The organism is Gordonia sp. SCSIO 19800 (assembly GCF_018132775.1).
Lineage (GTDB): Bacteria > Actinomycetota > Actinomycetes > Mycobacteriales > Mycobacteriaceae > Gordonia > Gordonia hongkongensis.
The window spans coordinates 1-55,716 of sequence record NZ_JAGRQM010000026.1; the positions used below are offsets into that span (position 1 = coordinate 1).

The 55,716-nt window shown below is 66.5% G+C and carries 53 protein-coding genes and 2 pseudogenes; 18 read left to right on the plus strand and 37 right to left on the minus strand.

Features of this window, described 5'->3' with window-relative positions:
* Positions 1-50 precede the first annotated feature (50 nt).
* Positions 51-485, minus strand: a complete 435-nt coding sequence (locus tag KB201_RS21730) for a DNA glycosylase AlkZ-like family protein (protein ID WP_211540440.1) — start codon at positions 483-485, stop codon at positions 51-53.
* Between the two features lie 9 nt (positions 486-494).
* Positions 495-968 (minus strand): hypothetical protein, encoded by a 474-nt coding sequence (locus tag KB201_RS21735; RefSeq protein ID WP_058251837.1) that lies wholly within the window; start codon positions 966-968, stop codon positions 495-497.
* A 329-nt stretch (positions 969-1,297) separates the two neighbouring features.
* On the opposite strand from KB201_RS21735, the gene KB201_RS21740 reads away from it, so the two are divergent.
* The 7 genes from KB201_RS21740 (at position 1,298) to KB201_RS21765 (ending at position 6,029) form a co-directional block, all read left to right on the plus strand.
* Complete coding sequence (locus KB201_RS21740) at positions 1,298-1,732, plus strand: hypothetical protein (protein ID WP_139114208.1); 435 nt, start codon at positions 1,298-1,300, stop codon at positions 1,730-1,732.
* Between the two features lie 25 nt (positions 1,733-1,757).
* Positions 1,758-1,886 (plus strand): hypothetical protein, encoded by a 129-nt coding sequence (locus KB201_RS25120; RefSeq protein ID WP_269434032.1) that lies wholly within the window; start codon positions 1,758-1,760, stop codon positions 1,884-1,886.
* A 9-nt stretch (positions 1,887-1,895) separates the two neighbouring features.
* A complete protein-coding gene (locus KB201_RS21745; RefSeq protein ID WP_058251835.1) occupies positions 1,896-2,111 on the plus strand; it encodes a hypothetical protein in 216 nt (71 codons plus the stop codon).
* 58 nt (positions 2,112-2,169) lie between these two features.
* Positions 2,170-3,165 carry a dihydrolipoamide acetyltransferase family protein gene (locus tag KB201_RS21750; protein ID WP_091344348.1) on the plus strand — a complete coding sequence of 332 codons (996 nt, stop codon included), beginning with the start codon at positions 2,170-2,172 and terminating at the stop codon, positions 3,163-3,165.
* Between the two features lie 9 nt (positions 3,166-3,174).
* Positions 3,175-3,420 (plus strand): acyl carrier protein, encoded by a 246-nt coding sequence (locus KB201_RS21755; RefSeq protein ID WP_058251833.1) that lies wholly within the window; start codon positions 3,175-3,177, stop codon positions 3,418-3,420.
* 67 nt (positions 3,421-3,487) lie between these two features.
* Complete coding sequence (locus tag KB201_RS21760) at positions 3,488-5,434, plus strand: erythromycin esterase family protein (protein WP_211540442.1); 1,947 nt, start codon at positions 3,488-3,490, stop codon at positions 5,432-5,434.
* A gap of 43 nt (positions 5,435-5,477) precedes the next feature.
* Positions 5,478-6,029 (plus strand): hypothetical protein, encoded by a 552-nt coding sequence (locus tag KB201_RS21765; RefSeq protein WP_058251832.1) that lies wholly within the window; start codon positions 5,478-5,480, stop codon positions 6,027-6,029.
* Between the two features lie 40 nt (positions 6,030-6,069).
* Here KB201_RS21765 and KB201_RS21770 read toward each other — a convergent pair whose 3' ends face one another.
* Positions 6,070-6,603 (minus strand): flavodoxin domain-containing protein, encoded by a 534-nt coding sequence (locus tag KB201_RS21770; RefSeq protein WP_231742374.1) that lies wholly within the window; start codon positions 6,601-6,603, stop codon positions 6,070-6,072.
* Positions 6,600-7,487, minus strand: a complete 888-nt coding sequence (locus KB201_RS21775; RefSeq protein ID WP_058251830.1) for a slipin family protein — start codon at positions 7,485-7,487, stop codon at positions 6,600-6,602. The genes KB201_RS21770 and KB201_RS21775 overlap by 4 nt, the downstream gene beginning before the upstream one ends.
* A gap of 164 nt (positions 7,488-7,651) precedes the next feature.
* Here KB201_RS21775 and KB201_RS21780 point away from each other — a divergent pair, with 164 nt between their 5' ends.
* Both KB201_RS21780 and KB201_RS25295 read left to right on the plus strand, forming a co-directional pair.
* Complete coding sequence (locus tag KB201_RS21780; protein WP_058251829.1) at positions 7,652-8,074, plus strand: Hsp20/alpha crystallin family protein; 423 nt, start codon at positions 7,652-7,654, stop codon at positions 8,072-8,074.
* 26 nt (positions 8,075-8,100) lie between these two features.
* Positions 8,101-10,418: pseudogene (locus tag KB201_RS25295) on the plus strand (heavy metal translocating P-type ATPase).
* Positions 10,419-10,447: 29 nt separating this feature from the next.
* Here KB201_RS25295 and KB201_RS21790 read toward each other — a convergent pair.
* A complete protein-coding gene (locus tag KB201_RS21790) occupies positions 10,448-11,326 on the minus strand; it encodes a universal stress protein (protein WP_175404318.1) in 879 nt (292 codons plus the stop codon).
* A 257-nt stretch (positions 11,327-11,583) separates the two neighbouring features.
* On the opposite strand from KB201_RS21790, the gene KB201_RS21795 reads away from it, so the two are divergent.
* Complete coding sequence (locus tag KB201_RS21795; protein WP_058251874.1) at positions 11,584-12,600, plus strand: zinc-binding alcohol dehydrogenase family protein; 1,017 nt, start codon at positions 11,584-11,586, stop codon at positions 12,598-12,600.
* A 15-nt stretch (positions 12,601-12,615) separates the two neighbouring features.
* On the opposite strand, the gene KB201_RS21800 is transcribed toward KB201_RS21795, so the two are convergent.
* From KB201_RS21800 to KB201_RS21870, 15 genes are all read right to left on the minus strand, one after another.
* Complete coding sequence (locus KB201_RS21800; protein WP_058251827.1) at positions 12,616-13,506, minus strand: universal stress protein; 891 nt, start codon at positions 13,504-13,506, stop codon at positions 12,616-12,618.
* Between the two features lie 503 nt (positions 13,507-14,009).
* Positions 14,010-15,401, minus strand: coding sequence for a glycosyltransferase family 2 protein (locus KB201_RS21805; RefSeq protein WP_058251873.1), 1,392 nt, complete (start codon positions 15,399-15,401; stop codon positions 14,010-14,012).
* Positions 15,398-16,408 (minus strand): hypothetical protein, encoded by a 1,011-nt coding sequence (locus tag KB201_RS21810; protein WP_078113190.1) that lies wholly within the window; start codon positions 16,406-16,408, stop codon positions 15,398-15,400. The genes KB201_RS21805 and KB201_RS21810 overlap by 4 nt, the downstream gene beginning before the upstream one ends.
* Positions 16,405-17,349 (minus strand): WcbI family polysaccharide biosynthesis putative acetyltransferase, encoded by a 945-nt coding sequence (locus KB201_RS21815; protein WP_058251825.1) that lies wholly within the window; start codon positions 17,347-17,349, stop codon positions 16,405-16,407. The genes KB201_RS21810 and KB201_RS21815 overlap by 4 nt, the downstream gene beginning before the upstream one ends.
* A 216-nt stretch (positions 17,350-17,565) precedes the next feature.
* Entirely contained in the window at positions 17,566-18,708 is a 1,143-nt protein-coding gene (locus KB201_RS21820) for an acyl-CoA dehydrogenase family protein (protein ID WP_058251824.1), read from the minus strand.
* A gap of 93 nt (positions 18,709-18,801) precedes the next feature.
* Entirely contained in the window at positions 18,802-20,412 is a 1,611-nt protein-coding gene (locus KB201_RS21825) for an AMP-binding protein (RefSeq protein WP_091344346.1), read from the minus strand.
* Positions 20,402-21,529 carry a glycerol dehydrogenase gene (locus KB201_RS21830; protein WP_058251823.1) on the minus strand — a complete coding sequence of 376 codons (1,128 nt, stop codon included), beginning with the start codon at positions 21,527-21,529 and terminating at the stop codon, positions 20,402-20,404. Before KB201_RS21830 ends, KB201_RS21825 begins: the two co-directional genes overlap by 11 nt.
* A complete protein-coding gene (locus KB201_RS21835) occupies positions 21,526-22,515 on the minus strand; it encodes a transketolase family protein (RefSeq protein ID WP_058251822.1) in 990 nt (329 codons plus the stop codon). The genes KB201_RS21830 and KB201_RS21835 overlap by 4 nt, the downstream gene beginning before the upstream one ends.
* Positions 22,508-23,350 (minus strand): transketolase, encoded by an 843-nt coding sequence (locus KB201_RS21840; RefSeq protein ID WP_058251821.1) that lies wholly within the window; start codon positions 23,348-23,350, stop codon positions 22,508-22,510. The genes KB201_RS21835 and KB201_RS21840 overlap by 8 nt, the downstream gene beginning before the upstream one ends.
* Positions 23,351-23,353: 3 nt before the next feature.
* Entirely contained in the window at positions 23,354-24,151 is a 798-nt protein-coding gene (locus KB201_RS21845) for an SDR family NAD(P)-dependent oxidoreductase (protein ID WP_211540444.1), read from the minus strand.
* The gene (locus KB201_RS21850) at positions 24,148-25,584 is read right to left on the minus strand and encodes an MFS transporter (RefSeq protein ID WP_058251871.1); all 1,437 of its coding nucleotides are present in this window, start codon (positions 25,582-25,584) and stop codon (positions 24,148-24,150) included. Before KB201_RS21850 ends, KB201_RS21845 begins: the two co-directional genes overlap by 4 nt.
* Before the next feature lie 132 nt (positions 25,585-25,716).
* Positions 25,717-26,418, minus strand: coding sequence for an HAD family hydrolase (locus KB201_RS21855; protein WP_058251819.1), 702 nt, complete (start codon positions 26,416-26,418; stop codon positions 25,717-25,719).
* A 2-nt stretch (positions 26,419-26,420) separates the two neighbouring features.
* Positions 26,421-27,338, minus strand: coding sequence for a phosphotriesterase (locus KB201_RS21860; RefSeq protein ID WP_058251818.1), 918 nt, complete (start codon positions 27,336-27,338; stop codon positions 26,421-26,423).
* Positions 27,339-27,376: 38 nt separating this feature from the next.
* Entirely contained in the window at positions 27,377-28,924 is a 1,548-nt protein-coding gene (locus KB201_RS21865) for an FGGY-family carbohydrate kinase (RefSeq protein ID WP_211540446.1), read from the minus strand.
* Positions 28,921-29,517, minus strand: coding sequence for a hypothetical protein (locus KB201_RS21870; RefSeq protein WP_211540449.1), 597 nt, complete (start codon positions 29,515-29,517; stop codon positions 28,921-28,923). The genes KB201_RS21865 and KB201_RS21870 overlap by 4 nt, the downstream gene beginning before the upstream one ends.
* A gap of 165 nt (positions 29,518-29,682) precedes the next feature.
* Between KB201_RS21870 and KB201_RS21875 the strand changes: the two genes are divergently transcribed.
* A complete protein-coding gene (locus KB201_RS21875; RefSeq protein WP_058251815.1) occupies positions 29,683-30,477 on the plus strand; it encodes an IclR family transcriptional regulator in 795 nt (264 codons plus the stop codon).
* Positions 30,478-30,492: 15 nt separating this feature from the next.
* Here the strand turns inward: KB201_RS21875 and KB201_RS21880 are convergent, their stop codons facing one another.
* Genes KB201_RS21880 through KB201_RS21895 form a run of 4 tightly spaced genes read right to left on the minus strand, consistent with a single transcriptional unit; the run spans position 30,493 to position 34,360 of the window.
* Positions 30,493-31,239, minus strand: a complete 747-nt coding sequence (locus tag KB201_RS21880) for a succinate dehydrogenase/fumarate reductase iron-sulfur subunit (RefSeq protein ID WP_058251814.1) — start codon at positions 31,237-31,239, stop codon at positions 30,493-30,495.
* A 1-nt stretch (position 31,240) separates the two neighbouring features.
* A complete protein-coding gene (locus KB201_RS21885; RefSeq protein ID WP_211540451.1) occupies positions 31,241-33,187 on the minus strand; it encodes a fumarate reductase/succinate dehydrogenase flavoprotein subunit in 1,947 nt (648 codons plus the stop codon).
* A gap of 58 nt (positions 33,188-33,245) precedes the next feature.
* The gene (locus KB201_RS21890; protein ID WP_058251812.1) at positions 33,246-34,070 is read right to left on the minus strand and encodes a hypothetical protein; all 825 of its coding nucleotides are present in this window, start codon (positions 34,068-34,070) and stop codon (positions 33,246-33,248) included.
* A complete protein-coding gene (locus KB201_RS21895) occupies positions 34,067-34,360 on the minus strand; it encodes a hypothetical protein (RefSeq protein ID WP_058251811.1) in 294 nt (97 codons plus the stop codon). Before KB201_RS21895 ends, KB201_RS21890 begins: the two co-directional genes overlap by 4 nt.
* Before the next feature lie 106 nt (positions 34,361-34,466).
* Here KB201_RS21895 and KB201_RS21900 point away from each other — a divergent pair, with 106 nt between their 5' ends.
* Both KB201_RS21900 and KB201_RS21905 read left to right on the plus strand, forming a co-directional pair.
* On the plus strand, positions 34,467-35,141 hold the full coding sequence (locus KB201_RS21900; RefSeq protein ID WP_058251810.1) for a DUF1345 domain-containing protein: 675 nt from the start codon (positions 34,467-34,469) through the stop codon (positions 35,139-35,141).
* An 86-nt stretch (positions 35,142-35,227) separates the two neighbouring features.
* Positions 35,228-35,994, plus strand: a pseudogene (locus KB201_RS21905) (pirin family protein).
* A gap of 80 nt (positions 35,995-36,074) precedes the next feature.
* Here KB201_RS21905 and KB201_RS21910 read toward each other — a convergent pair.
* Positions 36,075-36,674 (minus strand): TetR/AcrR family transcriptional regulator, encoded by a 600-nt coding sequence (locus KB201_RS21910; RefSeq protein WP_058251809.1) that lies wholly within the window; start codon positions 36,672-36,674, stop codon positions 36,075-36,077.
* Positions 36,675-36,758: 84 nt separating this feature from the next.
* Here KB201_RS21910 and KB201_RS21915 point away from each other — a divergent pair, with 84 nt between their 5' ends.
* Both KB201_RS21915 and aqpZ read left to right on the plus strand, forming a co-directional pair.
* The gene (locus KB201_RS21915) at positions 36,759-37,625 is read left to right on the plus strand and encodes an alpha/beta fold hydrolase (protein WP_058251808.1); all 867 of its coding nucleotides are present in this window, start codon (positions 36,759-36,761) and stop codon (positions 37,623-37,625) included.
* A 147-nt stretch (positions 37,626-37,772) separates the two neighbouring features.
* Positions 37,773-38,552: an aquaporin Z gene (gene aqpZ, locus KB201_RS21920; protein WP_058251807.1), complete on the plus strand. Its 780-nt coding sequence runs from the start codon at positions 37,773-37,775 to the stop codon at positions 38,550-38,552.
* A 329-nt stretch (positions 38,553-38,881) separates the two neighbouring features.
* On the opposite strand, the gene KB201_RS21925 is transcribed toward aqpZ, so the two are convergent.
* The 8 genes from KB201_RS21925 to KB201_RS21960 are packed head-to-tail and all read right to left on the minus strand — an operon-like array spanning position 38,882 to position 47,644.
* A complete protein-coding gene (locus KB201_RS21925; RefSeq protein WP_249146300.1) occupies positions 38,882-39,859 on the minus strand; it encodes a 2-hydroxyacid dehydrogenase in 978 nt (325 codons plus the stop codon).
* A 28-nt stretch (positions 39,860-39,887) separates the two neighbouring features.
* A complete protein-coding gene (locus tag KB201_RS21930) occupies positions 39,888-41,240 on the minus strand; it encodes an enolase C-terminal domain-like protein (RefSeq protein WP_058251805.1) in 1,353 nt (450 codons plus the stop codon).
* 21 nt (positions 41,241-41,261) lie between these two features.
* Positions 41,262-41,981, minus strand: a complete 720-nt coding sequence (locus tag KB201_RS21935; RefSeq protein WP_078113209.1) for a sulfite exporter TauE/SafE family protein — start codon at positions 41,979-41,981, stop codon at positions 41,262-41,264.
* 31 nt (positions 41,982-42,012) lie between these two features.
* A complete protein-coding gene (locus KB201_RS21940) occupies positions 42,013-43,089 on the minus strand; it encodes an ABC transporter ATP-binding protein (protein ID WP_211540452.1) in 1,077 nt (358 codons plus the stop codon).
* Positions 43,082-44,101, minus strand: a complete 1,020-nt coding sequence (locus KB201_RS21945; protein ID WP_211540453.1) for an ABC transporter ATP-binding protein — start codon at positions 44,099-44,101, stop codon at positions 43,082-43,084. The genes KB201_RS21940 and KB201_RS21945 overlap by 8 nt, the downstream gene beginning before the upstream one ends.
* The gene (locus KB201_RS21950; RefSeq protein WP_137808531.1) at positions 44,098-45,096 is read right to left on the minus strand and encodes an ABC transporter permease; all 999 of its coding nucleotides are present in this window, start codon (positions 45,094-45,096) and stop codon (positions 44,098-44,100) included. Before KB201_RS21950 ends, KB201_RS21945 begins: the two co-directional genes overlap by 4 nt.
* 29 nt (positions 45,097-45,125) lie before the next feature.
* Positions 45,126-46,052, minus strand: coding sequence for an ABC transporter permease (locus KB201_RS21955; protein WP_137808530.1), 927 nt, complete (start codon positions 46,050-46,052; stop codon positions 45,126-45,128).
* Between the two features lie 17 nt (positions 46,053-46,069).
* Positions 46,070-47,644 carry an ABC transporter substrate-binding protein gene (locus KB201_RS21960; RefSeq protein WP_211540454.1) on the minus strand — a complete coding sequence of 525 codons (1,575 nt, stop codon included), beginning with the start codon at positions 47,642-47,644 and terminating at the stop codon, positions 46,070-46,072.
* A gap of 370 nt (positions 47,645-48,014) precedes the next feature.
* Here KB201_RS21960 and KB201_RS21965 point away from each other — a divergent pair, with 370 nt between their 5' ends.
* Positions 48,015-49,055, plus strand: a complete 1,041-nt coding sequence (locus KB201_RS21965; RefSeq protein WP_211540455.1) for a 2-hydroxyacid dehydrogenase — start codon at positions 48,015-48,017, stop codon at positions 49,053-49,055.
* Complete coding sequence (locus tag KB201_RS21970; RefSeq protein WP_058251799.1) at positions 49,055-49,450, plus strand: universal stress protein; 396 nt, start codon at positions 49,055-49,057, stop codon at positions 49,448-49,450. The genes KB201_RS21965 and KB201_RS21970 overlap by 1 nt, the downstream gene beginning before the upstream one ends.
* Before the next feature lie 139 nt (positions 49,451-49,589).
* Here the strand turns inward: KB201_RS21970 and KB201_RS21975 are convergent, their stop codons facing one another.
* The 4 genes from KB201_RS21975 to KB201_RS21990 all read right to left on the minus strand — a co-directional run bounded on the left by KB201_RS21975 (position 49,590) and on the right by KB201_RS21990 (position 54,490).
* Entirely contained in the window at positions 49,590-50,483 is an 894-nt protein-coding gene (locus KB201_RS21975; RefSeq protein WP_211540457.1) for a LysR substrate-binding domain-containing protein, read from the minus strand.
* Positions 50,484-50,577: 94 nt separating this feature from the next.
* A complete protein-coding gene (locus KB201_RS21980; protein WP_249146285.1) occupies positions 50,578-51,915 on the minus strand; it encodes a glucarate dehydratase family protein in 1,338 nt (445 codons plus the stop codon).
* Between the two features lie 6 nt (positions 51,916-51,921).
* Positions 51,922-52,854 (minus strand): 5-dehydro-4-deoxyglucarate dehydratase, encoded by a 933-nt coding sequence (locus KB201_RS21985; RefSeq protein ID WP_211540459.1) that lies wholly within the window; start codon positions 52,852-52,854, stop codon positions 51,922-51,924.
* A gap of 25 nt (positions 52,855-52,879) precedes the next feature.
* Entirely contained in the window at positions 52,880-54,490 is a 1,611-nt protein-coding gene (locus KB201_RS21990; protein WP_211540460.1) for an aldehyde dehydrogenase (NADP(+)), read from the minus strand.
* Positions 54,491-54,904: 414 nt separating this feature from the next.
* Here KB201_RS21990 and KB201_RS21995 point away from each other — a divergent pair, with 414 nt between their 5' ends.
* Positions 54,905-55,504 carry a hypothetical protein gene (locus KB201_RS21995; protein ID WP_068971945.1) on the plus strand — a complete coding sequence of 200 codons (600 nt, stop codon included), beginning with the start codon at positions 54,905-54,907 and terminating at the stop codon, positions 55,502-55,504.
* Positions 55,505-55,716: the final 212 nt, after the last annotated feature.

Below are 55,716 nucleotides of genomic sequence, written 5' to 3' on the forward strand. Positions count from 1 at the left end.
GTCGATCCTGGCCAAGGTCGCCCGCGCCCGCGCCGCACTCGAACAAGGAGTTAGCTAAAACCGAGACACACCACTAGGACGTCGCAGATTTCGACACCACACAGCTCGACGGCGTCGGTAATTGTCATGCCGAGCTCATCGAGCAACTGTTGGGCGCCGCTGACGAAGTGGCGCAGTGCGTCGTCGCTGGCGGGTAGCACACCAGTGGTGAACACCGTCACGTCCCGGGTGGGGATGAAGTACGGTGCGCCTCGCATCGCCCAGGTTTGCAGCAGTATTCGGTCCTCCACAGCCGCTGCGACCATGTTTGCCGTCACGCCGTGCACCCTCGCGTGCAGCGACAGAAGCGCAGATCCTGGTGGGCTGTTCTGGATGCCGCATCGTGCACTGCCCGCGACAATACCATTGTCTCCCAGACGATTTGCCAACCCGTGCGCGGACAACCGATACGCGATCACCTGCTCCGCCGAGACACTGTCAGCCACGCCGCACACTCACCGATCGGACGCACTCGTAGGTTCTGTTGTCGAGCGATCGACGAGTGCGTGACGAACGAAGCGGACGACTGTCACCACCAGGGCGAGCACGGTGCCCGCGATGGCCACGATGAGCACCGTGCGCGTGAGCGTCGTCCACGGCACGGTGGACTCATCGGCGAAGTCGAACGGGAAGACCTGCCAGAGACGGATCAGGGCCACGAGGGTGATCGCATCGGAGACCACTTCGCCGATGGCTTTCAGCGGCGGCGGGTCGGCGATGAGGTACACCGCGTTGACGACGATTCCCGCTACCAGTGCCGCAATAAGCCAGCCGAGCACATCGCCTGTTTCCTCGGTGAGGAACGGGACCGTATCCCAGCCCGGCCATCGCACCAGCAACCCGAGGAGGGCGCCGTCGACGACCAGAGTGGCCAGATAGCCGAACCGGCGGCGGCCGGATGCCGGTGAGACTGTCGAACTGAGAGCCATGTGGGCCTCCTTCTGTGCTGGAGCGTCGCACGGAGATGACGTCGAGCCTGCTTGTCGTCGGCGAAGAGCCGGTGTGACTCGGTCCGGAACCGTGACAGAGTGCGACGAGGATTGGCGCGCGCACGTCACCAAGTCCAGTTGAACCCATGCGCAGTTGAGACGCCCGAGTCCAAAGTCCCTAACCACGACCCTCGAGGGTCGCACCGTGTGCCCCGGACGGCGGCACGGTCACGACTTCAGACATAGGTGACCTTCGCCCCTCCTCGCCGTGTCTGTCGACATCGATGATGGACATTGGAGCAGACCACGCACCACGAACGGACATGCCGATGGCCACGACCTCTTCGATGGATCGTCGCATCGGCTGGAAACGATCGCTCGCTGTCTTTTTCACCGCACTCACCGCGCTGCTGGCCTACGCGGGGGCGGTGGGACTGGCCGGGGGTGGCACCGACTTCGGGCCGACGGTCAATGCGCGCCTTCCCTGGCACAGTCCGGTGCTGGCCGGGATCGGGTTGGCGCTACTGGTCGGACTCCCGATGACGGTCGCAGCCTGGCTTTTACATAACAATCAACGCTCCGACACGGCGATGATCTCGATCTTTGCCGGAGGATGGTTGATCGGATGGATCGGCGTGCAACTCGCCGTGATCCGCACGCTCAATCCGTTGCAGGCCGCCTGCGTCGGCGTCGGAGCCGTCCTGATCGGACTCGGCATGTCCGTGCGTCACGAGCTCGGCTCCCGCACCCGCCCACGACCGTGATCTCGCAACTAGGAGGGACGATTCGATGAAGGACACTGTCGGTACTGCCTTCGGTACGTCGTTGACGATCCTGCATTACCTCCCGGTTCCAGGACCCGTCGTCACCGACGTCCTTGCGGGCAGTGTGCCGATGCGGGTCGCGTCCCGTTGTTGAGGACGCGTCTTGGCGGCACCGAATGATGACGCGAGTCGACGAGCAGACGATCCGCATCGCGAGACGGCGTCGATCGACATCGAGGACGCCGGTGGCGCCTCGGCCCCGGCCAGTCTGGCGGTGACCCTCTCGATGCCGATGGGCGGCACGCTCATGCGATTCCTCGCCCGGGTCAGGGACGCCGAAGGCGAAGCGACCGGAGAGGTACTGCGCAGCGCCACCTAGGCGAGACCATCCCGGTCGGCACGGTGATGGCAACCTTCTATGAACCGGGTGAGGCGGCATGCGACGCGGCGCAACCCCGTCCCGGCGAAGCGACGTCGCCGGAGGCGGCCATCCATGCCCAACCAGAGCCCGCCCAGCCAGAGCCCGCCCCGGAGATGGCTCGGGCATCTCCGTCGACCGGGCCGCGCCCCGGGCTCCGGCGGCGTCCACGAAGCCGGTAGGCCCCTACACCGGCCCGGGCGTGCGGAGCCGAGTGCGCATCTCCCCCGCAGCCGCCCGTCGCGCGCGAGAACTCGCCGTCGATCCCGGTCGTGTCCGGGGAACCGGACCTGATGGCGCGATCACTCTCGACGACGTCGAGCATTGTCGCCCGGATGAGCCCGACAGACGCGCGAGTGACATGCGCCGGACGATCGCGGCCGCGATGAGTCGTTCCAAACGAGAGATCCCGCACTACTACCTCGCCGAGACGATCCCGATGGAAGCGGCGACGAGATGGTTGTCCGAACGCAAAGCCCGACGTCCCGTGGAGGAACGGATCCTCTCCGCGGTTCTCTTCCTCAAGGCGGTGGCACTGGCCGCGCAGAGGTACCCGGAGATGAACGGATTCTGGCGCGACGACGATTTCACACCGCAAGCACGCGTTCACGTGGGTGTGGCGATCGCCTTGCGGCGAGGCGGATTGATCGCCCCTGCCATTCACGACGTGACGGACAAATCACTCGACGCCCTGCAGGCCGACCTGATCGATCTGGTGGCCCGTGCCCGTAGCGGCCGACTTCGCAGCTCGGAATTCACGGACTCGACGATAACCGTGACCAATCTCGGCGACAACGGCGTCGAGACCGTGTTCGGCGCGATCTATCCGCCGCAGGTCGCGCTGGTCGGCACCGGAACGATGACCTATCGACCCTGGGTGATCGACGGCGAGATGCGCCCTGTGCCGCTCGTCAACACGTCACTGTCGGCCGACCATCGAGCCAGCGACGGGCGCCAGGGCGCACGATTTCTCTGCGCCGTCCGAGAACTGCTGCAACAACCAAACGAGCTTTGAGGAGCACTCATGGACGACGAGACGATCACCACGGCGGTCGTGGACGCTCTGCTCGCGGTAGCACCAGAACTGTCCAGGGAGAGCATCTCGGTCGATGAGCCGATACGCGAAATCGCCGAACTGGACTCGGTCGACTGGCTGAGCTTCTTGACGGGCATCAAGAAGCGGCTCGAGATCGAAGTGCCCGAGAACGACTATGCCACTTTGCAAACCGTCACCGACGTCGTTCGGTACGTGAAGGGAATCCCGCGATGAACTCGCCGATGACGATACCCCAGTTGTTCGCGACCGTCGCGAGGCCGGACGGGTCCTCGCCGAACTCTTGTCCGGATTCCACGATCACGACGACGTCGTCGTCCTCGCATTGGCGCGTGGCGGGGTTCCGGTCGCGTTCGAGGTGGCATCGGCTCTGCGACTACCGTTGGATGTGTTCGTGGTTCGCAAGCTCGGACTGCCAGGCCACGAGGAGTTCGCCTTCGGCGCAATCGCTTCCGGCGGGCGCATCGTCCTCAACGACGACGTGGTGAGGGCAGGTCGAGTCACTCACGAACAGTTGCGACGGGTGATCGAACGGGAGACCCGCACCCTCGAAGATCGAGAGAGCCGGTACCGGGGTGTTCGCGCGCCGGTGGAGATCGCCGGCACGACGGTCATCCTCGTCGACGACGGGCTCGCGACCGGGGCCAGTATGCGGGCGGCGGTCAGTGCCCTCCGGGAACGAGAGCCTTCTGCGGTGGTCATCGCGGTTCCGGTCGCCCCCGAATCGACCTGTCGTGAGCTCGCCGAGTCGGTTGACGAAGTCGTGTGCGCATCCATGCCGACCCCGTTCGCGGCGGTAGGCCAGTCGTACCGGGCCTTCCCTCAGGTCACCGACGACGAGGTCCGAACTCTGCTGTCCACATCCACCACCTCGCCGCCGACGCAACTTCCGGATGAACAGACTCTTGCGGTCGTCGTCACTCGATCGGCAGTCGAGTGCACCGACGGCGTCCCGCCGGATGCCGTACTCGACGACTTCGTGGGGGACGCCCGATTCGTGCTGATAGGTGAGAGCTCCCACGGCACCGAAGAGTTCTACGAGTCCCGCGCCCGCATCACTCAGTGGCTCATCGAGAACAAGGGCTTCAAGGCCGTGGCTGCGGAGGCGGACTGGCCGGACGCCCACCGGGTGAACCGATGGCTTCACGGCGAGGGATCGGATGGCTCTGCCGACGAGGCACTTTTAGGGTTTGATCGGTTCCCGGCCTGGATGTGGCGAAACACCGTCGTGCGAGATTTCCTCGACTGGCTGCACCGATACAACGCCGGCCGGCCCGAGGGTGACGAACGCGTCGGCTTCTACGGGCTCGACCTCTACAGTCTGCACCGCTCCATGCAGGACGTGACCGCATACCTGGACACTGTCGATCGCGAGGCAGCACGGCGCGCTCGGGCTCGGTACGCATGTTTCGACCACTCCACGGCCGCAGATGGGCAGGCCTACGGTTACGCCGCCGCGTTCGGCGCGGGCCAATCGTGCGAGCGCCAGGTCGTCACCCAGCTGGTCGACATGTACGCCGCGACCTTGGATCGAATTCGCAGCGACGGCACGGCGGCTCAGGACGAACTGTTCTGCGCTCGACGAAACGCCTTCGCGGTGCGAGGTGCAGAGTCGTACTACCGCAACATGTTCCGCAGTCGGGTCACGTCATGGAACATCCGTGACCGCCACATGGCAGAGACTCTGGAAGCACTCGCCGAGCACCTGACGACGAGATCGGCGGTTCCAGCGAAGATCGTGGTATGGGCACACAACTCGCACGTGGGGGACGCGCGGGCTACCGAAGTCGGGGCCGATGGCCAGCTGACTCTGGGACAACTGGTTCGCGAGAAGTACGGACAACGCTGCCGGATCCTGGGATTCTCGACTTACCAGGGAACCGTCACGGCCGCCGATGAATGGGGAGGAACTCCACGACGCATGACGACCCTCCCCGCCCTCCCCGGAAGCATCGAAGAAGTCTTCCATCGGGCGCCCATGCGATCGTTCTTCCTGTCGTCGCAGTCGGCCGGAGCAGCCGAGGCGGTCGACTCGATTCGCCTGGCTCGCGCGATCGGCGTGGTCTATCTGCCCGACACGGAACGCCAGAGCCACTACTTTCACGTGCGCGTCCCCGAACAATTCGACGCGTACATCCATCTTGATCAGACGCGGGCGCTACGACCACTCGAACCGCTGGGCTCCTGGGACGACAGCCAGCACCCGGAGACATATCCGACCGGCCTGTGACCGACAGAGGCCAGAGATCTCCGCTCGGAAAGGACCGTGACACATGCCCGTACCAGAACCCGTGCCCTGGCCGCGCGCATTGATCATGCTCGCGCAGTGCGCCCTCGATGTGGCGCGCTCGCTGTGGCAACGACGCCTGCACCAACCGCTCGGTGACCTCGGCCGGGTCATCAGCTTTGCCGACGGAACCGAGGCCGTGGTGTACCGCGAAACCGTCCGCGACGACGACCCGATTACCGAGCCGGTGAACCTCATCGTCGGCTTCCGGCTACGGGCGGTGGGCGGCAACAGTCTGGCACACAGATTCTTTCGCGTGGAAAGTGTATGCAACACCGTCCTGTTCGCAGGGTTCGACGGATTCGTTTCGAAACTGTGGATGACCGCCGACGGAAACAACGTCTATCGCGGTGTGTACGAGTGGGACGGATACGACAGCTCGGTCGACTATGTCAACGTCCTGTGGTGGCCACTCATGGCGGTCAGTGAACGGGATTCGATCCGCTACCACGTCATCGACGACAGCACCCGAGGCAGCCTCTTGTCGGGTGTGCACACCGAAGCGGGCGGGCGCGAGTGGTGGCGGCCGACGGTATGACAAGGTCCGGTCTTCTGAGAGGTCGCAAGCGCACACTCACTCAGTGGCCGTCATCTGACTGGGCAGACCTTCGGTCGGCGAGGATTTGTTCGGTCCATCGGTCGATGTCGTCCCAGTCCCGGGCATCGCCGTATCGGCCACCCATGAGGCGGAAGACAACTCGTCCCAGACCGGGCCAGTCACCCGGGGATATGGCGCCGGCGAAGGCGCGGTGGCCACGCAACGCGCCCGTGTGCTCCATGGCCGCAACCGCACGTGGAACCGGTGTCCGAGGACGCAACCACCGTGCGACCAGAGGTGACAGGAATGTCGATGTCGCACCGATGGACGAGACCGAGAACGCCCACACCGGCGCGGGCGCGGCCTCGGCCAGCGAATCGGCGAGATGCTCGGCGGCGGGCAGCCATTGGCCATTGTGAATCGCGCTGCCGACGACCAGGCGCTCTGCCCGGTCAGGCGTATGGTCACCGCGAAGCGGCCAGAGCTCCACCGAGTCCCCGCCGGCGCGCAAACCTCCGGCAATTCGTTGCGCCACACCCTCGGTGGCACCGTGGGCACTGTCGAACGCGATCACAGTGTGCACGGTGCTGACTCCGACCCACGGGTGCGTGCAGCGGGGACAGCCGCGCGGTCCACCGCGCCAGTCACGTCCGCACCGTCTCCGCCGATGCTCGGGTGTGAATGCGCGCGCATCTCACGGGATAGAAACGCGTCGAGATCGGCGAGCGAGGACATCAACGGTGCCGGAAACACCACTGTCGTGTTCTTCTCGACCCCGATCTCGATCAGGGTCTGCAGGCTGCGAAGCTGTAATGCGATCGGGTGGTCGGCCATGGTCTTCGCTGCGGTGGAGAGTTGATGCGCAGCGACGGCTTCGCCTTCCGCTGCGATGATCTTCGCGCGCTTCTCGCGCTCTGCCTCCGCCTCGCGTGCCATCGCGCGTTGCATCCCCCCGGGTAGCTGGATGTCCTTGAGCTCGACCAGACGGACCTCGACGCCCCATTCCTGCACGGTCATCTCGAGGATTCGCCGGATGTCGTCATTGATGGTGTCGGTATGCGCCAGTGCATCGTCGAGCGAATGTCGGCCGACCACCTTGCGCAGGGTGGTCTGGGCGATCTGGTTGATCGCCGCATGGACGTCCTCGACCTCCACCACCGCCTTCACCGGGTCGACCACTCGGTAGTAGGCCACCGCCGAGATGTCCACACTCACGTTGTCGCGGGTGATGATTCCCTGCGATTGGATCGGCATGGTGACGACACGCATCGACACCCTGATCATTCGGTCGGCGAGGGGGATGATCACACGTAGACCCGGATCACGGGTGCCCGCCAGTTTGCCGAAGCGCAGCACGACTCCGCGTTGATACTCCGACACGATCCGGACCGCGGTGATCGCGACGATCACGATCACCACTGTCACGCAGGCGATCACGACCCACGAGGTTGTCGTCATGGTCCCGCTCCCCTCTCGGAGGTTCGACCACCAGTAGAAGCGATGACGAGAGGCGTCGATAGGGCCGACCGGCTTGGAACCGGGTGGCTTTCGACCCTCCTCACAGCGTCGGCGAGGCGGTGCGATTGTCGTGTCAGATTCGTCTCGCCAACCGGAGGGCCACCATGTCCACACCCACCACTCATCATGCGTCATACTCGTTTCTGCCGGACATCGCAGAGCTGTTCTCCACGTTCCCCGCTGTCGGAATGCTCCGTCCCAACGGGCATCTGATCCGGGTGGAGGAAGAATCGTCCGCCGAGCAGTACGTTGTCCGTGCTGAGCTACCCGGAGTCGATCCGGACAAGGACGTCACGGTGACCATCCTCGATGGGGTCCTCACGATCGCCGCGCAACGCACCGAGCGGTCCTCCCACAACGGTCACTCCGAATTCGCCTACGGTGAGTTCTCCCGGGCCGTGTCGTTGCCCAAGGGATATGTGGAAGACGGCGTGAAAGCGACGTACTCCGAGGGCATCCTGACCGTCACCGTGCCGCTGAGTGCGCCGACCAGCCCCGGCACGCAGGTGCAGATCGAGACCGCTTGACGCCGCGACCACCGCCACACCCTCACTTGGGTAAGCCCTCCCCCGGAGCCGTCCTTCTGACGGCGACCGCTACCGCTTTCGCAGCGGGCGCACTCCTGTGGTCCGCGGGGTCGGGCCGGCTTGCCAACGCCTGCTGGACAGCGGGGATCGCTGTCGCGCTCGCAGCGTCGCTGTGGTGGATCCTGTCGGGGCTTCGTCAGCGCAAGCTCGGGGTCGATCTCATCGCATCGCTGGCGCTCGTCGGGACTGTGCTGGTCGGCGAGTATGCAGCGGGCTCGTTGATCGGGGTGATGCTCGCGACCGGCCGGCTTCTGGACGCGTCGGCGTCGCGACGTGCACGCAAGGACCTCAGTGCGCTCGTGAATCGGTTTCCGACGACCGCGCGACGACGCCGCGGGGCCGAGATCACCGTGATCGACGTCGACGCCATCGAACCCTGGGACATCCTGGCCGTGGCCCCGGGAGAAATCGTCCCGGCGGACGGTCGACTGCGCGACAACGCAGTACTCGACGAATCTGCACTCACCGGTGAGCCGTTGCCACGACACGTCCGGCGCGGTGGCACCATCCGGTCCGGTGCGGTCAACGCCGGCGCAGCCTTCGACATGATCGCCCGCTCCCCCTCGGCCGACAGCACCAATGCAGGCATCGTTCGACTGGCTGGAGCAGCCGCCGCCGAACGTGCGCCCGTGGTCCGACTCGCGGACCGCCTGGCCATCTTATTCATCCCCGTGACGCTGACTGTGGCCACGGTCAGCTGGTGGATCAGCGGCTCGCCGACCCGCGCAGTCGCCGTTCTCGTCGTCGCCACACCCTGCCCGCTGCTCTTGGCCGCGCCGATCGCCATTGTCGCCGGCCTGTCACGGGCTTCTCGATCAGGAGTGATCATCCGCGACGGTGGTGCCCTCGAGACTCTGGGACGCGCCCGCACCCTGCTGATCGACAAGACCGGCACCCTGACCACCGGCCGCCCGGAACAAGTGGAAGTCACCGCGGCCCCCGGAGAGGATGCCGACGGTCTGCTGCGGCTATCGGCTTCGGTCGAACAGATGTCGCCGCACGTGTTCGCGACCGCCATCGTGAGTGAGGCCGCTCGACGTGAGCTGCCACTGACCGTGCCGACAGGTGTCCACGAGAACGCGGGAACGCGGGTACGGGCGTCTCCGGCGTGGTCGCGAACCGTTTCGTCGAGGTCGGTGCGCGAGACGCCCCGGTTTCGGTCTGGGCGCGCGCGGTGGTACGCGGCAGTGAGCTGGACGGGACCGCCATCGCCTGGATCAGGGTGGACCATCGCGATGCGGGCGCCATCACCATGAGCGACCCCGTACGAGCAGATGCACCGCGCACACTCCGTCGACTCCGTGCTGCGGGGGTGACCAAAGTCGTTCTCCTCACGGGCGACCGAGAATCAACCGCCCGCGAGGTTGGTACCGTGCTCGGCGTCGACGAGGTGTACGCCGGGCAGACTCCCGCCGACAAAGTCGCCTGCGTCGAGGAGGAATGCCGCTCGGCAGTCACCGTGATGGTGGGCGACGGCGTGAATGACGCGCCGGCTTTGGCGAGCGCAAGTGTCGGTGCGGCCTTGGGCGCCCACGGCACGACGGCGAGTACGGCTACAGCAGACGTTGTCCTCACCACCGACGGGATCGGGCCGCTCGCTTCAGCGATGGAGATCGCGCGCCGTTCGCGTCGGATCGCCGTTCAGAGCGCGGGTATCGGCATGGCGCTCTCAATCGGTGCCATGCTTGTTGCTGCCTTGGGCTGGCTCCCGCCGACCGCCGGCGCTTTGCTCCAGGAAGCGATCGACGTCGCAGTCATCCTGAATGCCCTACGCGCATTGACCGGTCCGCGGTCGGTCGTACACGTTGATGATCCCACCGGGGCGTTGCTCCGCAGGTTCTCGACCGAGCATGAGATGCTTCGGACGAAACTTCGAGTACTGGTCGATGGCGCGAATGACTTGGCGGGACAGGGCATCGAGGCATCGAGCGGCGACGGAGTGCAAGGGTTACGGCGAGCGGATGATCTACTCGCGGCGGTTGTTCTGCCTCACGAGCATGCTGAAGAATCCTTGCTCTATCCTGCACTTGCCAAACCCCTGGGCACCACCGAGGCCACCGTGACCATGAGTCGGATGCACGCCGAGATCGACAGGCTGGCGAGGAGGGTGCATGCCCATCGTATGCACGCGGATCGAAACGGGCAGATCACCGCCGATCAAAGACTCGACGTGATGGCGACCCTCTACGGGCTCCATGCTCTCCTGCGACTTCACTTCTCCGAAGAGGAGCAGAACTATTTCACTCTGGTAGCTACTCCTGGTACAGGAACGGCCCTTCCGTGATCCTGTCGCTGAGGACTCGAATGAGGTCGTCACCAATGCGTCGGGACAACCATGATCGGTACCTCGATCGAATGCAGGACCGCGCGACTGGTGGACCCGATCACGTGGGCCGAAGGTCCGGTCAAGCCTCGACTGCCCACCACCACCATCGACGATCCCGAAGCATGTTCGGCTATCGCGTCCACTGGACGATCGTGCACGAACTCCCAGCGGACAGACGTCGTGCTGCCCCGCGACGAGGCAGTTCGGGCGTGCTCGATGCCGTGGTCGAGGCCGGCGCGATCGGCGCCCGACATTGCGTGGACGGCAACGACTTCAGTGTGCCGGAGCGCTGCTTCCTCCGCCGCATGCATCAGGACGGCGGTGTCGCCTGTTCCACCGTCCAGTCCGGCAATCACCGGACCGTCCGATCTCTCGTCAGAACGGTCGCGGACAACGACGACCGGGCACGACGAACGCATGGCGACCGTGGTGCTGATCGCGCCGAGTAGTCCGCCGGCGAGGTCGCCGAGTCCGCGCGATCCTACGACGAGTTCACGAGCCGCTCGCCCTGCTGCGACGAGAGCGTCGACGGGTCGCCCTTCCGATATGTGCGTGATGATCGGTACCGCACTGTGGCCGGCGGTCCGGCGGGCCGATGAGCGGGCGTCGGCCAGCACACGCCGCGAGCGACGAGTGCACTGAGCGGAGCAATCCGTTCGGAGGTTCACCGCATCGGCAAACGTCGGACGATGCTCGTGTTGGACGGTGACGATTGTCAGCGACGCACCTCTGAGGACCGCATCGTCCACCGCCCACCGGAGCGCCCCCAGGGACGGCCCCGACACATCCTTCAGCCCCACCACCACTGGCAGGTCGTCGGCGATGCGGTCAGAAGAAGCGCGGTCCGGATGCGACTCACGAGACATGCAACCAGTATCAGCAGCGCCGACGGATTCCGACCAGGGACCAAGGCAATACATAACGCGCGGACGGGGGCGACGTTCGGACGAGCTGGCCGATGCCCTACATCGTGGGGTCGATCGACTCTGTTGCATCCCATTGTCTGCGCGCACGCTTGAGCCATTGGGAGGCAAACGCGGGAGAGGTCTAGATGATGGACTGGGGATTGCCGACGGACGCGCAGACATCGGAATCGGGATCGTCGGCGGTGGCGGTGCCGACGATGCGGGCATGGTCCGTCAGGGCACCCGGTCCGGTGTCTCGGACGCCTCTGCGATTGGAGGAGGTCCCCCGCCCGATTCCGTCGACAGGCGAACTGCTGATCGCGGTCGAGGCATGCGGAGTGTGCCGAACCGATTTGCACGTCTGCGAGGGTGACCTACCCGAACATCGCCCGCATGTCACCCCTGGGCACGAGGTGGTTGGCACGGTCGTCGAGATCGGCATCGACACCGACACCGCGTTCCAGATCGGCCACCGGGTCGGGGTGCCATGGCTGCGCAGCACCTGCGGGATGTGTGCCTACTGCCGGCGCGGGGCCGAAAACCTCTGCATGTCATCGACGTACACCGGATGGGATGCGGACGGCGGATACGCAGAGTACGTCCTCGCCCCCGCGGACTACGCCCTGGCCCTTCCCGAGGGCTACACCGTCGACGAGCTCGCGCCGCTGTTGTGCGCGGGAATCATCGGCTACCGCGCCCTGCGGCGGACCAGCCTGCCCGAAGGGGGACGTCTGGGCTTGTACGGCTTCGGAGGCAGCGCCCACCTGGTCGCCCAGGTGGCCCTCCAGCGCGGCGCCTCCGTACACGTCATGACCCGCGAACCCCACGCTCGCCGCCTAGCACGTGAACTCGGAGCGACATCGGTGGGCGAAGTCCATTCCCATCCGTCCGAACTCCTGGACGCCGCAATCATTTTCGCCCCCGTCGGTGAGCTTGTGCCGGTGGCCCTGTCAGCCCTTGATCGGGGCGGTGTCGTCACACTCGCCGGGATCCACATGAGCGACACCCCACCGCTGAACTACCAGCAACACCTCTTCCACGAACGCGAAATCCGCAGCGTCGAAGCGAACACACGAGAAGACGCGACGGAGTTCCTCCGATTCGCCGGAGAGCATCGACTGCAGGTGACGACAACCTCATACCCGCTCGACGACGCACTGCTCGCTCTCCGGGATCTCAAGGCGGGCCGCTTTGCCGGCGCCGCTGTTCTACGTCCCGATCAGCGCGCGAACTGAGGTCGCCAACGGCCGTCACGACTCGTTGCTGTGCGTGACCATCACCGGACACGGGGCGACCTGTACCACAGCCCGACTGGTGGAACCGAGAAGTAGTCCTCGAAACCCGCCCCGACCGCGCGTACCCACCACGATCAGCTGCGCCGACTGCGCTGCCTCAACGATCTCCTCTGCGGGAGACGCGATTCCAACATGTTTGCGGATCGTTACGTCCGGAAAGTCTTCCACAGGGCCCGCGAGCTGCTCGCCCAACACTTCCTCGGCCTCGTCCCGCATGTTTCGCTCGGCAAGGCGCGCGTCACCGTAGAACGCCGCCGGCGAGAACTCCCCGAACGCGTGAACCGCCACCAACGGGACTCCCAACAGATCTGCTTGGCGAAATGCCTCGGCGATCGCGGCGCTCGACCTCGGTGACGCATCGACCCCGACCACGACGGATCCACTCGCGGGCGGAGTTCCACCCACGATCACCACTGGGCAGTGCGCATGCGTTGCGGCGTCGGCACTCACCGAGCCGAGCAACAATCCGCGGACCCCACCGAGCCCTCGCCTACCAACGACCACCGTGCGCGCTTCAGTGGAAGCCTGCCGGAGTGCGAGTATCGCCGACCCTCCGACGATCTTTCCGTCGACCGGCACATCGGGGTCCACACTTTTCGCGAGCGTCGTCGCCGCATCCACCGCACGCGACGCATCGCCCTGCATGGCCTCGACGACGGCCGGTGACGTCATCATGGCCGTGGGTGCGTACGCCCCGGGCACGATTCCAACTGCGGATAACACTCGCACCGAACATTTCTCGCGAGCTGCAGCACCCACCGCCCAGCGCACCGCCATCAGCGCGCACTCCGAACCATCGACGCCGACAACGATCGGCGCAGTCGCGGTGTCCACCAGTTCAGCCATCCGTATCTCCGTCCGTCGATGCTCAACATCACGTGTCGAGCATTGGTGAGCTCGACAGCATCCACGAGCAGCACAGGTGATACCCGTCGGGCACCTCTCATGGTGGCCCGCTCACGGAGCGTTTTCCGGAGGCGAAAGTCACCAACGGGCCGACCCTGGACCCCTATTCGCGGTTGGGCTCCGAGCAGAACGCGCAAAGCCGACTACAACGAAGTACGAGAAGCGTGTCTTGCTTTGCTCCCGGACGGATTGCGCACACTACAGACGTGCCTGACCGACCAGGCGTGACCGGAAGCGGCTCAGCCGTCTCCGCCCGTGCCCGCGAGACCTACGTGTCCTCACGCCCTTACCAGTGGAAGTCGGCATTGTGGCCAGCGCAGAATCCACGCGGTGGCGAAACCAGCGGAACGGGTTCACAACCCGTCCAGTGTCAGTTCGAGTTCGACCGGGGCCCCAGTCACACCAGAGCATGTCGCGCTCACGGACCAGGTCCTACTCGCCACTCACCAGGACAACACTGGTTCAGTGTCGCCGACGACGATCCCGACATCGCCGTGGTCCACCGTCCGAACCCCGAACAGCCGGTCGAGAAGCTCGTCGGCCGCCAGGTCGGTGTGCGCCTCCCAGCGCCGGACGCGGTGGCGTGCGCGCGACGACGCGATCGTCACCGACGCCGACGGCGTTCCGCCGAAATCCACCGTCACCTGGCCACACTCCCCCGGCGCGACCTCGACGGTGAGCCGTGCGAGCGAGTCGCCCGAGAAGACCACGGACCCGGTGATCTCGAGGACGAATCTGCACCGCGACAGCGTCGACGCGTCCGGGCTACCGGTCCGGATTCGCGAATCGTGCACGCCCAGCTCGGCGAGCAGAGTGTCGGCACGTGCGCCGACGAGCCAGATGGCCGCATCCACGCTGCGACCGTCCGCCCCACGCAGTACGCTGCCGACCGTTCGCATCAGCGACGCCGCGGTGTGTCCCTCGGCCGACATCACCACGACGACGTCGGGGATCGAATACAGGAGTCCGACTGTCCGGGCCGCCGGATCGGTGACGAGCGGCGCGAGCGCCAGGGCTTCGGCGTTCTTCTCCGAGATTCGTTCTGAAACCGGACGCTCGGCCCAGTCGGGACCGTCGTGCCACGCGACCGCTTCGGGTTGATGCGCGAACACCGCTCCCATCATAAACGCCCGGTTCGCGAACTCCCAGTCCTCTCCCCCGTACCGGACGAACGACGGATCGAACCCACCGATGTCGTCGAACAGCTCACGGCTGCAGGTCATCACCGCGCTGATCATGTACTTGTAACCATCCCAGCCAGGGGCCAGGAGATCGGCCGTGCGATCGTACGCGTCGACCAGCCACCCGGGTTCGCACTCATGCGAACGTTCGAGATGCCCCTGTGCGCACAACCATTCGTGCATCCCATCCGGGCTGACCTCGCCGAGATCAGCATGTTTGCGCCGACCGACGACGAGCGCGTCGGGTGCCGCGGCCGGCAACCGGACCGCGTGGCGGATGTACCCGGCTGTCGGAATCGTGTCCGCGTCGAGGAAACACAGGATCGCGCCGTTGGATGCGGCGACCCCCAGGTTGCGGGCGGCCGCCGCCCGAAAGCCCTTGTCCTCCTGCGACACCACCGTGATCGTCAACCGGGACGTCCACGCGGTGACGTCCGGCGAACAGGACGAACCGTCGTCGGCCACGACCACCTCCAGGCGATCAGCCGGGTAGGTCTGGGCCGTCAACGCCTCCAGGACCAGCGCCAGTTGACGAGGTTGGTTGTAGTACGGGATGACGACACTCACCAGCGGCGTCGGCGCGGCATCGCCGATCAGGTCCCACCGGTTGTCGGGCACGACGGTCCGACCATCACCGAGCCCGACGACCGTCACGCACTCCACCGCCGCAGCAGCCGCTCGTGCTCCAGCCCGACATCGACGGCCGTGGGCGACGGAACCACGGACGGATCGATCCAGGTGCCCGCAGGATGCGCGAACGCATGCTCGATGGCGGCCTGCAGCGCATCGTCATCGTTCGCGTGCATCGTCAGCACGCCCGGGGACCGCGCGGCGAGTTCCTCGGTGTAGGTGGTGCGCGGGACCAGTGGCCTGCGCCCGGCGGAGATCCAGGAGTTGATCGAGCCGGATGCCGACATGTGCCGGTGATAGGCGACGGGGACCGTGACCTCGGCCGACGCCCGCCGGAGTTCGTCGTCGGTCAGGTAGCCGGTGATCTCACACCGCCTACCCATGTCCGCCGCCAGCTTGGCCAGGTCGTCGGCCAGATCCTCGTGTCCGGGAGACGGGGTGCCGAGTGCGACGAAGCCGATTGACGGATCGAGACCGGACATCGCCCGGAGGGTCTCGAGATGTCCCTTCCCGGGATACAGGTAGCCGAGCACGCCGACCGTCGATTCCGCTGTCGCCAAGGGCTTGTCGACCCGTCGGGAGTCGATCATCAGCGGAACGACCTCGACATCGATCGTCGGGTCGACGAATTCGGAGAACAACGACGCCTCGTGACGGCTCGACACGATCACGCCGGTCGCCGATCGGGCTACCGACCGGAAGAACTCGATGCGTGCCTGCATCGACCGCCCGTCCGATGGCTGGGGCAGGTCGTGCAGCGTCACCGAGACCGGTCGGCGCAGACCCGCGATCATCGCGAGCAGATTGTCGCGCGCCTGCAGGGGCGTGCGCCCGAACAGACGATCTGTCACATGCAGGTGCACGAGCGCGCAGTCGGCCAGTCCCGCCGGCAGGCCGGCGCAGGGTGTGCGCATGTGCGCCAACCGATGATGGCCGCCCTCGGCGGTCACCGCGTCGTACACCGACTGCGCATACCGCACCACACCGTGCGACCGGGGCCCGACGAGGAGGTGTCCCAGGGGCCTCGTCATGCCAACCCCAGGATGTCGACGAGCTCGACGTAGCGGTCCAGCACGGCATCGATGAACTCGGGATGGTCTGCGTACCACTGCATCTGACTGCGGTGGACGACCTCCTCGGTCATCACCGCACCGTCGACGTCCCAGGCGATCCGCGCGGATGCGTCGATACCGAGCGCATCGATCACGCGTTGTTCCAGGGGCGCGCGAATGTTGCCGAGCAACTCCCGCGTCGGTGGGATCGGCGCCGACGCCCCGAGTGCATCGAGGATTCGACGACCGAGCGTCAGCAGCACCCGGTTGCCGGGATGGTTGATCGTGTGGGCGGCGTCCGCCCCGGCGTCGAGCAGGATGTCGGAGATCGCGATGTCGCACTGGCGGCGTTCGCGCATCGCGAGCTGTTCCACACTCCAGCGCTCCGCTTCTCGGAGGTGTTCGCCCGTGACGTGGACATCCCATTCGTCGAAAGATCTATGTCCGTCCCGCACGGCCAGGACCGTTCGCAGATCGTGATACGGCACAGCAGCGGGTACCGCGGACGGCTGCGCGGGATGTCGCGCGATGACCTGGAACGGATACAACCCGCCATATCGGATGACCGGCCACACGATGAACCTCGCGGACGGTGCCAGGTCGACCAGGTCCGGTCCACCGATCGGGAGTCCCCGGTAACCGGCGCGCACCGGCTGGGAGACGATCACCGCGGCTCGACGGACGAGGCGTTCGACGTGGTCGACGTCGGAGGACTCGAGTTCGTGGACCGGTGGGACGCGGACGGTACGAAACCGAAGGCCCGGGGAACTCGCCAGCACGATCCGCAACGCTTCGGCCTGGCAGTTTCCCCAGACCAGCAGTAGCTGCCTGTCGTCGGCCAGCGGGGGTTCGGTGACGCCGTAGAAGTCGCCGTAGTGCCTGGTTCGACCGTCGACCGGCACGTCGTCATGCGGAGTCACGGTTGCTCTGAAGTGGTCGAGAGACGCGATGGTCGCTGTGACATCGTCAGTTCTGGCTCCCCTCTGGAAACGCTTCGGCCGTACCCCCGGCTCCCCGTATAGCCGTTCAGCCCGCTAATGAATCATCGACTTGATCACTCCGGGGACCACCGGGACGGCGACGGCCCCGGTGAGCGGGTCACCGGGGCCGTCGCCCAGACGGGAGTCGTCACATCGTCACAGTGTCCGCGCGATGATCTCCTTCATGATCTCGTTGGTGCCGGCGTAGATCTTCTGCACACGATTGTCGGCCCACAGGCGAGCGATCGGGTATTCGTTCATGTAGCCGTAGCCGCCGAACAGCTGGAGGCATTCGTCGGCGACCACCATGGCGCGGTCGCTGGTCCACCACTTGGCCATCGCCACGGTGGGGATGTCGAGTTCGCCCTTGATGTGCTTGGTGATGCAGTCGTCGATGAAGACCCGGCCGATCCGGGTCTCGGTGGCCGCCTCCGCGAGTTTGAACTTGGTGTTCTGGAAGCTGAAGATCGGCCGGCCGAAGGCCGTGCGGTCCTTGGTGTAGGCGATGGTCTCCGAAACTGCCTTCTCCATTCCCGCCACCGACGCCACGGCGATGATCAGACGTTCCTGCGGGAGCTGCTGCATCAGCTGGATGAAGCCCTGCCCCTCCTCGGTGCCGAGCAGATTCGAGGTGGGAACGCGCACACCGTCGAAGGACAGCTCCGAGGTGTCCTGCCCGCGCTGGCCGACCTTGTCGAGCACCCGGCCACGACGGAAGCCCTCGCGGTCCGCCTCGACGAGGATGAGCGAGATGCCCTTGGCGCCCTCGGACACGTCGGTCTTGGCGACGACGATGATGATGTCGGCCTGACTTCCGTTGGTGATGAACGTCTTCGAGCCGTCGATGACGTACTCGTCACCCTGCTTGATCGCCTTGGTCTTGACGCTCTGCAGGTCCGATCCCGTACCGGGCTCGGTCATCGCGATGGCGCCGACGGCCTCGCCGCTGGCCATCTTGGGCAGCCACGTGGTCTTCTGCTCCTCGGAGCCGTACTCCAGGATGTAATGCGCAACGATGCCGTTGTGCAGGCTGACGCCCCACGAGCTGTCGGCGACGCGCGCCTGCTCCTCGATCAAGACGGCCTCGTGCGCAAAGTTGCCGCCCCCGCCCCCGTACTCCTCCGGGATCGACATGCAGAGAAGACCCAGCTCGCCGGCCTTGTTCCACAGGTCGCGGTCGACGTGGTGCTGCTCGATGAACTTATCGGCGTTCGGCTTGATCTCCTTCTCGCAGAAGCTGCGAGCCAGATCGCGCAGGGCGCTGAGATCGTCGTTTTCCCAAGAGGACCGTTCGGCCATGGTGCGAGTACCTATCCACGATTGACAGTATCAATGGCGAGCGTAACAGTGCTTGTTGGCAACGTTACGTTGGGATGACCGGAACGCTTTGTGTCAGCTGGACGCCCCACCACCGCGGAGCACGTTCTTCTGGATCTTGCCCGTCGACGTCTTCGGCAGTTCCGCGAACACGATTTCTTTCGGCACCTTGAACCGGGCGAGCGTCTTGCGCGCGAACTCGACGAGACCCTCAGCGGTCAGGCTCGCTCCGGCGCGCACGCTGACATAGGCGATCGGCACCTCGCCCCATCGTTCATCCGGACGGCCGACGACCGCCGATTCGACGACGTCGGGATGGCTGTCGAGCACCCGCTCCACCTCGACTGACGCGATGTTCTCGCCACCGGAGATGATGACGTCCTTGCTGCGGTCCCGGATCTCGACGTACCCGTCCGGATGCATCACCGCGAGATCACCGGTCCGCAGCCAACCGTCCAGGGTTGCCGCGGCAGTGGCCTCGGGATCGCGGTAGTAGCCGAGCATGACGTTGTTGCCGCGCACCACCAACTCGCCGATGGTCTCGCCATCGGCCGCGACATCGCCTCCTTCGTCGGACACGACTCGGACACGCCCTGCCACGATGTTTCCGATTCCCTGTCGCGCCTTGCGTACGGCGCGCACCTCGTCCGTGGCGTCATCCCACTCCGGCTGCCACTGGTTCACGACGATCGGGCCGAACGTCTCGGTCATCCCGTAGAGGTGGGTGATCTCGATGCCCAACCCGGCCATCCGGGCGAGGAGAGCAGGCGATGGTGGTGCACCTCCCGTCGCGGCCTGGACGACTCGATCGAGCCGAGCCGCCGACGGGTCTTCGGCGATCATGGTGAGGACCGTGGGTGCCGCGCTGAAATGAGTCACGTCGTCGTCGACGAGGTGACGCCAGATGAGTCCGGTGTCGATGCTGCGCAGGCAGACGCTCGTGCCGCCCGCGGCGATGACCGCCCACGTGAAACACCAACCGTCGCAGTGGAACATGGGGAGTGTCCAGAGATACTTCGACCCCGGACCTAGCCCGGAGTGGTAGGCCATCGCCACCGACTGCAGATACGCCCCCCGATGGTGGTACATCACGCCTTTCGGGCGTCCCGTCGTCCCGGAGGTGTAGTTGATCGCGAGCAGACCCCGTTCGCCGGTGTCCCGACGAATCGGGGCGCCCGCGTCTGCGAGCAGACGCTCGTACTCGTCCGAGCCGTCGGCCGAACCACCGATCACCACCCGAATTCCGACTGCTTCGCCGACCGCTCGTGCGCGATCAGCGAACTCGACCGTCGAGACGAGAACCGACGCGCCACTGTGTTCCAGGATGTAGATCAGCTCCGGTTCGGAGAGCCGGACGTTCAACGGCACCAGTACGGATCCGTGAGCGGGCGCAGCACTGTGCAGTTCGAGCATCACGTGCGAGTTCGCACACAACGCGGCAACACGGTCACCGGGACCGACACCGAGCTGTTCGATCACCGCGGTCAACCGCTGCACCCGATCGTGGAACTCGGTGTAGGTGAAGGAACGTGACCCGTCGATCACCGCGATTCGTCCGGCGAATGCCGCAGCGGCTCGATCCAGGAACGTGGCCGGACTGAGTGCGGAGAAGGCGAACTCGGCCGCGGGCGGCACCGGACTCCGGGCGCTGTCGATGTCCGGGTCCGGGCCGTGGTCAGTCACCATCGATCGCCGCCTCTTTCTCCACCTGTTCGATGGCCGCGATGATACTGGGGACCGATGCGTCGACCCAGGTGTTCGCGACGTGCGGCGCCGACGCCGCGGCGACAGCCAGAGCCTCGATCTCGGCGTTCGACGGTTCGCCCATGTCCAGATCGGCCAGCGAGGTCGGGAGACCGAGGGCACGGAGGAAGCTGCGGATCTCGTCGTGGTCGACCTCGGGATCGTCCTCGAGCGCCAGATGGACGAGCAACCCGTAGGCGACGTGGTAGCCGTGCAGGTGCGCCGACGACCCACGACCGACCTGCAATCCTCGCGTCATACAGTGCGCGATCGACAGGCCGCCGTTCTCGTAACCGATGCCCGACAACAGGATCACCGCCTCGACGACCGCCTCGAGCTCGGGGGTGACCTGGTGCGCGAGCGCATCGCGCACTGCAGCCTCCCCGTCGCGCAACAGGATTTGAGAACATCCATCGGCGACCACCTCGCCGATGATCAGCGGACGGGTGCCCTGCGTGGTGACACCGCGCCCTCGCGCACACGAGCGGGCCTCGTACTTCTTCGCGAGCGCGTCCCCGATGCCCGATACCAGAAATCGGATCGGTGCCTTCGCGATCACCTCGGTGTCAACGACGACCGCAGCCGGATTCGCGGGCAGACGACCGAGTTCCGACAGCCGTCCGAACTCGTCGTAGAGCGCGAACACACTGGCGGTGGGGCCGTCATTCGACGCGACCGTGGGGACCGAGACCATCGGCCGTCCGACGGTCTCGGCCACGCCCTTGGCGATGTCGAGCGCCTTGCCTCCCCCGATGCCGACCACCACGTCGCCCTGCCCGGCTGACACACGCGTCAGGGTGTCGGCGATGACGCCGCGCGTCACCGGTCCGGCCACCGGGATCACCTGGGCCCGTAGTTCGGCAGCGGCGAGCGACGCCTCGATACGCGCACCGAACAGTCCCGAGATGTCGGCGTCGATGACGACGATCGGCGCTCCCCCGATCTCGGCCACCACCCCACCGACGTCGTCGAGAACCCCTGGGCCCTGCAGATACTGTTGCGGTGCCGCGAACCGACGGGCGGTGCGGGCGACACCGATCCCGTCCAGCAGAGCGCTCATGCGTGCGGCCAGTTCCCGGTGATCACCGCGTGCGTGATCGCCGTCTCGTCGAGACCGAACAGGGCCTCGTTGTAACCCTGGGAACCGCAGGGGTGGAAGCGATCTCCCAGCCCGATCCTGGTCACCGGCACCGAGATCCCCCGGTCGGCCAGTGTCTCGACGACCGCGCTGCCCAGACCGCCCGAGCGCAAGCCGTTCTCGACCACGATCACCCGACCGACGTCTGCGGCGACTGCGGCGATGGCCTCGGTGTCCAGTGGCTTGATCGTCGGAACGTGCAGCACTGCCGCCGATACCCCGGCCGCCTCCGCGGACTCGGCCGCTCTCAGCGCGCGAGCCGTCATGAACCCCGTCCCGATGACGGCGACGTCTCGACCCGGACGCAGCATCCGTGCGCGGCCGATCTCGAACTCGAAGTCGTCCTCGTCGAACACGACGGGCACCTTGCCGCGCAGGTTGCGGATGTAGAAGGTACCCGGCGTGGCCGCGGCAGCGCGGATGACGTGACGGAGTTCCACCGCATCGCACGGATCGATGACCGTCAGATCAGGGATGGACCGCATCACGACCAGGTCCTCGAGGGACTGGTGTGTTGCGCCATAGGGATTTACGAGCCCCGGCGAACCGGCGACGATCTTCACGTCGGCCTTGCTGTGTGCGCATGACACGGCGATGAAGTCGAGGGCCCGGCGGGTGAGGAATGCTGCGTAGGTCGCGCAGAAAGCGATCTTGCCGACCTTCGCCAATCCCGCGGCCATCATCACCGCGTTCTGCTCGGCCATGCCGGCGTTGAAGTAGCGCTCCGGGAAGCGATCCCGGAACGGGATGATGTCGGAATACTTCGACATGTCGGCACTCAGTCCGACGATCCGCTCGTCGCGGGCACCGAGTTCGGCGAGTTCGGTACCGAAAGGCGCCCGCTCGTAGGGTCCCTCGACGTCGGCGATCTCGCCCATGCCGCCGGCACGGTTTTTGAGCTCAGCCACGATTCTCCTCCAGTTCGGCGATGAGTCCGGTCCACTCGGTGTCGTGGACGCGGACGAAATGTGCCCGTTCCCGGGCGACCAGCGTGGGCACGCCGGTCCCGGGAGTCGTCCGGGCGATCAGCACGCGCGGGACGTCTGCCGGCGCGGCTGCCAGCGCATCGAACGCCCGGACGAGAGCCTCGATGTCGTTGCCGTCGACCTCCTCGACCGCCCACCCGAAGGCGGCCCATTTGGCCGCGATCGGTTCCATGTCGAGCACGATCGGACCGTCGGCCTGGATTCCGTTGCAGTCCACCACGGCGGTGAGGGAGCCGAGACCGAAACTGGCGGCCGACATCGCCGACTCCCAGGTCGACCCCTCCTGCAGCTCACCATCGGAGAGTTCCACGATGATCTTCTGATCCCCACCGTCGAGGCGGAGCCCGAGCGCCATCCCGACACCCTGCCCGAGACCGTGTCCCAGTGAGCCACCGGTGATCTCGACTCCGGGCGTCTCGTCGAAAGTACTCATCGGCAGTTCGCTGCCGTTGAGTCCGTAGTCCGCGATCTGCTCCTCGGTCAGGATGCCCAGTTCGGCGAGCACCGCATAGAGCGCGATCGAGTAGTGCCCGGTGGACATCAGGAACCGGTCCCGGGAGGGCGAGTCCGGATCAGTGGCGTCGAAACGCAACTGCCGGAAGTAGATGACCGCGAGCAGGTCGGCGATCCCGAGCCCCTGAGCGATGTATCCCTCGCCTTTGTCCGCTGCCATTCGCATCATCGCCGACCTCAGCCGGAACGCGGTGTCGGCCAGTTGCGCGGTCGACGGGCGATCGATGTCGTTGTCTACGAGCATGTGTCAGGTGCCCTCTCTGGTCATCTCGGCGTCGGCCGAGTGGAATGTGCCGTCGATGGTGATCCCGCCGTCGACCCGGAGCACGGTGCCGGTGACGAACGACGCGTCCGTCGACGCGAGGAAGGAGGTGGCTGCAGCCACCTCGTCGGGAGAACCGAACCGGCGCATCGGTGTTCGATCTATCAGTCGCTTCTCATCGAGTGTTCCGGTGTCGAGACCCGTCCGCATCATCCCGGTGTCGATGTATCCGGGGGCCACCGCGTTGACCCGGATCCCGTGCGGTCCCCATTCGGCCGCGAGTGTGCGTGTGACACCCAGGACGCCGGACTTCGCGGCGGTGTACGCCAATCGTCCGGGTAGACCGAATGTCGAACCCACCGAGGCGAGATTGATGATCGACGCGTTGGGCGGCTCGCGGAGGAGGACGAAGGCCTCCCGGCTGCACCGCATGGTGCCGCCGAGGTGGACGTCGAGTTCGGCCTGCCACCGGCCGGAATCGATTGCCTCGGCCTGGGTCCGCGAAATGATACCCGCATTGTTGATCAGGACGTCGAGCCGTCCGAACCGCTGTCGCACGGCCTCGACCGCGCGGCGGACGGACTCGTCGTCGGTGACGTCGACGACCAGCGCGGACCCGCTGACGTCGGCGGCCGCCTGATCAGCACGTCCGGCGTCGATGTCGGCGATCACCACCTGGTGTCCGTCGGCCCGCAACCGTCGCGCCATGGCGAGGCCCAGACCCTGTCCGCCACCGGTGATCAGCGCCACCGAGCCGGGGATCGTCACACGTGCCCCGGTCATCGTCCGTACACCTCCCGTACCGTCATGTCGCCCTCGGCCGCGGCGATCTCGTTGGCGTCGTGCGTGGTGTCGAACGGCTCCCAGCGGATCAGCATGCAGATGGCCGCGCCGATCAGCGGCACCGCGACGAAGATGGTGATGGTGGTCGACAGCCCCAGCGACTCCGACATCCGCGGGAACGCGTACAGGCCGACGATTCCGCCGATGCTCTGCGAAATGGTGGCCAGCTGTCCGCCGCGACCACGCAGATCGGACGGGTAGGCCATCGCCGCCATGGTCAGACCTGACACACCGGGGCCCGCCGAGTGGAAGAAGATGAACATCGCCGGGACGATGAACGCCAGGAGCACGGGGAGCGAGTCGAAGAAGACGCCGAGGATCAGGATCATCGCGGCGACTGCCAGGAAGCCGTATTTCGCGGCGCCGTTCGCACCGAGTTTGGAGGCCACCCAGATCGACGCGATTCCGCCGACGATGCCGAACACGTTGAAGACGATGGAACCGAAGGTCGCCTCGCCGAAATTCTCACCGAACAGGCTGAGCGCGATGACCGGCAGGTAGTAGGCGACGGCGTAGTACTGCAACGCCTGCATCATGGTGACCACGTTCGCCAGGATCGTTCGTGCGCGGAATCGCGTGCTGAACAGTTCGGTGAAACGTCGCTCCTTCTTCGGCTCCTCGATGGCCGCGTCGAGATGACCGGTGGGATAGGTGGCCTCGATCCCGTACATCGCCTTCAACGACTTGGTCAGCTCCGGGAGTCTGCCCTTCTTGGCGAGCCAGCGCGGACTGTCCGGCATCAGCGCGAACTGCGCGATGGCGACGACGAAGGCGAACACGGCGGCGGTGACGAGTCCCCAGCGCCAGATGCTCAGTCCGACTTCGAGGTGGTACAGGCCCAGGACGATGGCCAGCGCGACGACGGTCGAGATGTACCACTGGGCCTGCCAGAAGTTGAGCAGGTACTGCCGCTTCTTGGGCAGGTTCTCCGACAGGTAGGCCATCGCGACGCCCAGGTCCACGCCGTAGGCGGCGCCGGCGATGCAGCGCGCGAGGACCAGCATCGCGAAACTCGGTGCCGCGGCCATCATCAGCGCAGCGACGACCGCGACGATCTTGGCCACCACCATGATTCGCACTCGCCCGTAGCGGTCGGCGAGCAGACCACAGGTCGCGGCCGCGATGAGGGTCGCGACGTATCCGTACGCACTGACCAGCCCCACGCCGTTGGCGTCGAGGTTGAGCTGCTCACTCATCGGCGCAGTACCGGAGCTGAGTACCGCGAGGAAGTAGGCCTCGAAAGCGATGCCGGCGAGCCCGAGCACCAGCATGAGCTTGTGTCTCCGGGTCTTGATGTCCTCCGTGTCGACCAAGTCGTCGACCTCGGCGACCGAGGTGAATGCCCGATTCCGGGCAGGGAGTAGTTGGGTCATGAGGAATCCGTTCAGGAGCGCCCGCAGTACCGACGGCGGGCGTGTCAACAGGTCACTGAATCGAGAAGTGTTGCGATCCAGCGTTTCAGGGATGGTCCAGCGCCACGTGGCGCCGGAACCGGGAGCGGTGAACTAGAGGTGCTTCAGCAGGTCGCCCAGTCTGTCGAGGAGATGGTCGGGTTCGTGATCGGCGAGTGTGTCGTGTCCGTAATATCCGTAGGCGGCACCCATCGTGCGGGTGCCCGCGGCGGCCCCGGAACGTATGTCCTGAGGGCCGTCACCGATGTACCAGGTATGGGCCGGGTCCAGCCCGGCCCGCTCCAGTCCGAGCAGGACGGGGGCTGGATGTGGCTTGCGTTCTCGGGTGTCGTCGGCGGTGACGATGGTTGCGAAGAGGTCGATATCGATGTCGAGGTACTCGAAATCCTTCTGCACCCGACTCATTCGCTTGTTCGTGACGATGCCGACGGTGATGTCGCGGTCGGCGAGCGCGGTCAGTGTCTCGTGCAGTCCCGGGTAGGCCGCCACCCGTTGATACGCACTCGAGATGTAGTGCGCCCCATAGGCACGTTCCAGATCGACCGGATCCCCGTCCGACCACCGGGCGAAGATCTCGGGCGGTCGTGGCGCCATCAGTACGCTCGGGTCCTCGAGTTCCCCGGGCAGCGGCCGGTCGAGCTCGTTCTCGAACGTCGCCCGATAGGCCTCGACGATCGCGAACCTGGAGTCGATGAGGGTGCCGTCGAGATCGAACAGCACCCCGTTCGTTGAAGTGGGAACACCGGTGTCCGCGCGGGCGGAATCGGTCTCTGCGGTGCTCGTCGGGGAACTCATGCCTACCCCTCCCGGGGGGTGAAGGCGAAGAACTCGCGCGGATTGTCCACGAACACCCGCTCCGCGATATCGGCGGGCAGGCGATCGCGAATCTGCTTGAGCAGACCGGCGAATCCCGGCCCACCTCCGTGGTGGGGCTGATAGGACGGTCGGCCGAGATCACCGGAGACCATGATCTTGGTGTAACCCTCGTCGAAAAGGCGTCGCACATAGTCGACCCGTAGCTCGTCCGATGGGTATTTCGGCTTGGTCCAGTGATCGAAACCCAGCCAGACCCCGGTCCGCGCGACCTCGCGTAGGTAGCCGAAGTCGAGGTTTCGATCCAGGTGCCCGATGAGGACGTGGTCCGGATCGACGCCCAGATCGGCGAAGCCGTTCGCCTGTAGGTCGCCGAGCGTGCCGGCCTGACAGTGCGTGGAGATCGGTGCACCGGTCATGAGATGCGCTCTGGCGACTGCCTGCTGGACCTTGCGCTCGTCGTCACGGATCTCGTCCGTCCGGCAGGTGCCGAACTTGATCACGCCGGCCGGTGCCGAGGTGTTGTCGATCCCGGCGGTGACATCGGCAACGAACCGCGCGGCGATCTCGTCGATCGATTCCGTGGCAACCGAGTCCGGATAGTAGATCCCCTTCTGATAGCCACTCGCGCTGACGATGTGCACGTTCGAGGCTTGGGCGACCGCCAGCAGTCCGGTTGCATTGCGCCCGTAATCGGCGGTTGTCATCTCGATGAGCGCGCCGCCGCCCAGCCCATCGAAGTCCGCGACCTCGGCGATGGCCGCGTCGACGCGATCGAGGACCATGTCGGGGTCCTGGTCCTGCGCCCACTTGGGCGGGTTCGTGAAGAGGTGCTCATGGCACAGGGTCACTCCGAGATTCTCCGGGGCGATGTCGCCGAGCACGGTTCTGATGACGGGCACGAGTTCTCCGTTTCGGGGTCGAGAAGGGTGAAGGCCGGTCAGGCCGGGGACAGTTGGTCGATGTCGGCAGTGGCGGCCCACACCTCGCGCAACGGCTCGAGAACGGCGCGATAGACCGCGAACGCGTCGTCGTACAGGGCAGCGGTCGACGGATCGGGCTCATGCACTCGTCCGGGCCGGACCAGACAGGTGGTCACGCTGTCGAGGTCGGGGTACTGCCCGGTGGCCACGGCCGCGAGCATGGCCGCTCCGAGCGCGCCGGACTCCGGGACATCGGGAGCCACGATCGTTTTCTGCAGGACGTCGGCAATGATCTGGCTCCACTCGACGCTGCGAGCTCCGCCGCCGGTCAGCCGGATTTCGTTGATCTGCACCGGCATCGCCGCATAACAGTCGCGCACCGACAACGCGGTGCCCTCCATGACCGCCCGCACCAGTTCGGCGGGTGTGGTGTCGCCGCGCAGATCGACGAAGCTGCCGCGCGCATTCACATCCAGGAACGGGGCCGTGGCGCCGGCTGTGTTGAGGTATGGGTGGAACACCAGTCCAAGGCACCCCGGTTCGGCGGTACGGGCGAAGTCCCGCACCACGTCCCCGAGGGTCGTCGCACCGCGGGTGATGCGATCGACCTCGGCCGGACAGAACGTGTTGATCACCCAGTCCAGGCACAGCGTCCCGCCCCCGGAATTGGTGATCTGGCGCTGCCAGCGGTTCTCGGGCATGAGGAAGCCAAACCCGACTCCTGCCGGTTCGAGCAGCGGGTGATCGGTGGACGTGCCGTTCATCAGGCTTGTGCCGATGGTCGTGACGGCCTGACCGTCGTGCGCCGCACCGATTCCGATCATGTTCGCCGTCGCGTCGCCGGTGCCGGCACACACCGGTGTCCCGACCGGGAGACCGGTCTCGGCGGACGCTTCGGCGGACACGGTGCCGAGAAGCCCGTCGCTGACCCCGACCGTCGGCAAGCGGGTCGACATCTCTTCGATGCCGAATGCGGTGAAGAACTCCTCGGACTTGCGCCGGCCACGGAAGTCGCAGGGCGCGAACGAGAGATCGGACTCTTCGGTGGCCACCACGCCGGTGAGCCGATAGTTCACGTAGTCCTTGGCCATGAAGAAGTGGCGGATGGCGTGGTAACGGTCCGGTTCGGCGCGCTTCATCCAGGCCAGCAGCGGGTATGGGGTTCCCGGGATCAACGCGTTCCCGCTGATCGCGAAGAGCGCGTCGAGATGCCCCCGGTCACCGGCTTCGTCGAGGATGCCCGCGGCGCGGGCATCGGGCCAGCAGATCGCACGGCCCACGGGTTCGCCGTCGGCACCCAGGGCCCAGAGACCGCCCATGTGCCCGGTGACGCCGATCGCCACGATCGAGGTCGACGGTTCGAGTTCTCCGACCACGGCCCTGATCGTGGAAGCCACTGTCGCCCAGGTCTTCTCCGGGTCCTCCTCGTGACGCCCGGCGGTCGGGTAGAAACTGGGCGTGCGCGCACCGCATTCGGCGACGAGCTCGCCCGTGGCCAGGTCGACGGCAATCGACTTCAGCGAACTCGTCCCCTTGTCGACACCGATCACGACTGAGCGACTCATCGGGACACCCCTGCGGCGACAGCCGCCACGCGGAGCGCGAGGCGGTCGACTTCGAGCAGCTGATCAGTTGCCGTGTGTCGAACCTGTTCCCCCGCAGCTTCGATCACTCGCACCCCGGAGGCTTGTAGGCGGTGGGCGAGTACCTGCGCCCCGGGATGGTCCGACTCGATCCGAATCTGCAGTTCGCGACCAGCACCGGCCAGGATACGAACCAACGATGTACACAGGCCGCGCCAGACTGCACCGAGCACCTCCTCGGGCGAGGTCTGATACGACAGGCCGACCAGGACGTCGCGGCCGTCGACAGCCGCGTAGGTGACGCGGGTCGGGGTCGCCTCCCACTCGGCCACCGTCTCGGCGAACCGGGTCGTCAGGTCGGCGGCCACGTCGGGCGCGAACCGCTCCACGAAGGAGTCCAGCAGGTCCCAGCCGGGACTCGCCAGGGTCTCGACCGATCCGTTTGAACCCCGCACCACCACACGAGCCGGCTGGCCGGCGGCCAAGATCACCAGAGCGTCGGGAGAATCCGTGTCGTTTACGAGGACCTCCGAGCCTTGACTCGGTGTCCGGAATCCGGATATCGTGTGCGCCATACGGAACGATTGCACGGCTAAGTGTTTGTGTCAACCATCACATCATGGTCCACATTTGTCTCATGGCTCGGAAGAGTCGTTCCGACCAGGAGCCCCAGATGCGATACCCGCCACCACAAGAACCGAATTGATCAGTCCCACATAACCATTCGCGAGGAGATCAGCATGACAACACAGCGCGACCGGTCGGCCGAGATCGACCCGAAGAATCACATCGCGTCCATCATCAAGGCGGTCGATGTCCTCGAGGCCTTCAAAGGTGACCGTGCCGAGCTGTCGCTGGCGGATCTGATGAAGAAGTGCGGGTACAGCCGAACGACGATGTATCGAATCCTCAGCACCCTGGAAGTCGCTGGCTGGATCGAACGAACCCGATCCGCGGATTACCGACTTACCCTCCGCGTCTTCGAACTCGCATCGGCGGTCCTGGGCAGCTTCGACCTACGAACCGAGGCCAGCCATGTGATGTCGGAACTGGCGGCGCGGTTCGACGAGCACGTGTACCTCCTCGTCCCGGATGGTGCCCGTGCCGTGTGCCTCGACATGATCGAGAGCAGCCAGCCGATCCGGGTGATGGTCCTGACCGTCGGCCGCTCGCTGCCGCTGTACCTGGGCGGGGCACCCGTCGCGATGCTGGCCGAACTCGAGGACACCGCCCTACCCCAGGTGCTGGACTCAGGTCCGATGTTCACGCCGGCCGGTGACGAGATCACCGCGGAGGAACTGCGCGACCGGCTCGACGAGACCCGCCGGCGGGGCTACTCGATCAGCGTCGGGGACGTGACGCCCGGTGTCGCCGCCCTGGGTGCCTGCATCCGCGACCGAAAAGGAAATGTGGTCGCGGCGTTGAGTATCGGCGGACTTTCCGCGGACATGTCGGACGAGCGTCAGGACGAGATGGCCGCCGCCCTCATGGAGGGTGCGCTCACCGTTTCGCGCCGCCTGGGGTACGCCGGCTGATCGTGACAGTGTCCCTCACCGTCGGAAGAGCTTGTTGCCCAACCACACCAGCGGGTCGTAGGTGCGGTCGACGACTCGCTCCTTCATGGGGATCAACGCGTTGTCGGTGATCTTGATCTGCTCGGGACAGACGTCGGTACAGCACTTGGTGATGTTGCAGAGGCCCAGTCCGTGCTCGGTGCGCGCCGAGTCGCGGCGTTCGGCCACGTCCAGGGGGTGCATGTCGAGTTCGGCGACGCGCATCAGGAAACGCGGCCCGGAGAAGTCCTGTTTGTTGTCCTCGTGATCGCGCACGACATGGCAGGTGTCCTGGCACAGGAAGCACTCGATGCACTTGCGGAACTCCTGCGAACGCTGCACGTCGACCTGCTTCATCCGGTACTCCCCCGGCGCCAGGCCAGGCGGCGGTGTGAACGATTGCACTTCACGGGCTTTGGCGTAGTTGAACGAGACATCGGTGACCAGGTCGCGGATCACCGGGAACGTGCGCATCGGGGTCACCGTCACGACCTCGTCCTCGGTGAACGTCGACATCCTGGTCATGCACAGCAGTTTGGGACGCCCGTTCACCTCCGCCGAACACGATCCGCACTTACCCGCCTTGCAGTTCCAGCGCACCGCGAGATCCGGGGCCTGCGTCGCCTGTAGGCGGTGGATGATGTCCAGCACCACCTCGCCCTCGTTGACGGTCACCGTGTAGTCCTCGAGACCGCCGGCGTCGGTGTCGCCGCGCCAGATCCGGAACTTCGCGTCGTATCCCATGTCAGTCCTCCGAATGCCCCTCGGCTCGCTCGCCACCGGCGCCGGGATGACCGGCTATCTCGGCCGCCGTGTAGTACTTCTCGATCTCGGGGAACTCGAACAGCTCCAGGAGGTCCGGCCGCATCGGCGTCTGTTCCGTACGCACGACGCTGACCTCCGGCACCGCGGCGTCGTCCCCGTCGAGGTCCGCGGTGCACACCAGCAGCGCATTGCGCCAGTTCGAGTCCATGGACGGATGGTCGTCGCGGGTGTGACCACCGCGGCTCTCGGTGCGCATGAGTGCGGCCTTCGCGACGCACTCGCAGACCAGCAGCATGTTGCGTAGGTCGACTGCGAGATGCCAGCCCGGATTGAACTGACGATGTCCCTCGACCTGCATGCCGCCCAGGCGCTTTCGCAGGTCCGCGAGCACGCCGATCGCCTCCTGCATCTCGTCCTCTTTCCGGATGATCCCGACCAGATCGTTCATGGCCTGCTGGAGGTCGGTGTGCAGGGTGTAGGGGTTCTCCGGTTTGCCCTCGGCCGGCGAATCGAAGGGCGCAAGCACGGACGCCGCCGCCCGGTCGATGTCGTCGGCGGAGACCGCGGGACGGGTCGCCAGCGATTCGACGTACGCCGCCGCCCCGAGGCCGGCACGACGCCCGAAGACCAGCAGGTCCGACAACGAGTTGCCGCCCAACCGGTTCGAACCGTGCATCCCGCCGGAACACTCGCCGGCCGCGAACAGGCCCGGAACCCGTGACGCGGCCGTGTCCGGATCCACCTCGATCCCGCCCATCACGTAGTGACAGGTCGGCCCCACCTCCATCGGTTCGGCGGTGATGTCGACGTCGGCGAGTTCCTTGAACTGGTGGTGCATCGACGGCAGCCTGCGCATGATCTCCTCGGCGGGCATGCGGGACGCGATGTCGAGGTAGACGCCGCCGTGCTCGGTGCCGCGTCCGGCCTTGACCTCCTCGTTGATCGCCCGCGCGACCTCATCCCGCGGCAGCAGGTCCGGTGTTCGCCGGGCGCTGTCGTTGTCCGCCAGCCATTTGTCGGCTTCCTCTTCGGTCTCGGCGTACTGACCTTTGAAGACCGGTGGGATGTAATCGAACATGAAGCGCTTGCCCTCGGTGTTCTTGAGAACTCCACCGTCGCCGCGAACGCCCTCGGTCACGAGGATGCCCTTGACGCTGGGCGGCCACACCATCCCGGTCGGATGGAACTGGACGAACTCCATGTTGATCAGGCTCGCGCCGGCTCGCAGTGCCAAAGCGTGCCCGTCGCCGGTGTATTCCCACGAATTCGACGTCACCTTGAACGACTTGCCGATCCCGCCGGTGGCGACGACCACCGCGGGCGCCTCGAACACGATGAAGCGGCCGGACTCGCGCCAATACCCGAACGCACCGGCGATCGCGTCGCCGTCCTTCAGCAGTTCGGTGATCGTGCATTCGGCGAACACCTTGATGCGCGACTCGTAGTCACCGGTGGCGGCGTAGTCCTCCTGCTGCAGCGAGACGATCTTCTGTTGCATCGTCCGGATGAGCTCCAGCCCGGTGCGGTCGCCGACATGAGCGAGTCGAGGATAGGTGTGGCCGCCGAAGTTGCGCTGCGAAATCCGCCCGTCCGCGGTTCGATCGAACAGGGCGCCATAGGTTTCGAGTTCCCAGACGCGATCCGGGGCCTCCTTGGCGTGCAACTCGGCCATGCGCCAGTTGTTCAGGAATTTGCCGCCCCGCATCGTGTCCTGGAAGTGCGTCTGCCAGTTGTCTTTCGAGTTGGCGTTGCCCATCGAGGCGGCACATCCGCCTTCGGCCATGACCGTGTGGGCCTTGCCGAACAGCGACTTGCACACCACGGCCACCGAGTAGCCGCGCTCGCGGGCCTCGATGACCGCCCGCAACCCGGCACCGCCCGCACCGATGACAACGACGTCGTACTCGTAGCGTTCCGGCTCGGTCATCTATCGGGACTCCCAACGTTGAGAACGGCTGCACCACAGGCGTTGTGTTGTCACTCGGTCAACCCACGAACCTCAGGTCCGAGATGGTGTTGCTGGCGACCAGCATGATGTAGAAGTCGGTGAGCACCAAAGTCCCGAGCGTGATCCAGGCGAATTGCATATGCCGGGTGTTGAGCTTGGACACCTGACTCCAGACCCAGTACCGCACCGGATGTTTCGAGAAGTGCTTGAGCCGGCCGCCGGTCACGTGGCGACACGAGTGGCACGACACCGTGTAGGTCCACAGCAGGAGCACGTTCACGACGAGGATGACGTTGCCCAGCCCGAAGCCGAAACCGCCGCCTTTACCGTGGAAGGCGACGATCGCGTCGTAGGTGTTGATCACCGAGATGATCACGGCCACGTAGAAGAAGTACCGGTGCGAATTCTGGATGATGAGCGGCAGTCGCGTCTCGCCGGTGTACCGACTGTGGGGTTCGGCGACGGCGCAGGCAGGCGGCGACAGCCAGACCGACCGGTAATAGGCCTTGCGGTAGTAGTAGCAGGTCAGTCGGAACCCGAGCAGGAACGGCAGGGAGAGGAAAGCCAGCGGAATCCACACCGGGAGTTCGGGGAAGGGGGTACCGAAATGACTCGCTCCGGGCACGCACGACTCGCTGAGGCACGGCGAATAGAACGGCGAGAGGTAGTGATAGTCCGCGGCGTAATAGGCGGTGCGCACGAAAGACCGGATCGTCGCGTAGATGACGAAGGCCGCGAGACCCACGACTGTCAGCAGCGGCGACAGCCACCACCTGTCCTGGCGGAGAGTTCGGGCCAGGATTCGCGCGCGGCCCGGAGAGAAGACCCCGACTGTGTCCCGCTCAGTCGCGGGGGCGCTCACTTCGTGCGCTCACGCGAATGAAAGCCCAGCCCTTCGTCTTGCGCACCCAGCCAGGCCGACTCGTCCGACTTGCAGTCAGGCACATAGATAACCTGGTCTCGCCCGACTTTCGTCTGCAGCAGCGGTGGCGGTGCGTGCTCGAAGTCGTGAAGGTCGATCTCCAGCCGATCCAGATCGTTGGACATTCGCCGAACCGCGTCTACATCGCCGTACTGCGTCTGCAGCGTGGTCATGTGATGCCGTAGCGCACCTATACTGCGATGCAGCTCCTTCATCTCGGTCGATATCATGGCACATCCCTTCCTGCCTATGTGATGAAGAACACAGTACCGGCCGGGCCCGCCGAGTCAACGATGTTGGCGGAACGTGTCGGCTCCCCCGACCGGAGGCCGCCAGATGAACGACGACGACCACGTTCCCGCGGAGAACCTGTCGCGCGCCGAGCAGCGATGGACCGCATCGGCGTTCGTACTGGTCGCGATGGCGATCCCGTTCCTCCTGCCCGCGCGCTACGCCGCCGGTACCGCCTGGCTGCTCCCCGCGATCGAGGGGATGGTGCTGCTGACACTCATCGTGGTGGACCCGGGCCGCATCGACCGGCCCGGCCGGTGGGTCCGCGGCCTCTCCGTCGGGCTGGTCGTCGCCATCGCCGCAGGTGCGGCGTGGGGAGCGGGACGACTCGTGTGGGACCTGCTGCACGGAGATCCGCAGACCGCGGCGGCGAACCAGTTGCTGGTCGCCGGGGCTCTCGTCTGGCTGCAGACCGTCATCGCGTTCGCATTCCTCTACTGGGAGCTCGACGGCGGCGGTCCGGTGAACCGGCACCTGCGTCCGGCCGCATACCCGGACCTCGCCTTTCCGCAACACCTCGAGCCACGGCTGGCACCATCGGGATGGCGGCCGGTGTTCTTCGACTACCTCTATCTGGCCCTGACCAACGCGACTGCCTTCAGCCCCACCGACGTGATGCCGCTGTCGCGTCGTGCGAAGCTGGCGATGGCGTCACAGTCGCTGTTGTCGATCGTCATCCTCAGCCTGGTGGTGGCCAACGCGGTCAACCTCCTCGATTGACGACCGCGGCACGCTCGCACACTGGAATAGGGTCGGCGACATGACGGTTGTGCCGGCGGGGTCCGGAGGACCAGATCGGAGTCACGATGAGCGAGCCATCTATCGGAACCGTGCCGTCGCGGCAGGTCATCCCGGGTACCGAGCGGCACATCTTCCGAAGCGAGTGGCTCGATTCCCGCCAGTCCTTCCCCGTCACGGGCAACTTCGATCTCGCGGCGAACGCCCACGGAGTCCTGCTGGTGCACAACGACGATCGCGTCGACGCCGGTGAAGGTTTCGACGCCCACTTCCACCGGGACGCCGAAATCGTCACGTGGGTACTCGAAGGTGCTGTCACTCATCGTGATTCGTTCGGCAACACCGGCGTGATCACGCCGGGCGTCGCGCAGCGGATGAGCGCGGGCCGCGGGATCACCCACACCGAGGCGAATGCTTCACGGCGCAGCGAGAACCGGGACCTGCGCGTCGTGCAGATGTGGGTGGCGCCCGAGCACGGCGGAGGTGAACCCGGCTACGCCGAACGCGACTTCAGCGCCGATCTCGCGACCGGCGGGCTGGTCACGGTGGTCTCCGGCAGGCCCGAACACGCGGGCACGGATGCGATCTCGATCGGCAACCCGTTCGCGGCGCTGCACGTGGCCCGGATCGGTTCCGGACAGTCGGTCGCCCTTCCCCCGGCACCGTACGGACATTTCTACGTTGCCAAGGCGGTGTCGAGCTGGACGACGGCATCCGACTCGTCGAGGGCGACGCGCTGCGCACCATCGATGAGGGCGCGGTCAGTGTCACCGCGACGTCAGAGGCCGAGATCCTGTTCTGGGAGATGCACACGACGTTCAACCGTGACCTCTGACCACCCGTCGGGCCGAACTGGACGCGGAAAGGAAGCCCAACATTCGTCAACCGGCGATGACGGCGACTGCGAATGCGAGGTCACCCGACGATGGCGCCCCGGAGGTACTGGTCCAGAATGCGCCGGATGTCGACTGCCGGGTTGATGGCGGTGCGGTAGAACACTAGTGAATCCGTGATCGCGAGCAGATCTTCGACCTCGATGCCCGAATTCGGCAGGCCGGCACCGGCGAGCGAACGCGTCGCCACCAGTCGTGCCACGTCCTCGACGTCGGACCGACCGGTCAACCTTCGGCGAATGGCGGGCAGATCGTCGAGTTCGAGGATGAGCGCGTAACGGGCGCGCATGTCGTCGTGTCTGGCAGCGAGGGTGTCGACCAATTCCGACAGCGATCCGGCCAGTTCGTCGACCGGAACCCGTCCGTCGTGGTCGACCCCTTCATCTGTCATCACCAATGCCTCGGTGTCGATCCGGGTGCGGGCCGCCAGTGCGTCGACGATGAGCTCGATCAGCGCGATCCGGGTCCTCGCATGGTAGGAGGTCGACCCCAGCGGCAACCGCGCCTCCCGATCGACAGCCCGATGGGTGAGTGCGCGGACACCGTCGCGGGCGATGATTCGGATGCCGGCATCGGCGATGACATCCCGACGCCCGCCTCCACTGGTCGAATCCGCAGACATGCGCGAGATACTACAGATGTAGCGGATCGTCCCGTAGTCTCTACATGTGTAGAGCCCGATGCATCGCGGTGGACGGAGACGCCAGTGGAAATCGATTTCGTACCCGACCCAACGCTGTATCCCTTCGAGTCACGATGGTTCGAATCGTCGGTCGGACGGCTTCATTACATCGACGAAGGCGTCGGGCGACCTGTCCTGATGTGTCACGGCTCCCCCACCTGGAGCTTCCTCTACCGGCACATCGTGACCGGGCTGCGCGATCGTTTTCGCTGCGTCGCCCTGGACCTCCCCGGCTTCGGGCTGTCCACTCGCCCCGACGGGTTCGGCTACACCATCGCCGAGCTGACGGTTGTCCTCGGCGAGCTGATCGACCACCTCTCCTTGGACGACTTCGTCCTGGTGGGTCACGACTGGGGTGGACCCATCGGACTCGGTGCGGCAGTCCCCCGCGCCGAACGCGTGGGCGGGATCGTTCTCGCGAACACCGCGTTCTGGCCGATCGATCTGCTACCGAATCGATTGTTCAGCGCGGTCATGAGCAGTCGTCCGTTGCGACAGTGCATCCTCGAACAGAATCTGCTCATCGAAGGCGTACTGCTCGGCAGGTTCGGGCCGGACTTGACCAACGCGGAGGCCGAGCACTATCGGCGGGTGCAACCGAGTCCCGACGCCCGATATGGACTCTCGGTCATGCCCGGCGAGATCCGCTCGGCGAGACCACTCCTCGAGCAGTTGGCCGCGGATGTCCCGCTCCGTCTGGGCGATAGGCCGGCACTCGCCGTATGGGGGATGGGGGACATCGTTTTCCGGCCGCGACGCTGCATCCCCAAGATTCGCGCGGCCTTCTCCGACCTGGAGGTCGTCGAGCTCCCGGACGCCAAGCACTTCGTGTCCGAAGACGCTCCCGAGACGATGAGCGCGGCAATCGCCGCGCGATTCCGCGATCGGTGACGAGCTTCGACGACCAATTCTTCGTTGAACTGCACACGATTTGCCATACTGCTGCCAGTTTCCGGCGGCACGGCTACTGTGTGAGCCACTCGAAGGGCGAGGCACTTCGCGCGCCTCGCCGGCCAGGTCGCCAGCGAAAGGACGTTCATGCCTTCCCCGTCGCCCGCAGCACGACTCGCGGCTGAGTTCTTCGGAACATTCTGGTTGGTCTTCGGCGGATGCGGCAGCGCGATCTACGCCGCCAAGCAGATCGCCCAGTCCGAGGACGGCCAGGACACCTTCCAGGTCGGAATCGGGTTCCTAGGTGTCTCTCTGGCTTTCGGTCTCACCGTGGTGACGATGGCCTACGCGGTGGGGCACGTCTCCGGCGCACACTTCAATCCCGCGATCACGCTGGGTGCCGCCGTCAGCGGCCGGCTCTCCTGGAAAGAGCTGCCCACCTATTGGGTCGCGCAGGTCGTGGGTGGTCTGTTGGCCGGCCTCATGCTCTTCCTCATCGCCAAGGGCCAACCCGGGTTCACGGCTGAGGGCAACATGGCCGCCAACGGATTCGGCGAACACTCCCCCAGCAACTACTCCCTCACCGCGGTCCTCATCGCGGAGATCCTGCTGACGGCGTTCTTCCTCATCGTGGTCCTCGGCGCGACCGACGGACGCGCTCCCGCGGGCTTCGGCCCGCTCGCCATCGGACTGTGCCTCACGCTCATCCACCTGATTTCGATCCCGATCAGCAACACATCGGTCAATCCGGCGCGCTCGACGGCGGTCGCCTTCTTCAACGGCAACGGCGCACCCGGACAGCTGTGGGCTTTCTGGCTGGCGCCGCTGATCGGCGGACTGATCGGCGGTCTCCTCTACCCGCTGCTGTTCCAGAACGGGAAGCGCGCGGCAGCCGAACCAACACGGACCGAGACCGCCGACGCCTGATCGTGGCGATGGGCCGGTTCGAGGACGCCCCTGCCGTGCGACTGATGAACCCGAATGCTCGGAGCGGGCCCAACTACTGCTCCCTGAGGAGGCCGGAGCTTGCGGAGGCCGTCACGAAGGGTCCTGGTGAGTCGGGTTGCGAAGACCCTTCGTGACGCGCCCTCCGCAAGCCCGGGCGCTCCTCAGGGAGCAGGGGGCAGGGCGTCCTTTCGGATCAGGGAGCAGGGGCCGGTCGTCGACCTCGACGCGCTCCTTCGTCGCTCGCTCGGCCCGGCGGCTTGCGCTCCTCACACCTCAGGGAGCGAAGGGAGGCCCGGCAGGCCTCGGATTCAGGACGGCGCGACCACCCGCAGGACCTCTCGCCCCGAGTGCAGCCGGGCGATGTTGTCGGTGATGTCGCGCACCCGCCCGACGAACGTGTCACGGGTGACCCCCGAGATGTGCGGGGTCATCAGCACGTTGGGCAATTCGCCGAACGGCAGGCCCGACGGGTCCGCTCGATCGCTGCCCGTCGGATAGCGGTACCAGACGTCGAGCGCTGCTCCGCCGATCAAGCCGTCCCGGAGGGACTCGTACAGATCCTGCTCGACGACGAGCGGGCCGCGGCCCACGTTGACCAGCACACCCCCGGGCCCGAGCCGCCGCAGGTGGCCGGCGTCGATCATCCCGGTGGTACTCGCGGTCAGCGGCGCGGAGACCACCACGACATCGGATTCGACCATCAGACGACCGAGATCAGTGGTGTCGCCGTACCATTCGAGCCCGGTGTCGTCGACGACCCGGCCGGACCCGGTCACCGCACAGGCCCGCGCGCCGAAGGCACCCATCAAGTCCGCGGTTCGTCGACCGATGTGGCCGAAACCCACGTAGCCGATCATCGCGCCACGCAGCGTCCGCGGCTGTTCCACCCCGTCGCGGTACACCGCCGAGGCCCACAGCCCCTGCCGTAGCGCGGCGTCCTGGCCGAGGAGACCTCGGCGCACCGTGACCACCGCGGCGGCGATGTACTCGGCGATCGAATCCTCGTGGTGAAAGGTGTTGGCCACCTCGGTGTTCGCCGCGAGGTCACCGAAACTGACCTTGTCGGTGCCGGCGCCACCGGTCAGCACCAGCCGCAGACCGGATCCCGCGCGAGCCATCGCCGGGGTCACCCGACCGCCGACGTAGACGTCGGCGTCGGCCAGATCGGCCACGAGCGCAGCCTCGTCGAAGGCCGCGTGCCAGGACGTGTTCACATCGGCGGGCAACAGGCTCTCGAACAGCTCGCGGTGCGGCACGAAGTTCCGTTCACCCACCACGACTTTCAGGTCGTCGCCGCGCGTATCCGCCACGACCTCAGCTCCGCACGAGCGCGGGTCGTTTGCTGTCGAACGTCCAGTCCGGGATGAGGAACTGCATCCCGATCGCGTCGTCCCGCGCCCCGAGCCCTTCGGTGCGGTACAGCTGATGAGCGGCTTCCACCTGCTCCATGTCGACTTCGACGCCGAGACCCGGCCGGTCGGGAACCGTGAGGTGACCGTCGACGATCTCGTACGGCTCGGTGGTGAGACGTTGTCCGTCCTGCCAGATCCAGTGCGTGTCGATCGCGGTGATCTCGCCCGGCGCAGCGGCCGCGACGTGCGTGAACATGGCCAGTGACACGTCGAAGTGGTTGTTGGAATGCGATCCCCAGGTGAGCCCCCAGGCATCACACAGTTGCGCGACGCGCACCGAGCCGGCCATGGTCCAGAAGTGTGGGTCGGCCAGCGGGATGTCGACCGCATTCGTGCGGATCGTGTGCCCGAGCTCGCGCCAGTCGGTCGCGATCATGTTGGTCGCGGTCGGCAGCCCGGTCGCGCGCTTGAATTCGGCCATCACCTCACGGCCGGAGAACCGGCCCTCCGGTCCCACCGGGTCCTCGGCGTAGGCGACCACATCGCGCAAGCGTCCGCCGATCCGGATCGCCTCCTCGAGCAACCAGCCGCCGTTGGGATCGAGCGTCACCCGGGCCGTCGGGAAGCGTTCCGCCAGCGCGGTGACGACGTCGGCCTCCTCGTCGGGCGACAGAACCCCGCCCTTCAGCTTGAAATCGGCGAAGCCGTACCGCTTCTGGGCCGCCTCGGCGAGTGCGACGACACCGTCGGCATCAAGGGCCTCCTGATGACGCAAACGCATCCAGTCATCGGTCTCGCCGGCACCGTCGGCGTAGTCCAGCGTTGTCCTGGTGCGATCCCCCACGAAGAACAGATAACCGAGCGCAGCAACGCGATCACGCTGCTGTCCCTCGCCGAGCAGCGCCGCCACCGGCACACGGAGGTGCTGGCCGAGGAGATCCAACAGTGCCGATTCGACGGCGGTCACCGCGTGGATCGTGATGCGTTGGTCGAAAGTCTGATCCCCGCGGCCACCACGGTCACGATCGGCGAACGTACGCCGGATGTCCTGCAGGACCGCGTTGTACTCGCCGATACCGCGACCTTCGACGATCGGTCGCGCATCGTCGAGCGTGGTGCGGATCGGTTCGCCGCCCGGGACCTCACCGACCCCCTGGTTGCCTTCGGAGTCGGTCAGCACGACCAGGTTCCGGGTGAAGAACGGGGCGTGTGCGCCGGACAGGTTGAGCAGCATGCTGTCTCGTCCCGCGACGGGGATCACCCGCATCTCGGTGACCACCGGAGTCGTCGTGGACGTCGATGTGGCTGTCGTCATGGTGAGGTCCTTTCAGAAGTGTCAGAAGAAGATCTGCTGGCCGATGAGCAGTGCCGCGCCGACGGCCGACACCGTGATCGACACGGTGCGGAGCCGATCCCGGTCGAGTACCCGGTTGACGGCGCGGGAGGCGATGAAGCCGAGGACGACGACCGGTGTCAGGGCGAGGAACGCCCAGAGGATCTCGGCGCTCACGCTGCCGGTCGCGGCGAGCGCGGCCATCGACATCAGGCTGCCGACGAGGAAGAACGCACTCATGTTGCTACGCACGTGCGCGTTCTCCTCGCCGGAGTACACCAGCGCCATCGGGGGGCCGCCGATCGACGTGGCCGTGCCGAGCAATCCGGAGGCCGCGCCCGCGGTGGCCAGGTTGCGACGTACCGGTGCCGGCCGCCAGCCGACGGAGGCGATCACGACACCGCCGAGCACGACCGCCGCCAACAGCAGTGACAAACCGCGGGTGGGCAACCAGACCAGCAGCAGGGCGCCGGCGACGGTCCCGGGGACCCGACCGGCCAGAGCCCACCCGGTACCGCGGAAGTCCAGGCTTCCCCGCTCGCGGATCACCACCAGCAGCGTGACTGTCGTCGCCGAAGCGATCAGCATGCCGGGAAGCAGTGTCGGCGCCACCAGGGCGACCACCGGCGCGGCGAGCATGCCCATCCCGAAACCGATGGATGCCTGCATGCAGGACGCGAGGAACACGGCCACCGCGATGGTCACGCATGCCACGACGCTCACGCCAGTACGGCCTTCGTACCGCCGGGCGTGTTCACGCCGCCGGGGCAGGCATGCCCAGGCCGACCCGTCCGCGGGGGTGATAGCACTCGGCGATGTGACCGGCCTCCTGCCGATCGGTGACGGCCGGCGGCAGCGCGGTCGCGCAGACGTCGGTGGCGTGTGCGCAGCGCGTCCGGAACCGGCAGCCCGACGGCGGATTGAGAGGCGAGGGCACCTCGCCGCTCAACAGGATTCGCGAGCGGCGGTTGTCGGCGTCGAGCGTCGGTGCCGCGGACATCAGCGCCTCGGTGTACGGATGCGCAGGATGGTCGAACACGGCTTCGGTACTGCCTGTTTCGACGATCCGGCCCAGGTACATCACCGCGACCCGGTCGGCCACATGACGCACCACCGACAGATCGTGCGAGATGAAGATGTAGGAGATGTCGAGCTCCTGCTGGAGTTCGTTCAGCAGGTTCAGCACCTGCGCCTGTACCGAGAGGTCCAGCGCCGACACCGGCTCATCGCAGATGATCACCTCGGGATCGAGCGCGAGCGCACGGGCGATTCCCAGGCGCTGACGCTGACCACCCGAGAACTCCTGCGGACTGCGGTGTTCGTCGCTCGGCCGCAACCCGACGAGATGCAGCAGTTCACGGACGCGGGCGGCCCGGTCACGCTTGCGCGGGTACAGGTCCTTGTGGGTACGCCACGGCTCGCCGATGATCTCGGCCGCGGTCATCCGATTGTTCAGCGAGGCATACGGATCCTGAAAGACCATCTGCACCTTGCGGCGCAGGGCGAGCAGGTCCTTGCCCTTGAGCCGGTAGGGGTCGGTGCCGTCCCAGCGGACGGTGCCGGTGTCGGGCCGCTCGAGCATCATCAGCGTTCGGGCGAGAGTGGACTTGCCGCAGCCGGATTCGCCGACTAGACCGAGTGTCTCGCCGCGGCGGAGATCGAGATCGATCCCGTCGAGCGCCCGGAGTTGTTTGCGGCCGCCCTTCCCGGACACCGCGAAGGTCTTTCCGACGTCGCGTACTTCGAGGACCCGGCTCGAGTCGAGCGGGGCCGCGGCACCGCGCGCCTTGTCGAGGCCGGGCGTCGTGGCGAGGCTAGTCGTCTCAGGCATTGTCGATCTCCTCCGAGAAGTGGCAGGCCGCGGCCCGGTTGGTGTCGGTGCTCGTCAGCGTCGGCCGTTGCTGCACGCACTGCGCGCGGGCCAGCGGACACCGCGCCTGGTACACACAGCCAGTCGGAATCGAGTGCAGGTCGGGCGGCGTACCGCCGATCGACTTGAGGTCGGCCCCCCGTTCGGCGCTGACGGGAACGGAATCGAGCAGTCCCTTGGTGTACGGATGCTTCGGACTGCCGAAGACCTCGGCCACCGGCCCGGTCTCGACGACGTTGCCCGCGTACATGATCGCGACGCGGTCGGCCTGCTCGGCGACGAGCGCGAGGTCGTGGGTGATCAGGACGACCGCCATGTCGTGTTCGGCCCGGAGGCGCCCCAGCAGTGCCATGATCTGGGCCTGCACCGTCACGTCGAGCGCGGTGGTGGGTTCGTCGGCGAGCAGCACCTTGGGGCTCAACGCCACCGCCATCGCGATGAGCAGACGTTGCCGCATCCCGCCGGAGAACTGGTGCGGGTAGGAGTCGACCCGCGACTCCGGTTCCGGGATGCCCACGTGCCGCATCAGTTCGATCGCCTCGAGGCGGGCCTTCTTCTTCGACATCCCGCGATGGATGCGGAACGGTTCGGCGAGCTGGGTCCCGACCGGGTACACCGGGTTGAGCGCGGTCAGCGCGTCCTGGAACACGATCGCGAGTTCGGTGCCGGCCATCTCGCGTCGCTTCGACGCCGAGGCGGAGACGAGGTCGACGGAGTCCAGGACGATCGATCCGTCCGAGACCGAGGCGATCGGGTCGAGCAACCCGACGAGCGCCTGTGCGGTCATCGACTTGCCACACCCGGATTCGCCGAGCAGCGCCAGCGTTTCGCCACGACGGGCGCGGAAGGACACGTGGTCGACCGCCCGCACGGTACCGGTGGGCGTTCGCAGATCCACGGTCAGGTCGACGACGTCGAGTGCGACCCGATCGTCGGTGCCGGCGTCGGGCCGGTCGAGGGCAGGAGCACTCATCGCAGCGCCTTTCGTGAGGAGAAGAACCGCTTCCGGGCGTTCGGGGTGGTCAGTCGCCACCGCTGACCGGGGTCGGTCGCGATGCGCGCCCACGCGGCCAGCATCGTGGCCGACACGGTCGTGATGACGATCGCCAGGCCCGGGAAGAACGACAGCCACCATGCGGTCTGCAGGTAGGTCCGGCCTTGCGACACCATCAGGCCCCAGCTGACGTCGGGCGGCTGGATACCGATGCCGAGGAACGACAGCGACGACTCCGCGAGCATCACGTAGCAGAAGTCGAGGGTGGCCACGGTGAGCAGCGTGGGGAGCAGGATCGGCAGGACGTGCCCGCGGAGTATCGCACCGCTGCTCGCACCGAAGGTCCGTGCCGCGTCCACGAACACGCGACTCTGCAACTCGGCGGATTCGGCCCGCGCGGTCCGTAGGTAGATCGGGATCCGGGTGATCGCCAGCACCGCGATGATGTTGGCGGCGCTCGGCGAGAACACGTACAGGATCACGACTGCGAGCAGCAGCGACGGGAAGCTCATGATGACGTCGGCGATGCGCATCGCGGTGGTCTCACGCCAGCCGCGGTGGTATCCGGCCCACATGCCGATCGCCGAGCCCACGACGCACGAGATGATCACCGCGGGCAGGGAGACCATGAGCGTGGTCTGGCAGGCGACGATGAGCCGGGCGAGCATGCTGCGACCCAGCGGGTCGGTGCCCAGCACGTTCATCCAGCCCGTGTCGAGGTTGAACGGCGGGAGGTTCGACTCGTCCAGGTTCTGGTCGGTGGCGGCGTCCCCGACCAGCCACGGACCGAAGATCGCGGTGAGCAGGATGAAGGTCAGGATGCCGGCGGCGACGGTCGCGAACTTGTCGCGGAGCAGCAGCCGCCACAGCGGCAGTTGCCCGCCGGGCACCTTCTTGGCGGCGACGGAGTCGCCGGTGATGTCGGTCGAGGCGACGGGACTCGTCGTGTCGACGGGATCGGTGACGATGGACATGTGTCAGTACTCCTCGATGTGTCCGGCGACTAGACCGTGGCCTTGTCACGAACGCGTGGGTCCAGGAGGGCGAGACCCGCGTCGATGACGATGTTCAGGATGAAGATGCTGAGAGCGGTGAGGAGCACCGCGGCCTGCAGGACCGCGAAGTCGCGTTGCAGGATCGAATCGATCATTAGCTTGCCGATGCCGGGCCAGCCGAAGATGGCTTCGACGATGACCGCGCCGTTGATCAGGCCAACCGCGAGATCGCCGGCGACGGTGAGGGCGGGGGCGGCCGCATTGCGCAGTGCGTGGTGGGTGACGATCCGGAAGTCTCCGGCCCCTTTGCTTCTCGCCACCTTGACGTAGGGGGCCGACAGGGCCGAGACCATGGCGCCGCGCACCACCTGGGTGAGAACGCCCAGCGGTCGGATCATCAGTGTCGCGATGGGCAGGACCCAGGCCAGCACCCCGCCGGTACCGGAGGTCGGCAGCCAGCCGAAGACAACCGCGAAGATCCAGATACCGGTGATCGCGAACCAGAAGTCGGGGACGCTGGCCGCGGTCATCGACAGCAGGCTCGAGAAGCGGTCGGCGAGTGAGTTCGGTCGGTAGGCCGCCCAGCAACCGATGATGATCGAGCCGAGGACGGACAGCACGAGCGTGACGAAGGCGAGCTGCAGAGTCGCCGGGAACGCTGCGAGCGCCATGCTCGCCGCCTGCTGGCCGGTCTTCAGTGACTCACCGAAGTCGAGGTGGAAGACGCCGGCGAGGTAGTCGGTCATCTGTTGCCAGATCGGTTTGTCGAGCCCGTTCGCGGCGGCGAACTCGGCGCGCTGCTCCGGGGTCGCGGAGACCGGGAGGTAGAGATTGGTGGGGTCGCCGGTGAGCCGGGCCATGAAGAACACGCCGAACAAGACGATGATCAGCGGGATCAGGCTGGTGAACATCCGGCGCCGGAGGAAGGTGAGCATCGGTCATCGCCTCTGTTTCAGTCGTTCTGGGCTGGCGCGTGGGTCATCTCGGCGAGACGCATCTCGTCACCGGTGGCCGAATTGGGCCGGTAGGCAACACGATTCGCCTTCGCGAGAACTGCTTGCATGTGTGCGATGTACGCGTACTGGCGGATCTCGCGCGGCTCAGCGGCCAGGACCGCGGCGAGTGCGTTCTGACGGGCCGGGCCGGTGAGGGCCTCGGCGGCACGGATCTGTTCGTCGTAGGCGGCTGCGCCGTAAGTGCTCTGGTAGCCGTCGGACAGCATGTACTGGTCGAGAGTGAACTGGGTGTCACCGGCCTGGTTGCCGTGCATGATCATCAGCAGCACCGGCCCCGACCCGGGCACGAAAGGCCGTGTCTGATACTGCATCTGACCTGATGTGTCCATCATCTCGATCTTGACGTCCAGCCCGATCTTGCTGAGCGTGAACTGCAGGTTCTCGATGGTCTCGTTGATCTTCGGGAACTGACCGGTACGGCCGATGAGGCGGATGGTCCGGTCGACCGGCACCCCGTCCGCACGGGCTTCGTCGACCAGGCGCTTGGCGCGGTCGAGGTCGTACGGCGTCGGGGTCAGCTGGTCGTTGTAGCCGACGATGCCCTCCGCGACCAGCTGGGCCGCGGGTGTACCGAGACCCTGGAACAGCGCGTCGACGATGCCGACGCGGTTGACGGAGAGATCGATGGCCTCGCGCACCCGGTAGTCGGTCAGGGGCGCATCGGTGGCCTGCATGCGCAGGGCGGTCGTCTCGTTGTTGGTGTAGGCGATGCCGAGATCACCTGCTCCGTCTTCGGGGCCGAGTGAGGTGGCGATGTCCGCTTCGTCGTTGGAGACCATGGCGGCACGGACACTGCCCTCGGAGCGCCATTGGTAGACGGCGCGGGTGAATGCGGGGGCGTCGCCGTGATAGTTCGGATTGGCTGTCAACGCCACGCGCTGGCCCGAATCCCAGAAGTCGACCATGTAGGGGCCGGTCCCGATCGGCACGCGCACCTTGTCGTCGGCGACGGTGGTGCGCGGAACGATCTCGATGAAGGAGAGACGCAGCGGAAGGATCGGGTCGGGTGTCTCCGTGCGGACCTCGATGGTGTCGGGGTCGACCACAGTCACCTCGCGGGTGGTGTCGTCGAAGACGTAGCCGTTGACGTCACAGCCGATGGCGCCGTTGAACGTGCGGCGAATCGAGAACGCGGCATCCTCGGCGTCGAACGGCTGCCCGTTGCTGAACCGGATACCCGTGGCCGTGGTGAAGCGCCATACGTTCGGTTCGACCTGGGTCCACTCGGTCGCGAGACTCGGCTCGAGCGCACCACTGTCGGGGTTCCGTTCGATGAGCGGCTCGGTGATGTTGGACCGCACGACGACACCGGTCGCCGTCAGCGAGGCATCGCAGGGTTCCAGCGTGGGCGGCTCTTGGGGCAGGACTATGCGCAGGGTGTCCGGGGAAGCGCTCTCGCCGGCTGTCGTGTTGGCGACGCTGCAACCACTGGCCGCGAGCGCGGCCACCGCGGACAGGGCCAGCAGACACCCGGCGGGGCGCTTCCGGGATCGCAGATGTGCGATCTGCATGGGGACCTCCGATGAGAGAAAGACTGCGAGTGATCTCGCGGTGGGCTCGACCGCGTTTGTGACGGTAGACACACGCTATGAGCGTCGCGATGACGGCGTCAACAGCGCAAAAGCCCAGCAAAAGGCCGTTTCGACGGGTTTTGGCACCGTCCGGGGAGTGCCAGGCGGAGAACGGGCGAGACCCGAAATGGCCGCTGACCTGACGGTTCTTCGCGCCGCCGTGCCAGACACCGAATCGACGACGCCACATCCATACTGTTTGAGTATCGATCCATGTTATTTGCGTGTTGGACAGGTATCCGTGAGCGCTTCTAGCGTGGAGTCATCGACCGAAGGACCGGTCTGTGTCCTGCACTCCTGGAGGTCAAGCATGACGAGCAGTACGGCCGGCACCGCGACGGCAACGGAAACCATTGGACTGAAGGACCTTTCGTCGTTCCACGGCTCTGTTCTCCGCGTCGGCCCGCTGAAGCCCTCGCTCGAGGAGCGTCTCGAAGGTACCTACGGCGCCCCGCGACTGCCCGATGACCGAGAGGCGCGGAAGGCCTTCCTCGCGCGCAACGCCGACGCAGTGACCGCGGTCGTGACCTCGGGACGAACCGGGGTGGACGCCGGCTTGATGGCCGAGCTCCCGAACCTCGGCGCCATCGTCCATTTCGGCGTCGGTTACGACACCACCGACGTCACCCGTGCCGCCGAGCTCGGCATCGGCGTCAGCAACACCCCGGACGTCCTCACCGACTGCGTCGCCGACACCGCAGTCGGACTACTCCTCGACACGATGCGCGGACTCGCCGCGGCCGATCGGTTCGTCCGAGCCGGCCGCTGGCCCGTGGAAGGCAACGTTCCGCTCACCCGGAAGGTCTCCGGCACCGACGTCGGCATCCTCGGACTGGGCCGTATCGGCTCGGCGATCGCCCACCGCCTGACCGCCTTCGGGTGCCGGATCGCCTACCACAACCGCCGTCCCATCGACGGCTCACCGTATCGCTACGCGGCGTCGCCGGCCGAGCTCGCCAGCCAGGTCGACGTGCTGATCGTGGCCGCCGCCGGCGGTGCCGACACGCGCCATCTCGTCGACCGGGACGTCCTCGAGTCGCTGGGCGCCGACGGCTTCCTCATCAATGTGGCGCGCGGCAGCGTCGTCGACGAGGACGCCCTCGTCGACCTGCTGCGGCGCGGCCGACTGGCCGGCGCCGGGCTCGACGTGTTCGCGCACGAGCCGGAGGTGCCCGAGGCGCTGCTGGCCATGGACAACGTCGTACTTCTCCCCCACCTCGCGAGCGGAACGGTCGAGACACGTGCCGCCATGGAGGAACTCACCCTCGCCAACCTCGAGACCTTCCTGCGTACCGGTGACCTGTCGACACCGGTCGTCGCACCGAATCACGCTCTGCGAAAGGACATCTGATGTCTGTCGTCCTCAGCTACCTACCGACACCCGAGGGGCGCGGCGCACTCCCGTTCGGCTTCGCCGAGGCCCGCATGCGCGGCACCGGCGTCGTGATCGTCGCCGATGGTGACAACGCCTCGTCGCCGGAGTTCCTGGTCGACCTGGAGAACGCGCGCGAGGTGGCTCAGGCCGGTGACGTCGACTACCGTGTCGCCGAGAACGATCCGGGCCTCTCGCACGCCGACCAACTCATCGACGCATCGTACGACGACGCAGCGGAGCTCCTGGTGATCGGCCAGCGCAGGCGTTCACCGGTCGGAAAACTGCTGACCGGCAGCGTCGTCCAGCGTGTGCTGCTCGACGCACAGTGCCCGGTGGTCGCGGTCAAACCGCCCGTGCGCGCCGCGGTCTGATCGGGCTTTTCCACCGCAACCACTGCTGGTCGAGCAGCGTCGAACGAGCGAAGCGAGTCCGCCGCGCCCGTCGAGGCCACCGAGGTGAGGTCGTCGACGAGTTCAGGTACACAGCCGACGAACTCGATCGAGGTCGCCGTCAGATCCATTCACGTTCGGGTAGAACATCTCTCATCAACCGCGCGAGTGCCGGGTTGGTGTTGTCCGCGCGCCAGGCGACGTTCATCTGCACCGGACGATCGCGGATCGCGGTCACCTCTTTGAACACCACCCCGTCGGGATGCATCGTCATCGCCGATTCCGGCACCAGCGCCATCCCCAGCCCGGAATGCACGAGGACCAGCATCGTGTGCACCTGCGTCACGTACTGGACGTAGCGTGGCGAGGCCCCCACCGCAGTGAATGTGCTGATCAGCAGTTCGTTGAAGTAGCGCGCGTCCGTGGGCGAGTACATGATGACCGCCTGGCCGTCGAAGTCCTCGATCGCCAGGTGCTCGACGCCGGCGAACTCGTGATCGGCAGGCAGTGCCGCGACGAGCCGCTCATGATGCAGCGGACGGGAATTCACGCCCGGCCGCGAGATCGGCGGCCGCACGATACCGAGGTCGAGGTCGCCGCGGACCAAGGCCTCGACCTGGGCGACGGTCACCATCTCCCGCAGCACGAGGCGCACGTCCGGCAGTCTCTCACGGGCGGTCTGCATGAGCCGGGGCAACACCGCCCGCGCCGAGGCACCCGTGAAACCGATGTTCACGGTGCCCAGGTCGCCCGCAGGCACCCGACGCACGGTCAGGGCCGCCCCCTCGGCGAGCGCGACGATCCGCCGCGCGTCAGGCAGGAAGGCCGCCCCGGCCGCCGTCAGCGACACCGCACGACTGCTGCGCTCGATGAGCTGAACTCCGAGTTCGTGTTCGAGCTGCTGGATCTGGCGACTCAACGGCGGCTGGGTCATGTGCAACCGCTCGGCCGCTCGGCCGAAATGCAGCTCCTCGGCGACCGCGATGAAGCAGGTGAGGCGCGAGAGAGAGAACATCGATCCACTTTCGGCATCGTTACCCCGCGATCTGCGGAGTGGTGTGGATGACGCTAGCCCACTCCCACGGTGACGGTCGAGGGTTCGCTCACGCTCACCACCGCGGGCTGGAGTTCACGAAGCCCGGATCGATGGACTGCATGTACCCGGTATCGTCCCGGTCGCGGATGCCGCAGTCGAGGTACTGCTGGTGCAGGGCCTCCAGCGACTCGTCGTCGAGTTCGACGCCCAGACCCGGGCCGGTCGGGACCGGCACCGCACCGTCGACGATGCCCAGGACGCCGGGCTTCACCACATCCTCGGTCTTCCACGGCCAGTGGGTGTCGCAGGCGTAGGTGAGGTTGGGTGTCGCAGCCGCGAGATGCACCATCGCGGCGAGGCTGATGCCCAGGTGCGAATTGGAGTGCATCGACAGGCCGAATCCGAAAGTCTCACAGATACCGCCGAGGAGACGCGACCGCTGCAGGCCGCCCCAGTAGTGGTGATCGGACAGGACGACCGAGACCGACCGCTTGCGCACCGCCGGTTCGAGGTGATCGAAGGCGACCACGCACATGTTCGTCGCGAGCGGCATGGACGCCTGCTCGGCGACGCGCGCCATACCGTCGAGGCCCGGGGTCGGGTCCTCCAAGTACTCGACGATGCCCTCGAGTTCCGCCGCAACGCGCAGCGAGGTCTCCACGGTCCACGCCGCATTGGGGTCCAGGCGCAACGGGATCCCGGGAAACTCGGCGTGCAGCGCCTTGATGGCGGCGATCTCTTCGTCGGGCGCGAACACGCCGCCCTTCAGTTTGATCGCGGTGAACCCGTAGCGGTCGATCATCCGGTGCGCCTGCCGGATCAGGCCGCTCGGATCGACGGCCTCGCCCCACTCGTCCGGCAGTCCGTTGGTCCCGGCCGCGCCGGGGTGGGCCGCCCACTTGTAGAACAGGTAGGCGCTGAACGGCACCCGGTCCCGCACGCGGCCGCCGAGCAGATCACTGACCGGCCGACCGAGGACCTTGCCCTGGATGTCGAGACAGGCGACTTCGAACGGCGAGAAGACACGATCGGTGGTGCTGGCGGTGGTGATCATCCCGGCCACTCCGTCGCCGCCGGTCACCGACAGGGTCGAGACCCGCAGGTCGATGGCATCGCGCAGGTTGTGGAGCGCGAAGGCATCGAGTCCGATGATCGCCTCGGCGGCGGCCTCCATCCGCGCGAGATGAGCGGTGTCGGCGTAGGTCTCGCCGAGCCCGCGGATTCCGCCGGCCGTCTCGATCACGATGATCGCCCGCAGTGCGTAGGGCTGGTGCACACCCACCGTATTGAGCAGCGGCGGGTCGACGAAGGCAACCGGGGTGACCGTGACCTCGGTGATCGTGGTGTCGGTCTTCGGACTCGACACGGTTCGGGTCCCGACCGGCACCGACTGGAAGGTGTTCGTCGACATGAGTTCTCAGACCGTGGCCTGCGCGGCGAGCGTCGTCGCGAGGACGGCGCGCCCGGCGGCGGTGATCCGCTCGAGCTCGGCCTGGTGCTCCGGTGTCGGCTGGACCAGCGGCGCGCGCACCGGACCCGCTTCGATGCCCTCCATCGTCACACCGTGCTTCACGAGTGCGACCGCATATCCCGGCACCCTGTTGCGTAGCCGGACCAAGGGGTGGAAGAAGTCGCGCAGCAGCGCCTCGGTCAGCTCGACGTCGCCGTTCTCCAACGAGTTGTAGAACGCCAGCGCCAGTTCCGGGGCGAAAGCGAACGTCGCCGACGAGTACAACGTGACACCGATGGCCCGGTAGGCCTGCTGGGTGATCTCGGCGGTGGGCAGGCCGTTGAAGAACAGGAACTCCTTGCTGTCCCCGAGTGCTTCCTTGACCGCGATCACGATGCGCGACACGTTGTCGAGGTCACCGGTGCCGTCCTTGAACCCGATGACCGTCGGCAGCTTGGCGACCTCGATGGCCGACGCCTCGTCGAACACGGCGTTGCCGCGGTTGTAGACGATGAGCGGCAGATCCGTGGTGGCCGCGACCGACCGCGTGTACTCGGCGAGGCCGGCAGGCGGCGTCGTCACCAGGTACGGGGGCAGGAGCAGGATGCCGTCGGCCCCATTGGCCTTCGCACTCACCGCGAACTCGCGGGCCTGGACGAGGGAGCCGCCGGCACCGGCGAACACCGGGACGCGACCGGCGACGGTCTCGACCGCACAGCGGACGATCCGCCCGAACTCCTCGAGTCCGAGGGCGTGGAATTCGCCGGTGCCGCAGGCGACGAACACGCCGCCGGGGCCGGCGGCAACCCCGCGGTCGATGTGTTCGGCGAGGCGACGGTAGTCCACCTCTCCGCTGCTGCCGAAGGGTGTGACGGGAAAGAACAAGACGCCGTTGAGCATTGGGACTCCTTGGATGGGGTGAGGATCAGTCGCGGATGAGTTCGCCGTCGACACGGCGCCAGATCTGTTCGGGGTTTCCGTCGGCAATGGGGTCCGGCAACAGCGTCGTCGGAACGTCCTGATAGGCCACCGGCCGCAGAAAACGCTCGATGGCGAGCGACCCGACGCTGGTGCTACGGCTGTCGGAAGTGGACGGATAGGGTCCGCCGTGGACCATCGCGTGTCCGACCTCGACGCCAGTTGGCCACCCGTTGAAGAGGATTCGCCCGGCCTTGAGTTCGAGTGCCTCGAGAAGCACCCGGGCGTCGTCGAGGTCGGAGTCCGCGGCATGCACGGTCGCGGTGAGCTGACCTTCGAGCTCGGCGGTCACCTCCCGCACCTGCTTGAGGTCGCGACACCGCACCACGAGGCTCGACGACCCGAAGATCTCCTGCTGCAACGTCTCCGAAGCGAGAAAGGTCTCGGCCCGCGTGCCGAAGAGCGCGGCGGCGCAGGTGTTCGGACCCGTCGCTTCCGCCGATCGGGCGAGAACCTCCGCGGCCGAACCGAACTCCTCCACGCCGGAGGCGTAGCTCGCGGCGATCCCCGGGGTCAGCATCGGCGTCGGCGTCGAGGCGGCGATCGCCTCCGCGGCAGCGGCGATGAATGCATCGAGATCGGGACCGTCGACCGCGATGACCAGGCCGGGATTGGTGCAGAACTGTCCCGAACCCATCGTCAGCGAGCCGACGAATGCGCGGCCGAGGCCGGCGGCATCGGCACGCAGCGCCCCCTCGAGTGGGTAGACCGGGTTGATCGAGCTCATCTCCGCGTACACCGGGATGGGTTCGGTTCGCGACGCCGCAGCGGCGACGAGAGCCGTTCCGCCCGAGCGCGACCCGGTGAAGCCCACCGCCTTGATGCGCGGGTCGGTCACGAGGGCGATACCCAGGTCGGGCCCGCTGCCGTAGAGCAGGGAGAAGGTGCCGGCAGGCATTCCGGTGGCGGCCACCGCCTCGGTGATCAGACGTCCCACCAGTTCTGATGTGCCGGGATGGGCGTCGTGGGCCTTCACCACCACGGGACATCCGGCGGCCAATGCCGACGCGGTGTCGCCGCCGGCGACCGAGAACGCGAGCGGGAAGTTACTGGCGCCGAACACGGCGACGGGTCCGAGCGGCACCTTGCGCTGCCGGATGTCGGCGCGCGGCAGCGGCGTCCGATCCGGCCGTGCGGGATCGATCCGGGCGCCGTGCCAGCTGCCCTCGCGCAGCACCGAGGCGAACAACCGGAGCTGACCCGACGTCCGTCCCACCTCACCGGTGATCCGCGCCGCCGCGAGTCCGGTCTCGGCCACGGCACGCTCGACGAGGACCTCGGTCGACGCATCGAGGTTGTCCGCGATCGTCGAGAGGAACCGCGCCCGTTCTTCGGACGAGGTGGCGCGATACGGTCCGAACGCTTCCGCGGCCGCAGCGGTGGCACGGACGACGTCAGCTGGGGTTCCGTGTGTGTACGCGGGCAGGAGACGAGTGCCTGTCGTCGGGTCCACGCCGTGGACGGCCTTCCCCGCGCCGGTCACCCGCTCACCCGCGATGATCAGTTGTCCGGTGAGGTCCTGCGTCGTCAGCGGTGCGGGGTGCTGCGCAATGGTCATCGTGGTCCCATCCGTTGTGCGTTGGCATTCCGCCGAGGTGGCCCGGCAGCGGCGGCGCCACGTGAGAGCTGTCATCTGCTCTCGATGGCGGGTCGCCGTCGGCGCGGCTGTGCGGTGAGCTCGGCCTTGTCCCGACCGTAGAACTCACGATCCATACATGTCCAAGTCAAATATGGACGTCTTCAATGCTCGGAGTGAATCGACCCAGGTGACCGGTTCAGTCGGGACGCGCTCGCTCGTCAGCCCATACGCCATCCGGCCGGCCCACGCCGGACCGCGTACCAGACCAACAGCAGTCGACAGTGGGACAATCACTGCGCCGAATCCGACATACCGCACAGCGCCAAGCCACGGCGAGCGCCGGCTGCCGGAGCGGGCACACCACCCATTCGACGAAAGCGGAATCCAGAACCGATGAAGCGCATTCGCCTCCTCGCCGTCATGGCCCTGGCCATCACGGCACTCACCGTCTCCTACGGCACCGCACACGGCGCTCCCGCGCCCGCCGCGCCGTCCCACTTCTCCAGCGCATCCGCCGACGGGACCTCCATCACCTCCCAGCTCCGCAACGCGACGTTCGTCGCAGGCGAGCAGGAACTCCGGGTCGTCGACTCACACGGACGGACCATCGAGCGGATCGGACTGGTGCTGCCGTTCGACGGCGCCGCTGTCCCGATGCGCGCGAAGGTCTCCGCCGACCGCACCCAGGCGACGTTCACGCCGATCCTCACCCCCGAAGCCCGCGCGGCGATCGCCGCCGGCGTCCGCCCGGCCTCGGCCAAGAAGGACCGCGCCTACCAGCAGATGATCTGGCACATCACCAACGGGTGGAACCGCGGCGGCAACGTCACCACCGCCATCGGCGCGCTCGCCGGCCTCATCATCGGCTGCATCATCATCGTCGGCTGCGTCTGGGGTGCGGGCGTCGGCGCGGCCATCGGAGCGGTCATCGGCATCAACAACGGCGACCCCCGCGCCGGGCAGTCGATCCTGAACTGGATCAACACTCCGTAAGACCAGCGAGCAGGGCCTCGCTACTCGGGTCCCAGATGCTGCAGAATCCCCAACTCCGCGTGCGGGGTTGGGGATTTTCTGCTTCTTCCGGCTTGCGGACGCGCGTTCGGCGGTGGGCCCGGCATGCACCGTGCCCTAGTGGTGTGTCTCGCAATTGTCTAGCTCGTTGTTCGGTAGGCTGGGTTGATGAGTGCACCGGCAGCGTGTTTGCG

Excerpts from the sequence above, each read along its gene's own strand:
- KB201_RS21735 (WP_058251837.1), bottom strand. The coding sequence starts at position 968 with ATGGCTCTCAGTTCGACAGTCTCACCGGCATCCGGCCGCCGCCGGTTC.
- KB201_RS21740 (WP_139114208.1), top strand. The coding sequence starts at position 1,298 with ATGGCCACGACCTCTTCGATGGATCGTCGCATCGGCTGGAAACGATCG.
- KB201_RS25120 (WP_269434032.1), top strand. The coding sequence starts at position 1,758 with ATGAAGGACACTGTCGGTACTGCCTTCGGTACGTCGTTGACGATCCTG.
- KB201_RS21750 (WP_091344348.1), top strand. The coding sequence starts at position 2,170 with ATGCGACGCGGCGCAACCCCGTCCCGGCGAAGCGACGTCGCCGGAGGC.
- KB201_RS21755 (WP_058251833.1), top strand. The coding sequence starts at position 3,175 with ATGGACGACGAGACGATCACCACGGCGGTCGTGGACGCTCTGCTCGCG.
- KB201_RS21765 (WP_058251832.1), top strand. The coding sequence starts at position 5,478 with ATGCCCGTACCAGAACCCGTGCCCTGGCCGCGCGCATTGATCATGCTC.
- KB201_RS21775 (WP_058251830.1), bottom strand. The coding sequence starts at position 7,487 with ATGACGACAACCTCGTGGGTCGTGATCGCCTGCGTGACAGTGGTGATC.
- KB201_RS21780 (WP_058251829.1), top strand. The coding sequence starts at position 7,652 with ATGTCCACACCCACCACTCATCATGCGTCATACTCGTTTCTGCCGGAC.
- KB201_RS21790 (WP_175404318.1), bottom strand. The coding sequence starts at position 11,326 with ATGTCTCGTGAGTCGCATCCGGACCGCGCTTCTTCTGACCGCATCGCC.
- KB201_RS21795 (WP_058251874.1), top strand. The coding sequence starts at position 11,584 with ATGCGGGCATGGTCCGTCAGGGCACCCGGTCCGGTGTCTCGGACGCCT.
- KB201_RS21800 (WP_058251827.1), bottom strand. The coding sequence starts at position 13,506 with ATGGCTGAACTGGTGGACACCGCGACTGCGCCGATCGTTGTCGGCGTC.
- KB201_RS21810 (WP_078113190.1), bottom strand. The coding sequence starts at position 16,408 with ATGACGAGGCCCCTGGGACACCTCCTCGTCGGGCCCCGGTCGCACGGT.
- KB201_RS21820 (WP_058251824.1), bottom strand. The coding sequence starts at position 18,708 with ATGGCCGAACGGTCCTCTTGGGAAAACGACGATCTCAGCGCCCTGCGC.
- KB201_RS21825 (WP_091344346.1), bottom strand. The coding sequence starts at position 20,412 with ATGGTGACTGACCACGGCCCGGACCCGGACATCGACAGCGCCCGGAGT.
- KB201_RS21830 (WP_058251823.1), bottom strand. The coding sequence starts at position 21,529 with ATGAGCGCTCTGCTGGACGGGATCGGTGTCGCCCGCACCGCCCGTCGG.
- KB201_RS21840 (WP_058251821.1), bottom strand. The coding sequence starts at position 23,350 with ATGCTCGTAGACAACGACATCGATCGCCCGTCGACCGCGCAACTGGCC.
- KB201_RS21845 (WP_211540444.1), bottom strand. The coding sequence starts at position 24,151 with ATGACCGGGGCACGTGTGACGATCCCCGGCTCGGTGGCGCTGATCACC.
- KB201_RS21850 (WP_058251871.1), bottom strand. The coding sequence starts at position 25,584 with ATGACCCAACTACTCCCTGCCCGGAATCGGGCATTCACCTCGGTCGCC.
- KB201_RS21855 (WP_058251819.1), bottom strand. The coding sequence starts at position 26,418 with ATGAGTTCCCCGACGAGCACCGCAGAGACCGATTCCGCCCGCGCGGAC.
- KB201_RS21865 (WP_211540446.1), bottom strand. The coding sequence starts at position 28,924 with ATGAGTCGCTCAGTCGTGATCGGTGTCGACAAGGGGACGAGTTCGCTG.
- KB201_RS21870 (WP_211540449.1), bottom strand. The coding sequence starts at position 29,517 with ATGGCGCACACGATATCCGGATTCCGGACACCGAGTCAAGGCTCGGAG.
- KB201_RS21875 (WP_058251815.1), top strand. The coding sequence starts at position 29,683 with ATGACAACACAGCGCGACCGGTCGGCCGAGATCGACCCGAAGAATCAC.
- KB201_RS21880 (WP_058251814.1), bottom strand. The coding sequence starts at position 31,239 with ATGGGATACGACGCGAAGTTCCGGATCTGGCGCGGCGACACCGACGCC.
- KB201_RS21885 (WP_211540451.1), bottom strand. The coding sequence starts at position 33,187 with ATGACCGAGCCGGAACGCTACGAGTACGACGTCGTTGTCATCGGTGCG.
- KB201_RS21895 (WP_058251811.1), bottom strand. The coding sequence starts at position 34,360 with ATGATATCGACCGAGATGAAGGAGCTGCATCGCAGTATAGGTGCGCTA.
- KB201_RS21900 (WP_058251810.1), top strand. The coding sequence starts at position 34,467 with ATGAACGACGACGACCACGTTCCCGCGGAGAACCTGTCGCGCGCCGAG.
- KB201_RS21910 (WP_058251809.1), bottom strand. The coding sequence starts at position 36,674 with ATGTCTGCGGATTCGACCAGTGGAGGCGGGCGTCGGGATGTCATCGCC.
- aqpZ (WP_058251807.1), top strand. The coding sequence starts at position 37,773 with ATGCCTTCCCCGTCGCCCGCAGCACGACTCGCGGCTGAGTTCTTCGGA.
- KB201_RS21930 (WP_058251805.1), bottom strand. The coding sequence starts at position 41,240 with ATGACGACAGCCACATCGACGTCCACGACGACTCCGGTGGTCACCGAG.
- KB201_RS21940 (WP_211540452.1), bottom strand. The coding sequence starts at position 43,089 with ATGCCTGAGACGACTAGCCTCGCCACGACGCCCGGCCTCGACAAGGCG.
- KB201_RS21945 (WP_211540453.1), bottom strand. The coding sequence starts at position 44,101 with ATGAGTGCTCCTGCCCTCGACCGGCCCGACGCCGGCACCGACGATCGG.
- KB201_RS21950 (WP_137808531.1), bottom strand. The coding sequence starts at position 45,096 with ATGTCCATCGTCACCGATCCCGTCGACACGACGAGTCCCGTCGCCTCG.
- KB201_RS21955 (WP_137808530.1), bottom strand. The coding sequence starts at position 46,052 with ATGCTCACCTTCCTCCGGCGCCGGATGTTCACCAGCCTGATCCCGCTG.
- KB201_RS21960 (WP_211540454.1), bottom strand. The coding sequence starts at position 47,644 with ATGCAGATCGCACATCTGCGATCCCGGAAGCGCCCCGCCGGGTGTCTG.
- KB201_RS21965 (WP_211540455.1), top strand. The coding sequence starts at position 48,015 with ATGACGAGCAGTACGGCCGGCACCGCGACGGCAACGGAAACCATTGGA.
- KB201_RS21970 (WP_058251799.1), top strand. The coding sequence starts at position 49,055 with ATGTCTGTCGTCCTCAGCTACCTACCGACACCCGAGGGGCGCGGCGCA.
- KB201_RS21975 (WP_211540457.1), bottom strand. The coding sequence starts at position 50,483 with ATGTTCTCTCTCTCGCGCCTCACCTGCTTCATCGCGGTCGCCGAGGAG.
- KB201_RS21980 (WP_249146285.1), bottom strand. The coding sequence starts at position 51,915 with ATGTCGACGAACACCTTCCAGTCGGTGCCGGTCGGGACCCGAACCGTG.
- KB201_RS21985 (WP_211540459.1), bottom strand. The coding sequence starts at position 52,854 with ATGCTCAACGGCGTCTTGTTCTTTCCCGTCACACCCTTCGGCAGCAGC.
- KB201_RS21990 (WP_211540460.1), bottom strand. The coding sequence starts at position 54,490 with ATGACCATTGCGCAGCACCCCGCACCGCTGACGACGCAGGACCTCACC.
- KB201_RS21995 (WP_068971945.1), top strand. The coding sequence starts at position 54,905 with ATGAAGCGCATTCGCCTCCTCGCCGTCATGGCCCTGGCCATCACGGCA.